The organism is Cedecea sp. VD22 (genome assembly GCF_037150195.1).
Classification (GTDB): Bacteria; Pseudomonadota; Gammaproteobacteria; order Enterobacterales; family Enterobacteriaceae; genus Cedecea.
The window spans coordinates 1-57,531 of record NZ_JBBCPX010000013.1; the positions used below are offsets into that span (position 1 = coordinate 1).

At 54.9% G+C, this 57,531-nt stretch carries 52 protein-coding genes and 1 rRNA gene (1 of these 53 only partly in view); 34 read left to right on the forward strand and 19 right to left on the reverse strand.

The features are described from left to right. Positions 1-4: 4 nt before the first annotated feature. Both rrf and WFK85_RS18675 read left to right on the forward strand, forming a co-directional pair. A 5S ribosomal RNA gene (rrf, locus tag WFK85_RS18670) occupies positions 5-120 on the forward strand. 385 nt (positions 121-505) lie between these two features. Then, the gene (locus WFK85_RS18675) at positions 506-1,804 is read left to right on the forward strand and encodes an MFS transporter (protein ID WP_336708985.1); all 1,299 of its coding nucleotides are present in this window, start codon (positions 506-508) and stop codon (positions 1,802-1,804) included. Between the two features lie 34 nt (positions 1,805-1,838). Here the strand turns inward: WFK85_RS18675 and pssA are convergent, their stop codons facing one another. From pssA to trxC, 4 genes are all read right to left on the reverse strand, one after another. Further along, positions 1,839-3,194 (reverse strand): CDP-diacylglycerol--serine O-phosphatidyltransferase, encoded by a 1,356-nt coding sequence (gene pssA / locus WFK85_RS18680; RefSeq protein WP_336709025.1) that lies wholly within the window; start codon positions 3,192-3,194, stop codon positions 1,839-1,841. A gap of 114 nt (positions 3,195-3,308) precedes the next feature. Continuing rightward, on the reverse strand, positions 3,309-5,969 hold the full coding sequence (locus WFK85_RS18685) for a bifunctional acetate--CoA ligase family protein/GNAT family N-acetyltransferase (protein ID WP_336708986.1): 2,661 nt from the start codon (positions 5,967-5,969) through the stop codon (positions 3,309-3,311). Positions 5,970-6,001: 32 nt separating this feature from the next. Continuing rightward, entirely contained in the window at positions 6,002-6,703 is a 702-nt protein-coding gene (locus tag WFK85_RS18690; protein ID WP_336708987.1) for a tRNA-uridine aminocarboxypropyltransferase, read from the reverse strand. Positions 6,704-6,779: 76 nt separating this feature from the next. After that, complete coding sequence (trxC, locus tag WFK85_RS18695) at positions 6,780-7,199, reverse strand: thioredoxin TrxC (protein ID WP_336708988.1); 420 nt, start codon at positions 7,197-7,199, stop codon at positions 6,780-6,782. Positions 7,200-7,404: 205 nt separating this feature from the next. Here trxC and WFK85_RS18700 point away from each other — a divergent pair, with 205 nt between their 5' ends. Beyond that, positions 7,405-8,475, forward strand: a complete 1,071-nt coding sequence (locus tag WFK85_RS18700; RefSeq protein ID WP_336708989.1) for a tRNA/rRNA methyltransferase — start codon at positions 7,405-7,407, stop codon at positions 8,473-8,475. 56 nt (positions 8,476-8,531) lie between these two features. Here the strand turns inward: WFK85_RS18700 and ung are convergent, their stop codons facing one another. Further along, positions 8,532-9,221, reverse strand: a complete 690-nt coding sequence (gene ung, locus WFK85_RS18705; protein ID WP_336708990.1) for a uracil-DNA glycosylase — start codon at positions 9,219-9,221, stop codon at positions 8,532-8,534. Between the two features lie 319 nt (positions 9,222-9,540). Here ung and grcA point away from each other — a divergent pair, with 319 nt between their 5' ends. Beyond that, positions 9,541-9,924 carry an autonomous glycyl radical cofactor GrcA gene (gene grcA, locus WFK85_RS18710; RefSeq protein ID WP_008459527.1) on the forward strand — a complete coding sequence of 128 codons (384 nt, stop codon included), beginning with the start codon at positions 9,541-9,543 and terminating at the stop codon, positions 9,922-9,924. Positions 9,925-10,176: 252 nt separating this feature from the next. Here the strand turns inward: grcA and srmB are convergent, their stop codons facing one another. Then, complete coding sequence (gene srmB, locus WFK85_RS18715; RefSeq protein WP_336708991.1) at positions 10,177-11,514, reverse strand: ATP-dependent RNA helicase SrmB; 1,338 nt, start codon at positions 11,512-11,514, stop codon at positions 10,177-10,179. A gap of 121 nt (positions 11,515-11,635) precedes the next feature. Here srmB and trmN point away from each other — a divergent pair, with 121 nt between their 5' ends. Then, entirely contained in the window at positions 11,636-12,373 is a 738-nt protein-coding gene (trmN, locus tag WFK85_RS18720; RefSeq protein WP_336708992.1) for a tRNA(1)(Val) (adenine(37)-N(6))-methyltransferase TrmN, read from the forward strand. Here the strand turns inward: trmN and nadB are convergent. After that, positions 12,358-13,974, reverse strand: coding sequence for an L-aspartate oxidase (gene nadB / locus WFK85_RS18725; protein WP_336708993.1), 1,617 nt, complete (start codon positions 13,972-13,974; stop codon positions 12,358-12,360). The two genes, trmN and nadB, sit on opposite strands and share 16 nt — an antisense overlap. A 298-nt stretch (positions 13,975-14,272) precedes the next feature. Here nadB and rseD point away from each other — a divergent pair, with 298 nt between their 5' ends. The 12 genes from rseD (at position 14,273) to acpS (ending at position 23,775) form a co-directional block, all read left to right on the forward strand. After that, positions 14,273-14,410 (forward strand): rpoE leader peptide RseD, encoded by a 138-nt coding sequence (rseD, locus tag WFK85_RS23655; RefSeq protein WP_166990376.1) that lies wholly within the window; start codon positions 14,273-14,275, stop codon positions 14,408-14,410. After that, on the forward strand, positions 14,407-14,982 hold the full coding sequence (rpoE, locus tag WFK85_RS18730) for an RNA polymerase sigma factor RpoE (RefSeq protein ID WP_008459517.1): 576 nt from the start codon (positions 14,407-14,409) through the stop codon (positions 14,980-14,982). Before rseD ends, rpoE begins: the two co-directional genes overlap by 4 nt. Before the next feature lie 31 nt (positions 14,983-15,013). Then, a complete protein-coding gene (gene rseA, locus WFK85_RS18735; RefSeq protein ID WP_336708994.1) occupies positions 15,014-15,661 on the forward strand; it encodes an anti-sigma-E factor RseA in 648 nt (215 codons plus the stop codon). Continuing rightward, the gene (gene rseB, locus WFK85_RS18740) at positions 15,661-16,626 is read left to right on the forward strand and encodes a sigma-E factor regulatory protein RseB (RefSeq protein ID WP_008459512.1); all 966 of its coding nucleotides are present in this window, start codon (positions 15,661-15,663) and stop codon (positions 16,624-16,626) included. Before rseA ends, rseB begins: the two co-directional genes overlap by 1 nt. Beyond that, positions 16,623-17,105, forward strand: a complete 483-nt coding sequence (gene rseC, locus WFK85_RS18745; RefSeq protein WP_008459510.1) for a SoxR-reducing system protein RseC — start codon at positions 16,623-16,625, stop codon at positions 17,103-17,105. Before rseB ends, rseC begins: the two co-directional genes overlap by 4 nt. 194 nt (positions 17,106-17,299) lie before the next feature. Beyond that, positions 17,300-19,099, forward strand: a complete 1,800-nt coding sequence (gene lepA / locus WFK85_RS18750) for a translation elongation factor 4 (protein WP_008459509.1) — start codon at positions 17,300-17,302, stop codon at positions 19,097-19,099. 14 nt (positions 19,100-19,113) lie between these two features. After that, positions 19,114-20,088 (forward strand): signal peptidase I, encoded by a 975-nt coding sequence (gene lepB / locus WFK85_RS18755; protein ID WP_336708995.1) that lies wholly within the window; start codon positions 19,114-19,116, stop codon positions 20,086-20,088. A 172-nt stretch (positions 20,089-20,260) separates the two neighbouring features. Continuing rightward, entirely contained in the window at positions 20,261-20,941 is a 681-nt protein-coding gene (gene rnc / locus WFK85_RS18760) for a ribonuclease III (RefSeq protein ID WP_008459505.1), read from the forward strand. Next, on the forward strand, positions 20,938-21,846 hold the full coding sequence (gene era / locus WFK85_RS18765) for a GTPase Era (RefSeq protein WP_008459503.1): 909 nt from the start codon (positions 20,938-20,940) through the stop codon (positions 21,844-21,846). Before rnc ends, era begins: the two co-directional genes overlap by 4 nt. A gap of 5 nt (positions 21,847-21,851) precedes the next feature. Continuing rightward, positions 21,852-22,589 carry a DNA repair protein RecO gene (recO, locus tag WFK85_RS18770; protein WP_166871553.1) on the forward strand — a complete coding sequence of 246 codons (738 nt, stop codon included), beginning with the start codon at positions 21,852-21,854 and terminating at the stop codon, positions 22,587-22,589. Between the two features lie 74 nt (positions 22,590-22,663). Further along, on the forward strand, positions 22,664-23,395 hold the full coding sequence (gene pdxJ, locus WFK85_RS18775; RefSeq protein WP_008459500.1) for a pyridoxine 5'-phosphate synthase: 732 nt from the start codon (positions 22,664-22,666) through the stop codon (positions 23,393-23,395). After that, positions 23,395-23,775, forward strand: a complete 381-nt coding sequence (gene acpS / locus WFK85_RS18780) for a holo-ACP synthase (protein ID WP_008459499.1) — start codon at positions 23,395-23,397, stop codon at positions 23,773-23,775. The genes pdxJ and acpS overlap by 1 nt, the downstream gene beginning before the upstream one ends. On the opposite strand, the gene WFK85_RS18785 is transcribed toward acpS, so the two are convergent. After that, positions 23,772-24,032, reverse strand: a complete 261-nt coding sequence (locus tag WFK85_RS18785) for a YfhL family 4Fe-4S dicluster ferredoxin (RefSeq protein ID WP_008459497.1) — start codon at positions 24,030-24,032, stop codon at positions 23,772-23,774. The two genes, acpS and WFK85_RS18785, sit on opposite strands and share 4 nt — an antisense overlap. A 261-nt stretch (positions 24,033-24,293) precedes the next feature. Here WFK85_RS18785 and WFK85_RS18790 point away from each other — a divergent pair, with 261 nt between their 5' ends. The 8 genes from WFK85_RS18790 to WFK85_RS18825 all read left to right on the forward strand — a co-directional run bounded on the left by WFK85_RS18790 (position 24,294) and on the right by WFK85_RS18825 (position 30,806). Next, entirely contained in the window at positions 24,294-25,040 is a 747-nt protein-coding gene (locus WFK85_RS18790) for a LexA family transcriptional regulator (RefSeq protein ID WP_008459494.1), read from the forward strand. 341 nt (positions 25,041-25,381) lie between these two features. Further along, positions 25,382-25,717 (forward strand): antitermination protein N, encoded by a 336-nt coding sequence (locus WFK85_RS18795; RefSeq protein ID WP_166990379.1) that lies wholly within the window; start codon positions 25,382-25,384, stop codon positions 25,715-25,717. Positions 25,718-25,774: 57 nt separating this feature from the next. Beyond that, complete coding sequence (locus tag WFK85_RS18800) at positions 25,775-26,074, forward strand: hypothetical protein (RefSeq protein ID WP_045783586.1); 300 nt, start codon at positions 25,775-25,777, stop codon at positions 26,072-26,074. Then, a complete protein-coding gene (locus WFK85_RS18805; protein ID WP_034809540.1) occupies positions 26,074-26,565 on the forward strand; it encodes a lysozyme in 492 nt (163 codons plus the stop codon). Before WFK85_RS18800 ends, WFK85_RS18805 begins: the two co-directional genes overlap by 1 nt. Next, positions 26,562-27,014, forward strand: coding sequence for a lysis system i-spanin subunit Rz (locus WFK85_RS18810; protein ID WP_166990382.1), 453 nt, complete (start codon positions 26,562-26,564; stop codon positions 27,012-27,014). Before WFK85_RS18805 ends, WFK85_RS18810 begins: the two co-directional genes overlap by 4 nt. Before the next feature lie 50 nt (positions 27,015-27,064). Continuing rightward, entirely contained in the window at positions 27,065-27,943 is an 879-nt protein-coding gene (locus WFK85_RS18815; RefSeq protein WP_008459483.1) for an esterase/lipase family protein, read from the forward strand. Positions 27,944-28,060: 117 nt separating this feature from the next. Continuing rightward, positions 28,061-30,547, forward strand: a complete 2,487-nt coding sequence (locus WFK85_RS18820) for an S-type pyocin domain-containing protein (RefSeq protein ID WP_336708996.1) — start codon at positions 28,061-28,063, stop codon at positions 30,545-30,547. Position 30,548: 1 nt separating this feature from the next. Beyond that, complete coding sequence (locus tag WFK85_RS18825; RefSeq protein WP_336708997.1) at positions 30,549-30,806, forward strand: bacteriocin immunity protein; 258 nt, start codon at positions 30,549-30,551, stop codon at positions 30,804-30,806. 37 nt (positions 30,807-30,843) lie between these two features. Here WFK85_RS18825 and WFK85_RS18830 read toward each other — a convergent pair whose 3' ends face one another. After that, complete coding sequence (locus WFK85_RS18830; protein ID WP_336708998.1) at positions 30,844-31,692, reverse strand: MurR/RpiR family transcriptional regulator; 849 nt, start codon at positions 31,690-31,692, stop codon at positions 30,844-30,846. A gap of 207 nt (positions 31,693-31,899) precedes the next feature. Here WFK85_RS18830 and yfhb point away from each other — a divergent pair, with 207 nt between their 5' ends. After that, complete coding sequence (gene yfhb, locus WFK85_RS18835; RefSeq protein WP_166990421.1) at positions 31,900-32,538, forward strand: phosphatidylglycerophosphatase C; 639 nt, start codon at positions 31,900-31,902, stop codon at positions 32,536-32,538. A gap of 96 nt (positions 32,539-32,634) precedes the next feature. Continuing rightward, a complete protein-coding gene (tadA, locus tag WFK85_RS18840) occupies positions 32,635-33,105 on the forward strand; it encodes a tRNA adenosine(34) deaminase TadA (protein ID WP_286175196.1) in 471 nt (156 codons plus the stop codon). Here tadA and mltF read toward each other — a convergent pair. Continuing rightward, the gene (mltF, locus tag WFK85_RS18845; RefSeq protein ID WP_336708999.1) at positions 32,996-34,546 is read right to left on the reverse strand and encodes a membrane-bound lytic murein transglycosylase MltF; all 1,551 of its coding nucleotides are present in this window, start codon (positions 34,544-34,546) and stop codon (positions 32,996-32,998) included. The two genes, tadA and mltF, sit on opposite strands and share 110 nt — an antisense overlap. Positions 34,547-34,794: 248 nt before the next feature. Between mltF and purL the strand changes: the two genes are divergently transcribed. The 5 genes from purL to glnB all read left to right on the forward strand — a co-directional run bounded on the left by purL (position 34,795) and on the right by glnB (position 43,261). Further along, positions 34,795-38,682, forward strand: coding sequence for a phosphoribosylformylglycinamidine synthase (purL, locus tag WFK85_RS18850; protein WP_336709000.1), 3,888 nt, complete (start codon positions 34,795-34,797; stop codon positions 38,680-38,682). Positions 38,683-39,331: 649 nt separating this feature from the next. Further along, on the forward strand, positions 39,332-40,768 hold the full coding sequence (locus tag WFK85_RS18855) for a sensor histidine kinase (protein ID WP_442892321.1): 1,437 nt from the start codon (positions 39,332-39,334) through the stop codon (positions 40,766-40,768). 4 nt (positions 40,769-40,772) lie between these two features. Then, positions 40,773-41,522, forward strand: a complete 750-nt coding sequence (gene qseG, locus WFK85_RS18860; RefSeq protein WP_237717588.1) for a two-component system QseEF-associated lipoprotein QseG — start codon at positions 40,773-40,775, stop codon at positions 41,520-41,522. Next, a complete protein-coding gene (glrR, locus tag WFK85_RS18865; RefSeq protein WP_008459460.1) occupies positions 41,519-42,856 on the forward strand; it encodes a two-component system response regulator GlrR in 1,338 nt (445 codons plus the stop codon). The genes qseG and glrR overlap by 4 nt, the downstream gene beginning before the upstream one ends. A gap of 66 nt (positions 42,857-42,922) precedes the next feature. Then, on the forward strand, positions 42,923-43,261 hold the full coding sequence (gene glnB, locus WFK85_RS18870) for a nitrogen regulatory protein P-II (protein WP_002438074.1): 339 nt from the start codon (positions 42,923-42,925) through the stop codon (positions 43,259-43,261). A gap of 49 nt (positions 43,262-43,310) precedes the next feature. Here glnB and hmpA read toward each other — a convergent pair whose 3' ends face one another. Then, positions 43,311-44,501 carry an NO-inducible flavohemoprotein gene (gene hmpA / locus WFK85_RS18875; RefSeq protein WP_166990428.1) on the reverse strand — a complete coding sequence of 397 codons (1,191 nt, stop codon included), beginning with the start codon at positions 44,499-44,501 and terminating at the stop codon, positions 43,311-43,313. 328 nt (positions 44,502-44,829) lie between these two features. Between hmpA and glyA the strand changes: the two genes are divergently transcribed. Further along, complete coding sequence (gene glyA / locus WFK85_RS18880; RefSeq protein WP_008459452.1) at positions 44,830-46,083, forward strand: serine hydroxymethyltransferase; 1,254 nt, start codon at positions 44,830-44,832, stop codon at positions 46,081-46,083. Positions 46,084-46,128: 45 nt separating this feature from the next. Here the strand turns inward: glyA and WFK85_RS18885 are convergent, their stop codons facing one another. From WFK85_RS18885 to WFK85_RS18920, 8 genes are all read right to left on the reverse strand, one after another. Beyond that, entirely contained in the window at positions 46,129-46,728 is a 600-nt protein-coding gene (locus tag WFK85_RS18885; protein WP_336709001.1) for an SIS domain-containing protein, read from the reverse strand. Continuing rightward, complete coding sequence (locus WFK85_RS18890) at positions 46,725-48,362, reverse strand: FGGY-family carbohydrate kinase (protein WP_336709002.1); 1,638 nt, start codon at positions 48,360-48,362, stop codon at positions 46,725-46,727. The genes WFK85_RS18885 and WFK85_RS18890 overlap by 4 nt, the downstream gene beginning before the upstream one ends. Before the next feature lie 16 nt (positions 48,363-48,378). Continuing rightward, positions 48,379-49,332: an ABC transporter permease gene (locus WFK85_RS18895; RefSeq protein ID WP_166990433.1), complete on the reverse strand. Its 954-nt coding sequence runs from the start codon at positions 49,330-49,332 to the stop codon at positions 48,379-48,381. Position 49,333: 1 nt separating this feature from the next. Next, positions 49,334-50,323 (reverse strand): ABC transporter permease, encoded by a 990-nt coding sequence (locus WFK85_RS18900; protein ID WP_039305740.1) that lies wholly within the window; start codon positions 50,321-50,323, stop codon positions 49,334-49,336. Further along, a complete protein-coding gene (locus WFK85_RS18905; RefSeq protein WP_166990436.1) occupies positions 50,316-51,815 on the reverse strand; it encodes an ATP-binding cassette domain-containing protein in 1,500 nt (499 codons plus the stop codon). Before WFK85_RS18905 ends, WFK85_RS18900 begins: the two co-directional genes overlap by 8 nt. Positions 51,816-51,922: 107 nt before the next feature. Next, entirely contained in the window at positions 51,923-52,906 is a 984-nt protein-coding gene (locus WFK85_RS18910; protein WP_008459446.1) for an autoinducer 2 ABC transporter substrate-binding protein, read from the reverse strand. Between the two features lie 383 nt (positions 52,907-53,289). Beyond that, positions 53,290-53,712 (reverse strand): DoxX family protein, encoded by a 423-nt coding sequence (locus tag WFK85_RS18915; protein WP_008459445.1) that lies wholly within the window; start codon positions 53,710-53,712, stop codon positions 53,290-53,292. A 130-nt stretch (positions 53,713-53,842) separates the two neighbouring features. Further along, a complete protein-coding gene (locus WFK85_RS18920; RefSeq protein WP_336709003.1) occupies positions 53,843-55,036 on the reverse strand; it encodes an ROK family transcriptional regulator in 1,194 nt (397 codons plus the stop codon). Positions 55,037-55,152: 116 nt separating this feature from the next. On the opposite strand from WFK85_RS18920, the gene WFK85_RS18925 reads away from it, so the two are divergent. Beyond that, on the forward strand, positions 55,153-57,531 hold the 5' portion of the coding sequence (locus WFK85_RS18925) for a DUF5107 domain-containing protein (RefSeq protein WP_336709004.1). 894 nt of this gene lie beyond the right edge of the window; only the first 2,379 of its 3,273 coding nucleotides appear in the window; the start codon lies at positions 55,153-55,155; its stop codon lies beyond the right edge, outside the window.

A 57,531-nucleotide genomic window follows, 5' to 3' on the forward strand; every position in this document is an offset into this window, starting at 1 on the left:
TTTGCCTGGCGGCCGTAGCGCGGTGGTCCCACCTGACCCCATGCCGAACTCAGAAGTGAAACGCCGTAGCGCCGATGGTAGTGTGGGGTCTCCCCATGCGAGAGTAGGGAACTGCCAGGCATCAAATAAAACAGAAAACCTCAGCCTGATGGCTGGGGTTTTTTGTTTATGTGGTATCAGGCCATACCCTGCAAGAGCATGGGCATGCGACAAACGTGTCGGGAACACGTTTGAACGCCGCGTGCGGCGGCCCCGGAGGGGCGAGTATCAGGATGATGCGCGTATTGTAGGGAACGGCCAGGCATCAAATCAGCATTAACCCCGACCGAAAGGCCGGGGTTTTTTGCTTTTTAAAGCATACTTTTTCGCAAAAATATCCGTCCGCTCACAAAAGTTAATGTAACAACTCCGCAACAAGATACTTCACCTCACAAAATTTCTTTCTCCTGCTTAACTGGATCCTGGGTTATTAGACCCATTCAGGAAGACAGGAGAAGAAAATAAAATGATTGAAACAACAAGTGAATCAAATATTGTGCCGTCGGCGGCTGATACCCGTCGTCGCGTCTGGGCCATTGTGGGGGCTTCATCAGGGAATCTGGTTGAGTGGTTTGATTTTTATGTTTACTCGTTCTGCTCACTCTATTTTGCTCATATCTTTTTCCCAACGGGAAACACCACGACTCAGCTTCTGCAAACCGCCGGTGTCTTTGCCGCAGGTTTTTTGATGCGACCCATTGGAGGCTGGTTATTCGGGTATATTGCCGATAAACATGGACGTAAAAACTCCATGCTTATCTCAGTGTGTATGATGTGTTTTGGCTCGCTGGTCATTGCCTGCCTGCCAGGATACGCCACCATTGGCACATGGGCCCCTGCATTATTGCTTTTAGCACGCCTGTTCCAGGGGTTATCTGTTGGAGGGGAGTACGGCACCAGCGCAACTTACATGAGTGAGGTGGCGGTCGAAGGTCGTAAAGGGTTCTATGCCTCATTCCAGTACGTGACGCTCATTGGCGGGCAGCTGGCCGCGTTGCTTGTTGTGGTTGTTCTCCAGCAAGTGCTAAGTGATGAAGATTTGCGTAGTTGGGGATGGAGAATTCCCTTCGCGGTTGGAGCCGTACTGGCGATAGTTGCTCTCTATCTTCGCCGTTCTCTGGATGAAACATCGGATAAAGCAAGCCGCGCGCACAAGGATGCCGGTACGCTTTCCGGGCTGTGGAAAAATAAAAAAGCCTTCATTATGGTGCTTGGTTTCACCGCCGGCGGCTCCCTGGCTTTCTATACCTTCACCACCTATATGCAGAAATATCTGGTGAATACTGCGGGGATGCATGCGAACACGGCCAGCGCGTTGATGACCTGTGCGCTGTTTATCTTCATGGTACTTCAGCCGTTTTTCGGTGCGCTGTCGGATAAAATTGGTCGTCGAAGTTCTATGCTTTGCTTTGGCGGACTGGCCGCGGTGCTGACTGTGCCTATTTTGACGGCACTGCAGAATGTTAGCTCACCTTATGCGGCCTTTGCTCTGGTGATGGCGGCGATGCTAATTGTCAGTTTTTACACTTCAATCAGCGGCATCCTTAAGGCAGAAATGTTCCCGCCGGAAGTCCGTGCGCTAGGTGTAGGTCTGTCTTATGCAGTTGCAAATGCCTTGTTTGGTGGCTCGGCAGAATATGTCGCCTTATCGCTGAAATCGATGGGCAGCGAAACGACCTTCTTCTGGTATGTCTCTGCGATGGGGGCGCTGGCATTTGCTGTTTCTCTGTTGCTGCACCGTAAAGGCAAAGGGATCAAGCTCTAGAAAGAAAAAGCCCTGCAGTGCAGGGCTTAAACGTTTAGAGAATACGGCTTATTAGTCGGTCGATACGGATACGGCGCAGGCGGCGAATCAGCTTGCGAACTTTCACCGGATATTCGGCGATGCTTTGGAGATCGCGATAATGCTTAACAGCCGTCGTATGGGTGCGGATAAGCTCCAGCTCCTTGGTGCGAATGTCTTCAAGCTCTCTTTTGGGATCGTGAATCAGCAGAGCATTTTCCAGATCCAGGCGCCACGCGCGCGGATTAAGGTTATTCCCGGTCAGCAGCATCCACTCGTTGTCCACCCACATGCCTTTCAGGTGGTAACTGTTATCCCCATCTTTCCACAAACGCACAATCAACTGCCCGGTATTCACATAATATTGCAGGCGGCTCAGGAAGCGGCGCAGATTAATTTCATAGAGATAAGGTAGCGCGCCAATAATCTTGAACGGCTGATCTTCCGGAATATAAAAATCATTCGCTGTCTTATCGCCAACGATAATCTCAACCTGTTTACCGTCCCGCAGCAGCTGTATGATATTGCGGACCAGGACAGCTGGCAGGTTGAAGTATGGCGTGCAGATAGTCAGCTTCTGCTCTGCGCAAGGCATAAGATGGAAGATGGTTTTATTCAGCAGGCTTGATTTTCCCAGACCGACCAGCGGCGTAACCGAGAGCTGATCGTTATCTGCATCACCGTGAAAGATAAAGCTAGCGTCACGCAATTCCTGGCGGAAGAGACGGATATCGTTTTTGATTTCTGGACTTTTTACGCGCTCAGCGACATCTAAGCGATGAACCGCCCGGCCATTTATCAAATTCTGGTTAACCCAGCCATGCATGATATCTGCCAGGGCGCGATTGCGAATGATTTGATAGCGGTCATAGCGATATTTATCGTGCTGATGCAGGTAAACATCGTTGAGGCTGGCGCCGCTATAGATGACGCTGTCATCAATAATAAAGCCTTTGAAATGCAGCACGCCAAGGGCTTCGCGAGTATTGACGGGAACGCCATAGACAGGAACATTCACGTCGGGGAACTGCTCGGCCATGCGGTGATACCAGTCCGCATTGGTGTTGGACGCGGCAACACCAATACGTCCGCGCTGGGCACGGTGCCAGTCAACCAGCACGGAAACATCTAAATCTGGCCGCTGCTGTTTGGCTTGATAAAGCGCGGACAGAATTCCTTTGCCGCCGTCATCCTGTTCAAGATACAACGCAATAATACAAATACGCTGCGTTGCGCTGGCGATTTTTTTCAACAGCGTTTCGCGGAAATCCGCAGGGGAGAACAGGGTTTCTACATCATCAACTGATTGAGAAAGCTTCGGTAACTGGGCAAGGTGTTGTTGATGTTTATTACGCTTAAATTTAGACAACATCACAGTGCTTATCTTCTCTCTTCATTGGATGGCCTTCTGCAAAATCCAGACGTCAGAACTTGCTGATAATACCACTACTACTGCGCAAAGTGAGTATGTTTTCCAGTACCTTACTCACGAATCTGCGCTTTTGCTCAATGGAAGCGTCAGACTTACAATACCGTCTTCCAGCTGAATATCGACGCTGAAACCCAGTTTGCGGGCCAGGGTAATCATGCCCTGGTTGTTCGGCATCGTTATGCCATTCAGTCGCTGAAGGCCATGCTCTCTGGTGTAATCGATGAGCTTAGTCAGTAAGCGTCGGCCGAGTCCGAGGCCTTTTAAGTCGGAGCGAACCAGCACGGCGAACTCGGCATCAACGTTGTCAGGGTCTGAAATGGCGCGTGTGACGCCGAGGATCTCATCGTTGTCTTTTATTCTTCTGACTGCAACGAACGCCATTTCTCGATCGTAGTCGATCTGCGTCATATTGGCTAAATCTTCGTGGGTAAATTCATTGATCTCGCTGAAATAGCGATAGTAGAGATCCTCTTTTGTTACCTGGGCAATAAAACGCTGCAGCTGAGGTTCGTCCTCGGGCAGGATCGGCCGGAACAGGCAGCGGTCACCGTTCTTAAGCTGCACCAGCTCTTCAAGCTGATGAGGATAAGGACGCACGGCCAGCCTGGCATCCGCATCCCCCGTAAATTCGGCCAATTCCAGAGTGACGTCGAGCAGGGTGAATTCACTGCCGGATGCCAGTAGAGGGTGAATATCGAGTCTGACAATCTCGGGGCAATCAACTATCAGGTTAGAAACTTGCACCAGAACTTCGCTGATCCCGGCGATATCCAGCGGGCGTAATGCGCTCCGGCTACGGATCTTGCCGCTTTTGATCGCCTGAATGACAAGGTATCGGGCCAGATTCATGTTTAGCGGGGGGAGGGCTACCGCCGCCTGCCTTTCAGGTCGCCACTCTACGCCGCCTTCGCCCAGCATGATCAATGGACCAAATACCGGATCGTGCTCAACGACGACTCTTAGTTCCTGCGCGCCTGCGCGGTTTGCCATGCTTTGCACCAGCAGGCCGTGAATACGAGCCTGGGGCCAGGCCATTTTTACACGGTCGATGATGGCTTCGGCGGCCTGTTGTACTTCACTGGCCGTTCTCAAATAGAGCATAACGCCCTGAACTTCCGACTTGTGGGGAATATCCGGAGAACGAAGCTTTAATGCGACGGGATAACCAATTTGCTCTGCGATATGCACCGCTTCTGCACTGTCTCCAGCAATCCATGTCGACAGGGTCGTTAAGCCATAAGCTTCAAGCACCGGCCTGACTTCATGGGTATCCAGCGTCGTGGCTCCCTGATGCAAGGCCTGCTGAATCAGATGGTGGGCGTCGCTGGTGTTTGCCGTCAGGTTAGCCGGCAGGGCCGGCGTTTCGCGCAATTGCTTCTGGTTACGGCGATACTCGACCATGTGCATAAACGCCGTGACCGCACCCTCTGGCGTTCTGTACGTCGGAATACCGGCATCGCTAAACAGACGTCTCGCTTCCTGGGAGGAATACTCCCCGCACCAGTTGGTGACAATGGTGAGATATTTGCCACGAGGATGCCGCTGCAGAAGATCGATTAGGGCAAGGGCGCTTGCGGTTCCTGGGGCGGCGGCACTGGGGGAATGGATAACCATTAAGGCATCAAAATCATGGCTATCCAGCAATTTCTCTATGGCCAGCAGGTACCGGCCAGGCGTCGCGTCATCCCGTAGATCTATCGGGTTTCCTGCCTCAACGCCAGGAGGAAGCACGCCCGCAAGAGCCTGCAGAGTTTCTTCACTTAACGTCGCTAGTTTGCCATTACGTATCCAAAGCTCATCAAGGGCCAGCGCCGCAGGTGCCGCGCCGTTGCTGACAATCATCAGTCGCTCACCGCGCAGAGGTCGCATGTGGCTAAGGGTTTCTACGGCGGAAAAGAGCTCATGCGTATCCTGAACCCGAAGTAAGCCTGCTCGTTGTATCGCCGCGTCCCAGGCGGCATCCAGGCCCGGATGGGTTTTCAGCAGCGTTTGTGCTTTGCTGCTGCGCCCGCTTTTGATGACCAGAATCGGCTTGTTACGTGAGGCGCTTCTTGCGGCGGAAACAAAGCGGCGGGCATCGCTCAGATGTTCAAGATACAGCAGGATGGCGCTGGTTTTCGTATCCCTGGCCAGATAATCAAGCAGTTCATCCACGTCGATATCCAGGCTATCGCCAAGCGCAATAAACCAGGAAAAGCCCATCTCGCGCTGCTGTGCCCAGTCCAGAATGGTGTTGGACACTGCGGCAGACTGAGAAATAAACGCCAGTTTGCCCTTTTGAATCGGAACAGGGGAGAAGCTGGCGTTTAACCCTTGCCACGGAGCCAGTAGGCCAAGGCTGTTCGGGCCAAGCAGGCGAATTTGCCAGCGAGCGGCACAGGACAGCAATTCGGGTAATTGCTCAGGTGGGGCAGATAAAATAATGCAGGCCTTGCAGCCTTTATTACCCAGGGCTTCCAGTAGCGTAAGATTTCGCCGGGAATGCGTACAAACAATAGCGAGGTCAGGAGCCAGCGGCAGGCTGGCAATATCCGGCCAGGCAAGCACTCCGCACACGGCTTTGTGAGTCGGCGTCACCGGCATTACCGGGCCATTGAAGCCGCCAGCAAGCAAGTTGCGCATCATTAAATAACCGGCGCGGTCGGCTTTTGCCGAAGCGCCGATAACGGCAATGGATTTTGGACGCAGCAGCGCTTCCAGGCCTCGTTGACTCACGACGCTCTCCCCTGAGTGATGTTCAGGAGAGTCTAAACGTTTTCTTCCACTTCTGCTGTGACGCTGCCCTGATGATGGGGTTTCCCCGCCAGATAGCGCTCGCGGAAAAGAGTGAAATGCTGGGTTAATCCTTTGGACGCTACTACATCTCCCGCCAGTTCTAGCAGGGCTGCGGCGACTTCCGCGGTGCAATACTGGCCGTCCGCATGGGCCTCGCGCAGGCGATAAGCTGAGGTAATACTTAAATCTACGGAAATTATCGGCAGCGCATCGAGATAAGGGCTTTTACGGAACATTTTACGTGCTTCAGTCCACGTGCCATCAAGCATGATAAATAGCGGTGGCTTACCGATGGTTGGTGGGGTGGTCAGTACCTCGCGACTTGCATCGGCATAAGAGGCGGGGAAAACTACCATTGGCTGGTAATCCGGGTTAGCGACAAGATCCAGCAGCGCCTGAGGCGGCTCCGTGCGCGACCATTGAAATGCCTCTGTTTCCGGCAAAATATCGGCAATAAGTCGCCCGGTGTTACTCGGCTTCATCGGTTCGGTGTCAAACATCACCAGGCAAAAGCGACTGCGGGCAAGTTGTGGCTTAAGCGTCTTACACAGGCAATTTTTCAACGGCAGCAGGCAGCGCTGGCAGCGACGAACGCGATTACCCCGGGCGAGAAAGGGACGAGTTGCGCGAGCAAGGCGGGCTGCACGAAGGCGAAGAACGGCGTTTTCGGTCATTAATGAAGGATGTCTGGCTAAAAACGCCATTCTACCGTAGATAGAGAAAGGAGGCCTAAAAAATGCCCCCTTATAATCAGATATTTTCGTCCAGCCAGCTATCAAACGGGGCTTTAGGCATGGCGCCATTCAGCATATCGACGACCTGGCCATTTTTGAAAATCATAATGGTCGGGATGCTTCTGATGCGAAAACGTGCGCTCAGTTCCTGCTCCGCTTCGGTGTTCACCTTCACAAAGCGAACTTTACCGCTGCGTTCTTCAGCAACATCTTCAAAAATAGGGGCGAAGTTCACGCACGGGCCGCACCACGGTGCCCAAAAATCAACCACAACCGGCAGCTCATCTTTCAGGAGTTTATCCAGCGTCGCCGTCGTGGCGTTAACGACTTCACCGTCAAACAGTTCATGGCCGCAGCGACCGCATTTTGCACCGTCATCGATACGTTCGTCAGGAATGCGGTTAATGGCCTGGCAGTCGGCACAAACGGTATTCATAACTAACCTCAAAGAGAATGATTGAAATCGGTGCCATGCACCACGGATGTTTCAAATATGTTACATATTATCGCGAAGATGGGGAGGCCAACAAAGTGATTTATTCGATGAGTACAATAGTTTTTAGCTTTTAAGCAAAGTTAATGGCTAACCCATGGCACATCAGGTAATCTGCGCGCTTCGCGCTCAGCCCGGTGGAGGAAAAATGAACGACGAATTTAAAGGTAAAAGCGGCAAGGTCAAAGTGATGTATGTCCGCGGTGACGACGAAAGCGAAAATCGCGGCCAAAACCCGCGTACGGGCAAAGGCGGTGGGCGTCCTGCCGGTGCGTCACGTGGTGAAGGCGGCGGTCGCCGTCAGGCTCGTCACGATGATAAACCTCGCGGCGGGCGCGATCGTAATGAACGTAGTGACAGAAGCGATCGCGGTGAAGCGGCCTCGCCATGGCGTACGGTTTCCCGTGCCCCGGTAGACTCTTCGCTGTCGGCATCAGACAATGAAGGTACAACTAAACATATCGTTGATCCGGAAGTGATTCGTCGCCAGCGCGCCGAAGAAGCCCGAGTGTACGGTGAGAATGCTTGTCAGGCGCTGTTCCAGAGTCGCCCGGAAAGCATCGTGCGCGCCTGGTTTATCCAGAGCGTTACGCCTCGTTTTAAAGAAGCGCTGCGCTGGATGGCGGCAAATCGCAAGGCTTACCACGTGGTGGATGACGCTGAGCTGACAAAAGCCTCAGGCACCGAACACCACGGCGGCGTTTGCTTCATTATTAAAAAACGCAGCGGCATCAGCGTGCAGACCTGGCTGAACAAAGCCGGGGAAGAAGACTGCGTGCTGGCACTGGAGGATGTGGGCAACCCACATAACCTGGGCGGGATCATGCGCAGCTGCGCACACTTCGGCGTTAAAGGTTTGCTGATTCAGGATGCTTCTCTGCTGGAATCCGGTGCGGCGATTCGTACCGCAGAAGGCGGGGCCGAGCACGTGGTGGCGATCAGCGGCGAGACGTTTGGCGATGGGCTGGAAGCTTTCCGTAAAGCGGGCTACACCATCGTGACAACCTCAAGCCACCAGGGCACCCCGCTGTATAAAGCTGAGCTGCCTAAGAAAATGGTGCTGGTGCTGGGCCAGGAGCGCGATGGCGTTTCCGACACGACTTTTGAAAACGCAGATATGAGCGTAGCCATTGAAGGTACAGGTAATGTTGAAAGCCTCAACGTATCGGTAGCGACTGGCGTGCTGCTGGGCGAATGGTGGCGCCAGAACAAGGCCTAAGGCCTTCTCCAGCTATAAAAAACCAGCGTAATTGCTGGTTTTTTTTCGCCCCGATTTTAGCCATTGTCCTGTGGCAGCTGCGGCACCCAATCGATGGGCTGTTCTCCGCGCCCGGCCAGATACTCATTCGCCTTCACAAAATGCCCGCAGCCCAGAAAACCACGATGCGCAGAAAGCGGAGAAGGGTGCGGTGCGGTCAGGACATGGTGGCGCTGGCGATCGATAATGCTGCCTTTGCGTTGGGCATGAGCACCCCACAGCAGGAACACCACCCCTTCACGGTGTTCATTAATGAGGGCGATAACCTTGTCGGTAAACGTCTCCCAACCAAAATTGGCGTGGGAATGCGCTTTACTCGCTTCGACGGTAAGTACCGTATTGAGCAGCAACACGCCCTGCCGAGCCCAGCTTTCAAGGTAGCCGTGCGTAGGGCGGGTAAAGCCTGGGACAGAAGCCTCAAGCTCTTTATACATATTGACCAGCGAAGGCGGGGGAGCGATTCCTGGACGGACGGAGAAAGATAGTCCGTGCGCCTGGCCTGGTCCATGATAAGGATCCTGCCCCAGAATCACGACTTTGACATCGCCCAGCTCGGTAAAGCGAAAAGCGTTGAAAACATCCTTTTGCGGAGGGTAAACGGTCACGCCCGCTGCGCGCTCTGCCGCGACGGCGCTGAGCGTATTGATAAAGTAGGGCTGCTGTTTCTCTTCTGCCAGCACGTCGTGCCAGGTGAGGTGGGTAGTCATCTCGCTCTCCCGCGAATCTGTATTGTCCGATAGCTTAACTGCTTCTTCCTTCTGAGCAAAATAGTGCGTGGCATCAATGAGCTACAGTGATAAATAAAGTTGAAAATTTACAAAAGTTTTAGCATGGCGCTGACCGTCTAAGTTGATGTAAAACAAATAAAACCAGCTAAAGCCATTTTTAGTGTGTGGATTTAATTGATTTAAGTCAAAGAATCACGCCTGGCGGACTGATATAAGAACAACAAAGCAACAAAGGTTTTACCAATGAGCCAGAGCGCTGGCCCAAAGAATCAGCACATTACCCTGAGGGAGAAATAAAATGATTACTGGTATCCAAATTACAAAAGCGGCAAACGACGAACTTCTGAACTCTTTCTGGCTGCTCGACAGTGAAAAAGGAGAAGCTCGCTGCGTGTGCGCGAAAGCAGGTTTTGCGGAAGATGAAGTGGTTGCGGTCAGTAAACTGGGCCAGTTTGAATACCGTGAAATTCCAATGGAAGTGAAACCGGAAGTTCGCGTTGAAGGTGGGCAGCACCTGAACGTTAACGTTCTGCGTCGTGAAACGCTGGAAGATGCGGTTAAGCATCCGGAAAAATATCCGCAGCTGACCATCCGTGTTTCCGGCTACGCGGTGCGCTTTAACTCCCTGACTCCGGAACAGCAGCGCGACGTGATTACCCGTACTTTCACTGAAAGCCTGTAATTCAGTTCCTGCCGTTGAGAATAAAGAGCGCCTTCTGGCGCTCTTTCACGTTAATAGAATGCATAGTAAACCCGCATCAGCACCCGGTACAGGTTCCCTAAATTTCCTGGGGCTGCCAGCACTACGCTCATTTCTGCGATGACACTATCTTCGCCGTATACGACAGGGCAGGAATGCCGTAAAGAATGATTGTTTGCAGGAAAACGCAGAACCCGGGCAATAAAAAACGCCGGGATTATCCCGGCGTTCATGTTATTCGTCGACTTTTGGCGACTCTGTCGTGGTAGCTGCCGTTGGTTTACGGCGCTTACCGATGTTTTTCTGATCGCGATGGCGCACTTTAACGCGCGGCTTCTCTTTGTCTTTCTCTTTCTTCTTCTCTTCGCGCTTAGCCAGCACTTTCTTGGATGGCTTACCGGTCAGCTTTTCGCTTGGCGCACGCGTCGTTGGGCGCAGTTCGTCGATAACGCGGGATTTCAGAGGCTCTTTCATGTAGCGGGTAATTTTACCCAGCAGCAGATGATCGTGCGCCTCAACCAGCGAAATCGCGGTTCCTTTCATGCCTGCGCGACCGGTACGACCAATACGGTGCAGATAGATATCCGCGGTACGTGGCAGGTCAAAGTTGAATACGTGGCTAACGTCAGGGATATCGATCCCACGGGCAGCAACGTCGGTAGCAACCAGAACGTTTACGCGACCATCGGTCAGGCGCTTGATGGCCTCGTTACGCTTGGCCTGTACCATTTCGCCTTCGAGGTAGCAGGTGTTGATGCCCGCTTCACGCAGCCAGGCAACCAACTCATGCACACGCTCGCGCTTACGCACAAAGACGATAGAGCGGGTGGTATCCGGCTGGTTCAGCAAATGAACGAGTAACTTCGTTTTGTGCTTAACGTCATCGGCGCGATAGTACCACTGATGGATCTTCTTGCGCTCACGCGTGGATGGCGTGGCGGAAACTTCAACCGGATCTTCCAGCAGGCGTTCAGCAAAATCTTTAACCGCGTTGCCTTCCAGGGTAGCGGAGAACAGCATGGTTTGCTTGCGCCAGCGGGTTTCCGCGGCAATGGTTTCAATATCTTGCGCGAAGCCCATGTCCAGCATGCGATCTGCTTCATCGAGGATCAGCGTTTCAACCGCGCGGCAGTCGAAGTTCTCTTCCTTTATGTATTGCAGCAGTCGGCCGGTGGTAGCGACGACAATATCCTGATTCTCGCTGAAAACTTCAGCGTGGTTCATATACGCTACGCCGCCGGTGATGGTGGCGATATCCAGATGGGTATGTTTTGCCAGTTCACGCGCGTGGTCGGCGACCTGCATAGCGAGTTCACGGGTTGGCGTGACGATCAGAATACGCGGCGGGCCAGATTTCTTACGAGGAAAGTCGACCAGATGCTGTAGCGCTGGCAGCAGGTAAGCTGCGGTTTTACCGGTACCCGTCGGTGCTGAACCCAGCACGTCGCGTCCTTCAAGTGCAGGAGGAATGGCCGCAGCCTGGATGGCAGTCGGGCGAGTAAAGCCTTTCTCCTGGAGCGCGTCCAAAAGGCTTTCATCAAGTTCGAGTTCGGAAAAAGTGCTTACAGTCATGGTCTACCTCTGTTTGGGACGCCGATTATAGACATAATGACCGCGATCTTCATCTGTTTGTGTCTTTCCGTAGATGTCCGTTTCACTTATGCTACGGCGGTTTCTTTGCAAGGTAGATAAGATGTCGGATCAAAAAGCGGTATTACGTCGGGATGGTTTCACCTTCAAACAGTTCTTTGTGGCGCACGATCGCTGCGCCATGAAGGTGGGAACAGATGGGACGCTGCTCGGTGCATGGGTGCCGGTAGTTAATGTAAAAAGCGTCCTGGATATTGGCACCGGCAGCGGTTTGCTGGCGTTGATGCTCGCCCAGAGAACCGCTGATGACGTCACGATTGAAGCCGTGGAGCTGGAGCCGGTTGCTGCAGAACAGGCGGCAGAAAACGCCAAAGGCTGCCGCTGGGCTTCGCGTATTCACGTTCACTGCGCGGACATCCGCGAGTGGGCGCAGCAGGCTACTCAGCGCTACTCCTTAATTGTCAGTAATCCGCCTTTCTTTGAGCAGGGCAGTAACTGCGCATCACCAGAACGAGCTCAGGCACGTTATACCACGACGCTGGATCACCAGGCCTTGCTCAGCAGCGCTGAACAACTGATCACCGAAGACGGTTTCTTCTGCGTGATTATGCCGGAAACTGCCGGGACGGCATTCAGCGAGCTGGCGAAATCACAGGGTTGGCACGTTCGTTACCGTACCGATGTGGCCGACAATGAAACTCGCCTGCCGCATCGGGTGATGCTCGCGCTTTCTCCTACGGGCGGAGAATACTACAACGACCGCCTGGTGATCCGTGGGCCAGACCAAACCTACTCTGAAGGCTATTGCAGCCTGACCCAGGACTTCTACCTGTTTATGTAGAGCGGGGAAAGCACGCTTGGGCCGGATTCAGCGAGCTGATCCGGATAATCGAGCGTGTAGTGCAGGCCCCGGCTCTCTTTACGCTGCATGGCGCAGCGCACAATGAGTTCGGCAACCTGCACCAGGTTTCTCAGCTCAAGCAAATTATTTGAAACGCGGAAGTTGGCATAGTACTCATCAATCTCTTGCTGCAGCATGGTAATTCTTCGCAGCGCCCGCTCCAGCCGACGAGTGGTGCGAACGATCCCAACGTAGTCCCACATAAAGAGCCGCAGCTCATGCCAGTTATGCTGGATAACAACCTGTTCGTCTGGATTATCCACACGGCTGTCATCCCAGTCGGGCAGATTTTTACTTTCGCGCGCATACGGCAGTCGCTTCAGAATATCTTCTGCGGCAGACCAGCCATAAACCAGGCATTCGAGCAGAGAGTTTGAGGCCATTCGGTTAGCGCCGTGCAGGCCGGTATACGTCACTTCGCCAATGGCATACAGCCCGTCAACGTCGGTGCGCCCATGTTCATCTACCATTACGCCACCGCAGGTATAATGCGCGGCAGGGACTACGGGAACCGGATCTTTGGTTAAATCAATGCCTAGCCCAAGCAGCTTCTCATAAATAGTGGGGAAGTGCTGGCGAACAAACGCCTCTGGCTTATGGCTGATATCCAGATACATGCAGTCTGCGCCCAGGCGTTTCATTTCGTGATCGATAGCCCTGGCGACGATATCACGTGGCGCAAGCTCGGCACGTTCATCAAACTCCGGCATGAAGCGTGAACCATCCGGACGCTTCAGGTATGCACCTTCGCCGCGCAATGCTTCGGTAAGCAGGAAGTTTCGGGCCTGAGGATGGAACAGCGCCGTAGGGTGAAACTGGTTGAATTCAAGATTGGCGACGCGGCAGCCTGCACGCCATGCCATAGCGATACCGTCACCGGAGGCGATATCCGGGTTTGTCGTGTACTGGTAGACTTTTGAAGCGCCACCGGTGGCTAGAACGACAGATTTCGCACGGCAGGTTTCGACCTTTTCAAGGTTCCGGTTCCAGACCCAGGCACCGACGACGCGCCTTGTGCCCGGCAGGCCAATTTTGTCCGAAATAATTAGGTCTACGGCGTTGCTGCGCTCGATCACCCGGATATTGGGGTGATTGAGGGCTTTGCCGACTAGCGTGGTTTCAACTTCCTTCCCGGTGGCATCCGCCGAATGAAGAATTCGGCGATGGCTGTGGCCGCCTTCACGCGTCAAATGGTAGCTCTCTTCACCATTCGCCAGCGTGTGGGTATCGAACATGACGCCCTGATCAATCAGCCACTGGACGCAGTGCTTTGCATTGCTTGCCACAAATTCTACGGCCTCACGATCGCAAATTCCTGCCCCGGCTATCAGCGTATCGTCAATATGGGAAGCTATGCTGTCGGTTTCATCGAAAACGGCGGCAATTCCCCCCTGTGCATAAAAAGTTGAGCCTTCGTTAACTGGGCCTTTGCTTAGCACAATGACCTTGCTGGTTTGAGCCAGACGCAGCGCGAGAGAAAGGCCAGCAGCACCGCTACCGACAATTAATACGTCACAGATCAGATCGCTATTTTTGTTCATGGTGTTTAATTTACTAAACAATAGTGGCCCGAGCATAGCACCGGGTGGGACGCTGAACACGCTTTTTTTGTTTTAGCGTTGTGCAGACTAAACAGAGTCATCGGTAAAGTCATTGGGAGGGCTCGAGCAAACTGCGTAAATAAATCTCACTACGGAAGGATAAATGGCAGATTAGATGATGAAATACCCTGATTCATGAGATACTCTTCTCGCTAACTTTTTGAGCATTGATTCAGAAGAATCGGCGTTACCGTTTTGCGAAGCGGAATTTATAATGAAAAGATGCAATCCGCTAAACATGACAGAAAAACAAAGGCGTAACGGAACTTTGCTGGCCTCGGGCACTCAAACTCAAAGCTTGCTCAAAAATGCAGGGTTCGAGTGGCATTTCGATTACGCGTGGAAATTGGGTTTGGGGAGACATTACCTCGGATGAGCGAGCAGTTAACGGATCAGGTCCTCGTCGAACGGGTCCAAAAGGGAGATCAGAAATCATTTAACCTACTGGTGATACGCTACCAGCATAAGGTTGCGAGCCTGGTTTCCCGCTATGTACCTTCGGGAGATGTACCCGATGTGGTGCAGGAATCTTTTATTAAAGCTTATCGCGCGCTGGATTCATTCCGTGGCGATAGTGCGTTTTATACGTGGTTGTACCGCATCGCGGTCAACACGGCTAAAAATTATCTGGTTGCTCAGGGGCGGCGTCCGCCATCAAGTGATGTGGACGCTATTGACGCTGAAAACTACGAAAGTGGCAGCGCATTGAAAGAAATTTCGAACCCTGAGAACTTAATGTTGTCTGAAGAACTGAGACAAATAGTTTTCCGTACTATTGAGTCGCTCCCGGAAGATTTACGCATGGCAATTACGTTGCGGGAGTTGGATGGCCTGAGCTATGAAGAGATAGCCGACATCATGGATTGCCCGGTAGGTACTGTGCGTTCTCGTATTTTCCGCGCAAGGGAAGCTATTGATAATAAAGTTCAACCGCTTATCAGGCGTTGACGATAGCGGATTACTGGAAGGGTATTTAGGCATGCAGAAAGAACAACTTTCCGCTTTAATGGATGGCGAATCTCTCGACAGCGAGTTGCTCAATCGCCTGTCAAACGACAGTGAATTGCAGCAAAGTTGGGAGAGTTACCACCTTATCCGCGACACAATGCGCGGAGATACCAGCGAAGTGCTCCACTTTGATATTTCTGCCAACGTGATGGCGGCTATCGCAAATGAGCCTGTGCGTAACGTCGCGCCGCTCGTTACCGAATCTCAGCCGCAGCCTCAGCAGTGGCAGAAAATGCCGTTCTGGCATAAGGTGCGTCCGTGGGCAAGCCAGCTTACCCAAATGGGCGTTGCCGCGTGCGTATCGCTTGCGGTTATCGTGGGTGTGCAGCACTATAATGGCCAGTCTGACAGCACCGCACAGCCGGAAACGCCGGTCTTTAACACTTTGCCGATGATGGGAAAAGCCAGTCCGGTAAGTCTGGGCGTACCGTCTGACACGACCGCCAGCAACAGCAGTCAGCAAGTACAGGAACAGCGTCGTCGTATTAACGCTATGCTGCAGGATTACGAATTGCAGCGTCGTTTACACTCCGAGCAGCTCCAGTTTGAACAGGCGCAAACCCAGCAGGCCGCTGTGCAAGTGCCAGGAAACCAAACTTTAGGAACGCAATCGCAGTAATGAAGCAACTTTGGTGTGCCCTGTCTCTCGTGGCAGGCAGCCTGTTGTTCACCTCCAGCGCCTCGGCGGACACTGTTTCGTCCGGGGCGTTGTTGCAGCAGATGAACCAGGCTAGTCAGTCACTCAATTATGAGCTGGCGTTTATCAATATCAGCAAACAAGGGATTGAGTCCCTTAGTTATCGCCATGCACGTCTTGATAATCGCCCGCTTGCGCAATTCCTGCAAATGGACGGCCCGCGCCGCGAAGTCGTTCAGCGCGGCAATGAAATCAGCTATTTTGAGCCTGGGCTCGAGCCATTCACGCTCACCGGGGACTACATCGTCGATTCTCTGCCTTCCATCGTCTATACCGACTTTAAGCGCCTGACGCCGTACTACGACTTTATTTCTGTCGGGCGTACGCGTATTGCCGACAGATTATGCGAAGTTATTCGCGTCGTTGCTCGGGACGGCACTCGCTATAACTACATTGTTTGGCTCGATACCGAAACCAAGCTGCCGCTTCGCGTTGATTTACTGGATCGCGATGGCGAAACGCTCGAACAGTTCCGTGTTGTGTCATTCTCTGTTGAAAATCAGGCGAGCGGGCTTCTGCAGAATTTAGCAAAAGCGACGTTGCCACCTCTGCTGTCCGTACCGGGTGCGGAAAAGGCCAGTTTTACATGGGCACCGACATGGCTGCCGCAAGGCTTTAGCGAAGTGTCGAGCAGCCGCCGGCCACTGCCAACCGTGGGCGTGCCTATCGAATCCCGACTTTATTCTGACGGGTTATTTAGTTTCTCGGTGAACATCAGCCAGGCCCCGTCTCAGGCAAGTAATGGCGAACAGCTTGTGCGGACCGGTCGCCGGACTATTAGCACAGAAATTCGTGATAAAACCGAAATTACCGTTGTAGGTGAGTTGCCTCCACAAACGGCGAAACGCATTGGCGATAGCGTGAAGTTTAACGGAGCGACACAATGATTAAAGAATGGGCGACGGTCGTCTCCTGGCAAAATGGTGAAGCATTGCTGCACTGTGATGTTAAAGCCTCTTGCAGCAGCTGCGCTTCGCGCTCCGGATGTGGGACTCGTGTCCTAAACAAATTGGGGCCACAAACCAGCCATCTGCTGTCTGTGCCAAGCGAACAGCCGCTGGTTGCCGGGCAAAAAGTGGAGCTGGGCATTGCGGAAGGTAGCCTGTTAGGGTCCGCGCTGCTGGTGTACATGTCGCCGTTGGTCGGACTATTTTTGTGTTCAGGTCTTTTCCAGACGCTGTTTGGTACCAACCTGGCCGCTATGTGCGGAGCTTTGCTTGGTGGCGTAGGGGGCTTCCTGCTTGCTCGCGGTTTTTCCCAGCATTTCAGCCGTCGTGAGAGCTGGCAGCCGGTGATTCTAAGCGTTGCGCTTAGCCCGGATGCAGTGCGCGTCGATACGTCCGCGCCGCCGGCTGAAAATCAATAAATTCCCTTCAAATGACATCTCTTTGCACATCCTGCTTATGGCTTACCTAAGCTTGCAGGATGAGCAGTTTCCTCACTTTCTGGTTGTAGTGTAGAATGCGGCGTTTCAGGCAGAAGACAGTCTCTGACATCCTGCTCCGTACAGCGCGAAGCGCCGAGCTCACAGGCCATTTGTAAGGCATAAAACCTCTAACTATGAAGAATATACGTAACTTTTCTATTATTGCCCACATCGACCACGGTAAATCGACGCTGTCTGACCGTATCATCCAGATTTGCGGCGGCTTGTCCGACCGTGAAATGGCCGCGCAGGTTCTTGACTCAATGGACCTGGAACGCGAACGTGGTATTACCATCAAAGCACAGAGCGTCACCCTCGACTACAAAGCCAGCGACGGTGAAACTTACCAGTTGAACTTCATCGATACCCCTGGGCACGTTGACTTCTCTTATGAAGTGTCCCGCTCGCTTGCGGCCTGTGAAGGGGCGCTGCTGGTGGTGGATGCCGGGCAGGGCGTTGAGGCTCAAACCCTGGCGAACTGCTACACGGCGATGGAAATGGACCTGGAAGTGGTTCCGGTTCTGAACAAAATTGACCTGCCGGCGGCCGATCCTGAGCGCGTGGCGGAAGAAATTGAAGACATCGTGGGCATCGACGCCACCGATGCGGTTCGCTGCTCGGCGAAAACCGGCGTTGGCGTACCTGATGTATTAGAACGCCTGGTGCGCGATATCCCCGCACCGGAAGGCGATCCAGATGCACCGCTACAGGCGCTGATCATCGACTCCTGGTTCGATAACTACCTGGGCGTTGTCTCCCTGATCCGCGTGAAAAATGGCACGCTGCGTAAAGGCGACAAAGTCAAAGTCATGAGCACCGGTCAGGTGTACAACGCCGATCGTCTGGGCATCTTTACGCCTAAGCAGATCGACCGTACCGAACTAAAATGCGGTGAAGTAGGCTGGCTGGTTTGTGCCATCAAAGACATCCTGGGTGCCCCGGTAGGCGATACTCTGACCCTGTCCCGTAACCCGGCGGACAAAGCGCTGCCAGGCTTCAAAAAAGTGAAGCCGCAGGTTTATGCCGGCCTGTTCCCGGTCAGCTCCGACGACTACGAAAACTTCCGCGATGCACTCGGCAAGCTCAGCCTGAACGATGCCTCTCTGTTCTACGAGCCAGAAAGCTCAACGGCGCTGGGCTTCGGCTTCCGCTGTGGCTTCCTGGGCCTGCTGCACATGGAGATCATTCAGGAGCGTCTGGAGCGTGAATACGATCTCGACCTGATCACCACCGCGCCAACCGTAGTTTACGAAGTGCAAACGACCAGCAAAGAGATTGTCTACGTTGATAGCCCGTCTAAGCTGCCGCCGCTCAACAACATTGAAGAGCTGCGCGAGCCGATTGCGGAATGTCACATGCTGCTGCCGCAGGAGTTCCTCGGCAACGTGATCACGCTTTGTATCGAAAAACGCGGCGTGCAAACCAACATGGTTTATCACGGCAACCAGGTTGCGCTGACCTATGAAATCCCAATGGCGGAAGTGGTGCTCGACTTCTTCGATCGCCTGAAGTCCACTTCTCGTGGCTATGCGTCGCTGGATTACAATTTCAAACGTTTCCAGGCTTCCAACATGGTGCGCGTTGATGTACTGATTAATGGCGATCGCGTTGATGCGCTGGCGCTTATCACACACAACGACAACGCGCCTTACCGTGGCCGTGAGCTGGTGGAAAAAATGAAGGATCTGATCCCTCGCCAACAGTTCGACATCGCGATTCAGGCTGCCATCGGCAACCACATTATTGCGCGTTCGACGGTCAAACAGCTGCGTAAAAACGTTCTGGCTAAGTGCTACGGCGGCGACGTCAGCCGTAAGAAAAAGCTGCTGCAGAAACAGAAAGACGGTAAGAAACGCATGAAGCAGGTCGGCAACGTCGAGCTGCCTCAGGAAGCGTTCCTGGCCATTCTGCACGTTGGCAAAGACAGCAAATAATCTAAGGAGTTGGCATGGCGAATATGTTTGCTTTGATCCTCGTGGTAGCCACGCTGGTGACGGGCATTTTGTGGTGTCTGGACAAGTTTATCTTTGCACCAAAACGTCGTGAAAAACCGGCGGCAGCGCAGGCTGCCACCGGTGACGCACTGGACAAAAAGACGCTGAAAAAAGTCGGCCCTAAACCAGGCTGGCTGGAAACCGGTGCGTCGGTGTTTCCGGTGCTGGCGATTGTGCTGGTAGTGCGCTCATTTATTTATGAGCCTTTCCAGATCCCATCCGGTTCGATGATGCCAACGCTGTTAATCGGTGATTTTATTCTGGTAGAGAAGTTTGCCTACGGCATTAAAGATCCTATTTATCAGAAAACCTTAATTGAAACCGGGCACCCTAAACGCGGCGATATTGCGGTATTTAAATACCCTGAAGATCCGCGCCTGGATTATATTAAGCGCGTTGTTGGGCTGCCGGGCGACCGGGTAAGCTACGACCCGCAGTCGAAAGAAGTCACCGTGCAGCCTAATTGCAGTTCCGGCCAGGCCTGCGACAACGCGCTGCCAATCACTTATTCCAACGTGGAAGTCAGTGATTTTGTGCAGACGTTTGCCCGCCGCAACGGCAGTGAAGCCACTTCCGGCTTCTTCCAGTTGCCGAAAGATCAGACCCGTGAAGACGGTGTCCGCCTGAGCGAGCGTAAAGAAACGCTGGGTAACGTCACCCATAACATTCTGACGGTGCCTATCGCTCAGGATCAGGTGGGGATGTACTACCAGCAGTCAGGCTTGCCGCTTGCGACATGGATTGTTCCGCCGGGTCACTATTTCATGATGGGTGATAACCGCGACAATAGCGCAGACAGCCGCTATTGGGGCTTTGTGCCAGAGCAAAATTTGGTCGGTAAAGCGACAGCAATTTGGATGAGTTTCGAGAAACAAGAAGGCGAATGGCCAACGGGTGTTCGTTTAAGCCGAATTGGCGGCATTCATTAAACAATTAATCCCACAAACTAACGACATCCCCTGTCGTTGTGTATAGAATATTCCCGCCTTTAAAGATTGGCTCCCGAAAGGGAGCCACGGCACACGAAACAGCGTTGGTTTCCTTTTTTCAGGTCTGTTCCGTGTGCTGAATAGTTGACGCATTCATTAATTTTGGTATCGCATGAATCCCATCGTAATAAATAGGCTGCAGCGTAAGCTGGGCTACACTTTTCAACATCAGGATCTGTTGCAACAGGCACTAACCCATCGGAGTGCCAGCAGCAAACACAACGAGCGTCTTGAGTTTTTGGGTGACTCCATTCTCAGTTATGTCATCGCGAATGCGCTGTATCATCGTTTTCCTCGCGTAGATGAAGGTGACATGAGCCGCATGCGCGCGACGCTGGTGCGCGGCAATACGCTGGCGGAAATCGCCCGCGAGTTCGAACTGGGTGAGTGTCTGCGTCTTGGGCCGGGTGAACTGAAAAGTGGCGGTTTCCGTCGCGAGTCGATTCTTGCTGATACCGTGGAAGCGTTGATCGGTGGCGTCTTCCTCGACAGCGATATTCAGAACGTTGAGCGTCTCATTCTCTCGTGGTATCAGACCCGTCTCGACGAAATCAGTCCAGGCGACAAGCAAAAAGATCCGAAAACGCGTCTGCAGGAGTACCTGCAGGGTCGCCATCTGCCGCTGCCGTCGTATCTGGTGGTGCAGGTGCGTGGTGAAGCGCACGATCAAGAATTTACCATTCACTGTCAGGTGAGTGGCCTGCCTGAGCCTGTCGTAGGGACGGGCTCAAGCCGCCGTAAAGCGGAACAGGCTGCGGCTGAGCAGGCGCTGAAAAAGCTGGAGCTGGAATGAGCGAAGAAAAAACGTATTGCGGCTTCGCGGCCATTGTTGGTCGCCCGAACGTCGGCAAATCCACGCTGCTGAATCAGCTGCTTGGGCAAAAAGTTTCCATTACCTCGCGTAAGGCGCAAACCACGCGCCACCGCATCATGGGCATCCATACCGAAGGGCCATATCAGGCGATTTACGTCGATACCCCGGGGCTGCACATGGAAGAAAAACGCGCCATTAACCGCCTGATGAACCGCGCGGCAAGCAGCTCCATCGGTGACGTTGAGCTGGTCATCTTCGTGGTTGAAGGTACCCGCTGGACGCCGGATGATGAAATGGTGCTGAACAAGCTGCGCGACAGCCGTGCGCCGGTAATCCTGGCCGTCAACAAAGTTGACAACGTTCAGGATAAAACCGTTCTGCTGCCTCACCTGCAGTTCCTCGGCAGCCAGATGAACTTCCTCGATATTGTGCCTATTTCGGCTGAAACCGGGATGAACGTTGATACCATCGCGGAAATCGTCCGTAAGCACCTGCCGGAAGCTATCCATCACTTCCCGGAAGAGTACATCACCGACCGCTCCCAGCGCTTTATGGCGTCTGAGATCATTCGCGAAAAGTTGATGCGTTTCCTGGGCGCCGAGCTGCCGTATTCTGTGACCGTAGAAATCGAGCAGTTCGTGACCAACGAACGCGGTGGCTACGACATCAACGGGCTGATCCTCGTTGAGCGCGAAGGGCAGAAGAAGATGGTGATTGGCAACAAAGGGGCCAAAATTAAAACCATCGGTATCGAAGCCCGTAAAGACATGGAAGAGATGTTCGAAGCCAAAGTTCACCTCGAACTTTGGGTGAAGGTGAAATCCGGCTGGGCCGATGACGAGCGTGCGCTGCGCAGTCTCGGTTATACCGACGACCTGAGCTAAAACTTATGGAAGGCTGGCAACGGGCTTTTGTCCTGCATAGTCGCCCCTGGAGCGAAACCAGCCTTTTGCTCGACCTGTTTTCCGAAGAGTCCGGGCGCGTTCGTCTGATTGCCAAAGGCGCGCGCTCTAAACGCTCAAATCTGAAAGGCGCTCTGCAGCCTTTTACCCCTCTGCTGGTTCGCTGGGGCGGCCGTGGCGAAGTCAAAACGCTACGCAGCGCCGAAGCGGTTTCTCTGGCCCTTCCCTTAAGTGGTATCACGCTGTACAGCGGCCTGTACGTCAATGAACTGGTGGCTCGCGTCCTCGAGCAGGAAACCCGCTTCTCCGAACTGTTCTTCGATTATCTCCACTGCATTCAGGCCTTAGCTGGCGCTACGGGCACACCGGAGCCTGCGCTGCGTCGTTTTGAGCTGGCGCTGCTGGGGCACCTTGGCTACGGCGTGGATTTTCTGCACTGCGCCGGCAGCGGGGCAGGCGTCGATGACACCATGACTTACACCTACCGTGAAGAGAAAGGTTTTATTGCCAGCGTGGTGATCGGCCACAGCAGCTTTACCGGCCGCCAGCTCAGGGCGCTAGCCGAACGCGAATTTCCCGATGCCGACACGCTCCGTGCCGCCAAGCGTTTCACGCGTATGGCGCTCAAGCCGTATCTACAAGGGAAGCCTCTCAAAAGTCGCGAACTGTTCCGCCAGTTTGTGCCTAAAAAAACGCCACCTGAGCCATCTGATAGCTCACAGTAATCACAGACCGTAGCCAGGCTTTCCCCGGCAGGTGTACACTGCCCGGCATCTGTCTGCGAACTCTGAGGATTGTCATGGCTGAATTACTGTTAGGCGTCAACATCGATCACATCGCTACCCTGCGTAACGCGCGCGGTACGGCATACCCGGATCCGGTTCAGGCCGCGTTTATCGCGGAGCAGGCGGGTGCCGATGGCATTACCGTTCACCTGCGCGAAGATCGCCGCCACATCACCGACCGTGACGTTCGCGTTCTGCGTGAAACCCTCGATACCCGCATGAACCTGGAAATGGCCGTCACCGAAGAGATGATCGCTATTGCCTGCCAGACGAAACCGCATTTCTGCTGCCTGGTGCCGGAAAAGCGCCAGGAAGTAACCACCGAAGGCGGCCTGGATGTTGCCGGTCAGCTGGATAAAATGCGCGATGCCTGCCAGCGCCTGGCTGACGCCGGTATTCTGGTTTCTCTGTTTATTGATGCCGACCACGCGCAGATTGACGCGGCGGTGGCCGTGGGCGCGCCTTACATTGAAATCCACACCGGCTGCTATGCGGACGCTGAAAACGAAGCGACCCAGGCCAAAGAGCTGGCTCGCATTGCTGAAGCCGCGAGCTATGCCGCCGCTAAAGGGCTGAAGGTGAATGCTGGTCACGGGCTGACGTATCACAATGTTCAGGCCATTGCGCGGATCCCTGAAATGCATGAGCTGAACATCGGTCACGCGATTATCGGGCGAGCGGTAATGAGCGGGCTTAAAGAAGCCGTGGCTGAAATGAAACGCCTGATGCAGGAAGCGCGTCGCTAATGGCCATTCTCGGCCTCGGCACGGACATAGTGGAAATTGCGCGCATTGAGAGCGTCATTTCCCGTTCAGGCGACCGACTGGCAAAGCGCGTACTGAGCCAAAATGAATGGGTCTTGTACCAGGCGCATCAGCAGCCGGTGCGTTTTCTGGCGAAGCGTTTTGCGGTGAAAGAAGCGGCCGCGAAAGCTTTTGGTACCGGAATTCGCAACGGGCTGGCGTTCAACCAGTTTGAAGTGTTTAACGACGCGCTGGGCAAACCTCAACTGCGGTTTTGGGAAGAGGCGGAGCGGCTGGCTGAAAAAATGGGCGTGCGTTCAGTTCACGTTACCCTGGCGGATGAGCGCCATTACGCCTGCGCGACGGTGATCATCGAAAGCTAAAGTTTATCCGCATGGTGGAGCAGCACGAACTTATCCCACAGCTGCTCTTCATTCTCAATGTGCGCCGGGTCGTGAATTATCGTGCTGGGGATCGGGCAAACTTTCTGGCAGGTCGGGGTTTCGTAATGGCCCACGCATTCCGTGCAACGATCGGTATCGATCTGGTAGATAGCATCGCCCATGGAGATGGCCTGATTCGGGCATTCCGGCTCGCACATATCGCAGTTGATGCACTTCTTCGTAATTAATAACGCCATTTCAACCTGTTACCAGCCCCACCGGACTCAAAGATATATTCACATTTCGCGCTCAAAACATTGCAAAATCCTGTATATTTAACCAGTATTAAGTTTGATTAAAGATAATGGATAAAGCAGGGACGTTTCGATGGCGCGCACTTTACCACAAAAGCAGATCATCCCCAATGATACTGCGCCTTTAAGTTTTGTGCTTTGTGTACTTTCAGTACGTGTTATCATTGAACTATTGGTCATGAAAAACACGGTGGGATCGTACTTATGGTACAGAGAGAACAACTGCGCGAAGCTTTTTCCCGCAGGCTGGCGCAGGCCTGCAGCGAAGCAAACCTCGATGAGTTCGGGCGCGGTATGGCGATAGCGCGCGCGCTGGGCGTTTCCTCCAAGGCCGTCAGTAAGTGGCTTAACGCCGAAGCCATCCCCCGGCAGGATAAAATGTACGAGCTGGCAACGTTTCTTCGGGCCGACGCGCTCTGGCTTCAGCACGGCAGTGAAACGGGCTATCAAAGCGAAGGGCGCGAGAATGCGGCCAGCCATGAAGAGGCGGCCATTTATCCTTTCCAGCCGCGCGAAGAGCAGGGCTTTCGCATCGACGTGCTGGACATTGAGGCCAGCGCGGGGCCGGGGCGACTGGTCTCCAGCGAAGTCACCGAAACTATCAACCACATCGTTTACGACAGCCAGGAAGCGCTGGAGCTGTTCGGCCACCGGCCGGCTTCAACGATAAAAGTCATCACTGTCACCGGTGACAGCATGTCCGGCACCATTGAACTGGGTGACTATATCTTTGTGGATATTGGCAAAGACTACTTCGATGGCGATGGCATCTACGTGTTCCTCTATAAGGGACAATTGCTGGTGAAGCGCCTGCAGATGACCCATGACTGCCTGCTGGTGCGATCGGACAACCCCAAATATGCTGACTGGCGCATTAGCGAAGAGAACGAACAGCACCTCAAAATTATTGGCCGAGTGATGTACAGCCATTCAATTCGCCGCCACGCCTGAGATAGCTCATCCTCAAGCTCCAGCCTCAGTCACTTACCCAAGTGTGCTCCTGAGGCTGGATCCCTTGCCGCCTTGCCGCAGCTCGAATGCTAACCCATCTAAAAATAATCTTATAAATCAATAACTAATTATCAATTCGATCTTTTTTTAAATAATTCGTACTTTTGGTTCTTGACGTTATTGTACTATTGGTTCAATATCAATTCATCGGCAGGACGCACCGACTCACAAGGCAAGTGAACGCTCCTTAACATCAGGCCCTGAAAAAGGGCACATACACCAAAGCAAGAAGCTTTGGGATATCAGAGAGATATCACCAAAGTTGATTGACAGGAGGTTGTATGGACGCACAGGCACGTCGCCGCCAGCGCCGCGAAGCTAAACAGGCCGTCTGGAAAGCTGCCAACCCGCTGTTAGTCGGGGTAAGAGCGAAACCTGAGGCACGGCTTATTCTCTCGCTGGTTCGTAAACCCAGGTCTCGCCCCGACAAGGCTCTGGAGGTGATTAACATCTATGGTCTGCAAATCATTCAGCAGGCAGAGCATTATCAACGACTGCGCCAGAAGTTAGACGCCAGGCAAAAGAGTATTTATCAGGCCACGCCTCGCAGCGAATCCGGCTTACCGGCAGCGACCGGGAAGCAAACCCGACGCGGAAAACCTGTTCCGCTGATTTAACGCCATACCGCTTCTTTATCCCAACGGCAGTTCGACCCCTCAACCGAAGGTTCTTCCATGCACGACCAACCCGCAAATCTGGTCACGCAGTCTTTTGCGTGGCTGGCGGCGCTTGCCGCCGGTCTGGGTATCACGACACAGGATATGGTCTACATGATATTCGGACTGCTTAGCGTACTGATTTCACTGGCTTCGTGGCTGGGCGGCAGGCTGGATGCCCACCGACAGCATCTCGAAGATCAAAAGCGCACCCGCATCCTCCAGACGCTGGTGGATGACTTGCAAACTTTAAACCGAGCCGAGCAGATTGAGATTATCAGGGCAGTCAGCGAGGTACTGAAAAAGGCAGGTAACTAGTGGCTCTTTCTCCCGGACTCAGAAAAACATTACTCGGATTGTCAGGGGCGGGTGCGCTGACGATTGCAGGCACGCTCCTGCCCGAGCTGGAAGGCGTGAGCTACACGCCATATTACGACGTCGCCGGGGTGCTGACCGTCTGTTACGGCCATACCGGTAAAGACATTATTCCCGACAAAACATACACCCTGTCTGAGTGCAGGCGCTGGCTTGACCAGGATCTCGGCCCAGCGGCTCAGGCGGTCTCAAGGGCCGTCACCGTCCCGGTTAGTGAGTACCAACGAGCAGCTTTGATTAGCTTTACCTACAACGTTGGCACAGCCGCTTTTCTGCGCTCTTCCGTGCTCAGGATGTTAAACGCTGGCGAGTACAAACAGGCCTGCGCTGGGCTGAAAAAATGGATCTGGGCGGGTGGGAAGCAGTGGCAGGGGCTTATCAATCGCCGCGAGGTGGAGTACCAGCTTTGTACCTGGCCGGAGCCGGAAGAATGAAGCCGCTGACCTCACTTGTGCTGGCGGCCTTTACGCTGCTCGTTGCCAGCAGCTGGTGGTTTCACCAACGCTATGCCGTGCAAAAACAAAGGGCAGAGTTAGCCCTGGAGCAGCTGGCTCAGCAAAAAAATGAGCTGCAAAACCTTGTCCGGCGCCAGCAGGCGGTAGCCGAGCTGGATGCTCACTATAGCGAGGAGTTAACCCATGCCCGGCTCACCATTGAAAACCTGCAGCGTGATGTGGCTGCTGGTACTCAGCGGCTGCGCGTCAGCGCCACCTGCAAAGCAGTGCCTGGCACCACCGCCACCGCCAGGCTGGATGATGGAGCCGCCCCCGGACTTACTGACGCCGCTCAACGGGATTATTTCCGTCTCCGGGAGCGAATAGAAACGAGCAACAAGCAGCTGGCGGGGCTGCAGGAGTACATCCGCAATCAGTGCCTGAACTAAGCCTCGAATTTTCGAGGCTTTTTTATTCCTACGTCAAAGAGGTCATTCCTATGTCTACATCCCTGAAGTACCCGATTGTTCTGGTCCACGGTCTGTTCGGTTTCGACAAAATTGGCGGGATCTACCCCTATTTCTACGGCATCAAAGAGGCGCTGGAGAAAGCCGGGGCGAAGGTCTACATCGCCACGATTTCCGCATTGAACAGCAATGAAATGCGCGGCGAGCAGCTGCTGGAATTTATCCGTAAAGTCCTGGCCGAAACGGGTGCGGCAAAAGTTAACCTGATTGGCCACAGTCAGGGGCCTTTGGCCTGTCGTTACGCTGCGGCGACCCACCCTGAACTTATTGCCTCGGTAACCTCCGTGAACGGCGTTAACCATGGCTCCGAAGTGGCAGACCTTGTTCGTCTGGCGCTGAAGCCTGGCCGCCTGCCAGAGTCTATCGCCAATGCTGCCCTGTCGGCTTTCGGCCAGCTGCTTTCCGCCCTGGCGGGGGCACCTCGTCTGCCTCAATCCGGCGTGGATGCTCTGGATGCGTTGACCAGCGAAGGCGTTGCCGCCTTTAACAAGAAGTATCCGCAGGGACTGCCTGCGCAGTGGGGCGGCCAGGGCAAAGAGCTGGATAACGGCGTCTACTACTACTCGTGGAGCGGGATTATCGACTACAACCCGCTGAATCAGGGCGCGAACAACCTGGATCCGCTGCACGTCGCCATGCTGGCGTTTTCCATCCTGTTCACCAACGAACGTTTCCAGAACGATGGCCTGGTTGGCCGTTACAGCAGCCATCTGGGCAAGGTGATTGGCTCCGACTATTCGATGGATCACGTCGATGCCATCAACCAGCTTGCCGGCGTGGTGGCCAGCAACAGCGACCCGGTCAAGCTGTACGTCGATCACGTGGCTCGTCTGCAGGCCAAAGGGCTGTAAGCCTTATCTGAACCGCCTTCGGGCGGTTTTTCTTTGGAGTACTAGCGCCTGCGAACTGTTCAGTCTGCTGGCGCTAAACCACACACGAGAATTGAAAAAAACAAATGGAGATAACAAATGCCTGGATTTAATTATGGCGGAGTAGGGGATGGTACACCCTGGAGTTCTGAGCGAGGGAATGGTCCCGAGCCCGGTGGTGGCGGCCGTGGGAATGCTGGCGATCGCGATAATTCTGGCAATAACTCATCAGGTGCAGCTTCACCTGTACAGCAGCAAATTATAGCTATTCAGAATGATCCGGTTATTCGGAAAAAATTGTCCGGAATGATTCTCGCTGCCAGGAGTATCAATCCCGCGGCAAAACTGAAAATTGAGCGTATTAGCCCCACGGGTACCATGAGCCTTTCCATCATCGGGCTAAATGCCGACCAGGCAAGAGCGCTGGGACTGGGGGGGCTGGTTATGGGCATTTATGGCGATAATCTTTCTGTTGCATTTGGAGACATTGAGACAGGGCATAAAATTTCGGGTACAGCAAATAATACTGCTGGTGCCAGCCCCATTCAGATAGAGAACTCAGTGGCCGGTCGTTATCTTTCTGTAATACAAGGGGTGATTCCTGCTGGCTATTGGCTTAGCAATGGTAAGGTTGTGACAGAGGTGTATGAAACGATCATTTCTGGTGGCGGAGGTAAAAACAGGAATGAAAATATCCGTACCGTAAAGGTGATACGAGAAAATCCTCAACTAACTGAAGCCTATAACGAAGGTTTAAGGATTCAACAGGAATCCACTGCTCGTATTCAGGCAGAAGTGGATGCTCGTGCTCGTGAAAAAGCGCTTGCTGAAGAAGAAGCCCGCGCGAGAGCTGCCGGGATTGGCAAGGAGGAGTTCGGTGCGCGCAAAGCAGAGGAGAGTGCGCTGAACAATGTTAATCAGGCACAGCATCGCATTGAGCAGGCTATGCAGGATAAAGCTGTTGCAGACCAATCGGTCGTCCTGCAGGAGTCCGCTGTCCAGCAGGCAAGCAATAATCTTAATAAGTCGATTACCGATAAAGATGAGTTTTATCAGTATAACCCTCCCCATGAATATGGCCGCGGCTGGTCTGAGGCGGTTGCCGTATATGACCGCGATATTGCACAGAAGCAGAATATCCTGAATACGGCTAATAATAATCTAAATGCGGCCAGGAATGCTGTGGCCCAGGCTGTACAGCGTATTCAACAGGGAGAGCGTGAGCGAGCGGCGGCGCAGGCTGTGCTTAACGGTGCGCGTCAGTCCCTGGCCGGGATTCTCGCCAGGAAGGAAGCGGAGGCCAGGGCTGAGCAGCAGCGTCAGGCTGATACTGCAGCCAAAGCGGCCAGGGAGGCTGAAGAAGCACGGCGGGCTGCGGAACAGGAAAAGGCCAGTCGTGCCTGGCAGGCCCGGCAGGACGCGGCAGCTAAGCTGACTTCGCCAAATGTTCAGTCGGTTCGTGGTATTAGTGCCGCGGCGGCGCCTGCGGTATCGCCTATGCTCTGGTCTGTCGCTTCGCGTGGTGGTGTCGCTTTAGGTACGGACGTTAGTGGTAGCGTTTTGTCGCGCATTGCGGCTGCTTTGGCAGAATTACGGCGTATTGCTGCGGTAAGCCTTATTGGTCCTGTAGCTGCAACGATTACAGGACTTATCTGGTCAGAAAAAGTCGGTATCGGAAGTGATTTGGTGCCAGGGAGAGATATCAGCGCTCTCATGCCGGGAGACGTAATATCTCTGCCTGATGAAACCGCGCTTAATTTTGCGGCAGATACTGGAAATGGCGTCAATATGCCCGTTCGGGGGCGGTTGGTGATGCTTGATAGCGGCGTGTTAGAAACGCAGCTTGTACGTACTCCAGTGGCTGGTAATGTGCTGGTAGTTCGCGCTGTGCTCGACGTAGAAACCGGGTACTGGGGTTATGTTTTACCTTCTATGCCAGGTATGTCGGGGCAGACGATTCTGGTCAGCCCGACAGATGCGCCGGGAGTTAATGGACAACTGACGCTGACGGGCCCGGTACCATTGTCTGAAAAAATTATGCATACCGGCGATCTGGATGCAAAGTTTGACGGAATAACAACCACGATTTCTCCTGTTGCGGATGACCTGGATTTTGATGATGTTATTTTGATATTTCCGGCAGATTCTGGCCTCAGACCACTGTATGTGATGCTGCGCAGTCGGCGAAATATGCCAGGTACCGTGGACGGTAGCGGCCAACCGGTTGGAGATAGCTGGTTGAGCAATGCCGGGGTTGGAGAGGGCGCGCCTGTCCCGAGCCAGATTGCGGATAAGCTGCGTGGACGAGAGTTCTCCAGTTTTGATGCATTCCGTCGGGCATTTTGGAAAACCGTTGCTGAGGACCCTGAATTGAGTAAGCAATTCAATCAAGGTAGTTTAGGCAGTCTTAAGTTGGGAAAATCTCCTTTCGTAAGAAAAAATGAACGCGTTGGGGGGCGAATTAAATATGAGTTACATCACATAAAGCCTGTCAGTAGTGATGGAGATGTTTATGGTATTGATAACCTGAGTGTTATGACGCCAAAACGACATATTGAAGTACATGTAAATAAAGTGGGGAATTGATATGTCTGATAAAAGGACTATTTCTGATTATACCGAGGCTGAGTTTTTAGCGTTCGTCAAAAAGATATTTAATCCTGAGAATACAACTGAGGATGAAGATGTAAAAAATGTTTTGGATTTTGAGAGACTGACTGAACATCCGGATGGTTCCGATGTGATTTTCTATCCCTCAGTCGGGAGGGAGGATAGTCCCGAAGGTGTCGTTAAGGAAGTAAAAGAATGGCGAGCCCAAAACGGCAAGCCGGGATTTAAGCCATAGCGACCACAACAGGTTCCCTCGTTGCAGGGAACCTGGCCTAAACCAGCTTTTTCACCAGCGCCTCACTCTGGCGGATCCGCTCCGGCGCGTTTTCCAGGTCCTGTTGAACCAGGGCCATAAATAGCAGATCGGTCAACATCATCTGGGCGCTGGTTGAGGAAATTGCGGCGCTGCGCGTGGCCTGTTCTTCCGCGATGGTATACAGGCACAGGCTGGCGCGCTGCTGTAGGGCGTTAGGCGTGAAGCCGGTAATCGCGAGGATTTTCGCGCCGGTGTTCAGCGCTTCATCGGCGGCCAGATTGATCTCACGGCGCTCGCCCGAGTAAGAAATAGCGAGCAGCACGTCTTCCGGCGTCATCGCCTGCACGGTTGCCAGCAGGGCATGCATATCCTGCTCGGCGACGGCGTGAATACCAATCTTCGTCAACTTCCACGAGAAATTCTTCGCAACCAGTCCAGAGGCGCCTATTCCCACGAGCAGCACGCGCCGCGCATTCCGCAGCAGCGAAACGCTCGCCAGCAATTTATCTTCCGCATTAATATCCAGCGTGGCGTGCATCGCCGCGATATTCTCTTTAATCAATTTTTCCCCAACAAGCCTCAGCGGATCGTCACCTAAAATTTGGTTATGAACCGGGACAGAGTTAGGATTTTGACCGCTCGCCAGCGCTTCGCTGATCGCCAGTTTCATCGCCGGGAAGCCCTTGAACCCCAGTTTCTGCGCAAATTTTACGACGCTGGACTGGCTGACACCGGCTTCTTCCGCCAGCTGCTGTGAACTGAGGTGGCGTGCGCGATCGGGCTCAGCGAGCAAAAAGTCGGCCAGCTTGCGGTCACTCTGGGCCAGCATGGCGTAACGGCTTCGAATGCGCAGTAAACAGTTCATTTCACCTCCGGGGCGGCACTTCTGATAACGACTTGCTCTGGTAAGCATCTGAGCGAATTATAAATTCCATTATAGAGCAATGTTGCCGAATTAAATATTCTGTTGTGTTCAACCTGCCAGCCAGTAAGGCACGCGGAAAATCGCGGGGCTATCTGTTAGGCTTTAGCTGGCGTTGTTTCGTGAACGCGAGTCCAAAAGGAGCCTGAATTGACAACCCATCACCCGCGCCGCGTCGTCTTTTTTGACCTGGATGGCACCCTGCATCAGCAGGACATGTTCGGCAGCTTCCTGTTTTATCTCCTGCGCCGCCTGCCGCTGAACGTGCCGTTGGTTATTATGTTGCTGCCGCTGATTGGCGGCATGATGCTGATCAAAGGCAGCGCGGCCCGCCAGCCGATGAGCCTGCTGTTATGGGGCATCACGTTTGGGCGCAGCGAGGCCCGGCTTCAGCGGCTACAAAGCGAGTTTGTCGCCTGGTTCCGGCAGAAGGTGAGGGCATTTCCCGTCGTCCAGCAGCGCCTCACGGATTATCTGCACAGCCCGGATGCCGACGTCTGGTTGATTACCGGTTCACCGCAGCCGCTGGTAGAAAAAGTCTATTTTGATACGCCGTGGCTGCCGGAGGTCAAAGTGATTGCCAGCCAGATTGCACGGGCTCACGGCGGCTGGATATTGACCCTGCGCTGTCTGGGCCATGAGAAAGTGGTTCAGCTGGAGCAGCATCTTGGCGCGCCGCTGCGGCTTTACAGCGGCTACAGCGACAGCCATCAGGATAATCCCTTACTCTATTTCTGCGAGCACCGCTGGCGCGTCACGCCTCAGGGGGAACTGCAGCAGCTTGAGTGAGGCGTTTTGAATCCGTTAAGCGGTGTGTATAATGCGCCGCCCACTTTTGCCGCGGAGAGCATTGTGTCAGACACAGAATTTACCCATGAACACTGGATGCGCCACGCCCTGACCCTCGCTCAACGAGCCTGGGATGAAGGCGAAGTGCCCGTCGGTGCGGTGCTGGTACACAATAATCAAGTCATAGGTGAAGGCTGGAATCGCCCTATAGGTCGCCACGATCCTACGGCTCACGCGGAGATCATGGCGCTGCGTCAGGGCGGTCTGGTACTGCAAAATTACCGTCTGCTGGATACCACGCTCTATGTCACGCTCGAACCTTGCGTCATGTGCGCGGGGGCGATGGTGCATAGCCGCATTGGCCATTTAGTGTTTGGGGCGCGTGACGCTAAAACCGGGGCGATAGGCTCGCTGATGGACGTGCTCGGCCACCCCGGCATGAACCATCAGGTGCAGGTCAGTGAAGGGGTGCTCGCGACAGAGTGCTCAGCCATGCTGAGCGATTTTTTTCGTGCTCGTCGCCTGGAGAAAAAGGCCCTAAAGGAAAAGGCCCGTAAGACGGACTAGTCAGCTCCACCGGGGCAACCGCAGGGTAAGCCTCGGCAAATTTATCAGCCTGGATCGCCTTCTTCTGTTTCTCCTGCAAATACCCTTCCAGACTTAGCTGATACTTGCGGATGTTTTCTACATACGCGTAAGCCTCGTGTCCACGAGCATATCCATAGGTTGTTTTGCTGTAATAAGGCTTCAGGCTCAGCAACGGCAGGCGTGTTTTCACGTCGGCCCAGCTGTCCGGGTTGCCTTTCTGTTTGGCCGTTAGCTGACGGGCATCCAGCATGTGCGCATAGCCCATGTTATAGGCCGCCAGCGCGAACCAGATACGCTCGTACTCCGGTACCGTGGCCGGGACCTTGCTCATCATATCTTTCAGATACCGGCTGCCGCCGCTGATGCTCTGTTCGGCGTCCAGCCTGTCGGTGATGCCGAGGCTTTGGGCCGTATTTTTTGTCAGCATCATTAACCCGCGCACGCCCGTCGGCGAAGTCGCGTGAGTATCCCAGTGGGATTCCTGATAGGAAATGGCAGCCAGCAGCGGCCAGTCAATGTCGTCGGAGTACTTTTCAAACAGCGGCTGGAGTTCCGGCAAAACGGCATCCACCGCGTTCAGGAAGGTTCGGGTATCGACGTAATCAAAATCGCCAATATGGCCCAGGTATTTCTCCTCAACCCTTGCCAGCGTGCCGTCGCTGCTGATCTTATTATAGAAATCGAGCAGCGCGGCGCTCATGCTGTCGTCGCCATCGCGTTTAGAGAACCAGGTGACCGGTTGTTCATCCGTGACGTCCAGGGCAACGGCCAGTTGAGGATGCACGCGCTGGAAAAGACTGATGGCGATGGAGTCTGAGATGGTAAACGCGATATTGCCGTCAATCACCTGCTGCAAGAGCTGGTTGCTGGTTTGTTTGGCGTCAATGCTCCAGCTCAGGTCGGGGTACTGAGCGTCTTTTAGCTTTTGCAAATCGCTCACCACCGCCTGGCCAGAAGAGAGCACCAGCTGTGATGGCTTGACGCCGCCGAGAGATTTAGGGCGCGGGCTGCCTACTCGATAGACCATCTGCTGCGAAACGGAATAATAGGTCGGCCCTGCCTGGTAGTCGCTGCTGCGGCGAGAGTTATACACCAGGCCGGCGGCGAGCAGGTCGGCGTTGTCGTTGTCCAGGTCATCAAACAGCGCGTTAATGTTTGGCCGCACGACCACTAACAGCTTCACGCCCAGGTAGTCTGCAAACTGTTTTGCGAGTTCGTAATCGAGGCCCGTTGCCTTGCCGTTAATCATCGTCCAGGTCAGCGGCGATGAAATGGTACTGACGCGCAAAACCCCCCGCGCTTTGATCGCGGCGATACGGTTTTCGGCCTGATTGAAACCTGGAATGGAGGGCCATAAAGCCACTGCCAGCAACAAGGTGACGATACCGATAAGCAGATAATTAATCTTTATTCTTTTCAAATAGATAACATTCTGCAGCAGGATGAGCCTTAGCCAACAATAACCATGATTTGTCTGAACCCCGTGAGTGAATGAGGCGCATTTTGCGTAAGAAAACGCCAGTAAGCAACTTTTAAGAATATATCGTTTACTTTTCGTGCAATAAAAACTTCTGCTGTTATTTCTACGCAAACGGTTTCGTCGCGGCGGAGGATTCTCTATAATGACGCCCGTTTTCCCCCCTTCGCCCTGAAGACGAGAGATCTTTAATGATGGAAATTCTGCGTGGTTCGCCTGCTCTTTCGGCATTTCGTATTAACAAACTCCTGGCCCGTTTCAACGATGCTCACCTCCCGGTAAGCGATATTTATGCCGAGTATGTTCATTTTGCCGACCTTGAGGCGCCGCTGAACGCTGACGAGCTTGCCCGCCTGCAGCGGCTGTTGAAATATGGTCCAACCCTCGCAGAGCATGCGCCGGAAGGCACCCTGCTGTTGGTGACTCCGCGCCCCGGCACCATCTCCCCCTGGTCTTCAAAAGCTACCGATATCGCCCACAACTGTGACCTGCCGCAGATTAAACGCCTTGAGCGCGGTGTGGCCTGGTATGTTACCGGCAGCACGCTGACCGCTGAGCAGTTGCAGGACGTTGCCGCTCTGCTGCACGACCGCATGATGGAGAGCGTGTTTACCTCTCTGAACGATGCACAGCAGCTGTTTACCCAGCAGCAGCCGGCCCCGGTGCAGAGCGTTGATCTGCTCGGGAAAGGGCGCGATGCGCTGGTGGAAGCGAACATTCGCCTTGGCCTCGCGCTGGCGGAAGACGAAATCGACTACCTGCAGGATGCGTTCAACAAGCTTGGCCGCAACCCGAACGACATTGAACTGTATATGTTTGCTCAGGCGAACTCCGAGCACTGCCGCCATAAGATCTTTAACGCCGACTGGATTATTGACGGGCAGAAGCAGCCGAAGTCGCTGTTCAAAATGATCAAAAACACCTTCGAGAAAACGCCGGATTACGTGCTGTCTGCCTATAAAGACAACGCGGCGGTGATGGAAGGTTCCGCCGTCGGCCGCTTCTTCGCCGACCGTGAAGCAGGGCGCTATGACTTCCACCAGGAAGACGCGCATATCCTGATGAAGGTTGAAACTCACAACCACCCGACCGCTATCTCTCCGTGGCCGGGCGCGGCAACTGGCTCAGGCGGTGAAATCCGCGACGAAGGCGCGACCGGGCGTGGCGCGAAGCCAAAAGCAGGCCTGGTGGGCTTCTCCGTGTCTAACCTGCGTATTCCGGGCTTTGAACAGCCGTGGGAGCAGGATTTCGGCAAGCCAGACCGCATCGTTACCGCGCTGGATATCATGACCGAAGGTCCTCTGGGCGGGGCGGCGTTTAACAACGAATTTGGCCGTCCGGCGCTGACCGGCTACTTCCGTACCTATGAAGAGCAGGTGAACAGCCACAACGGCGTGGAGCTGCGCGGTTACCACAAACCTATCATGCTTGCGGGCGGGATCGGCAACATCCGCGCCGACCACGTCCAGAAGGGCGAAATCACCCCTGGCGCGAAGCTGATTGTGCTGGGCGGCCCGGCAATGAACATCGGCCTGGGCGGCGGGGCGGCTTCGTCAATGGCTTCCGGCCAGTCCGATGCGGATTTAGATTTTGCTTCCGTGCAGCGCGACAACCCTGAAATGGAGCGCCGCTGCCAGGAAGTGATCGACCGCTGCTGGCAGATGGGCGACGACAACCCAATCCTGTTTATCCACGATGTTGGTGCGGGTGGCCTGTCTAACGCCATGCCTGAGCTGGTCAGCGATGGCGGACGCGGTGGCCGCTTCGAGCTGCGCGATATTCTTAACGACGAACCGGGCATGAGTCCGCTCGAAGTCTGGTGTAACGAATCCCAGGAGCGCTATGTGCTGGCCGTTGCGCCAGAGCAGTTGCCGCTGTTTGATGAACTTTGCCGCCGCGAGCGCGCGCCGTATGCGGTGATTGGTGAAGCCACCACCGAACAGCACCTGACGCTCAACGACAGCCACTTTGATAACCAGCCTATCGACATGCCGCTGGACGTGCTGCTGGGCAAAACGCCGAAGATGGAGCGTAACGTTGAGACGCTGAAAGCCAAAGGCGATGCCTTCAACAGCAGCGAAATTTCTATTGCCGATGCGGTGAAACGCGTTCTGCATTTGCCGACCGTGGCTGAAAAAACCTTCCTCGTGACCATCGGTGACCGCACGGTAACCGGCATGGTGTCCCGCGATCAGATGGTTGGCCCGTGGCAGATCCCAGTCGCCAACTGCGCGGTGACTACCGCCAGCCTGGACAGCTACTACGGCGAAGCGATGTCTATCGGTGAACGTGCGCCGGTGGCCCTGCTGGACTTCGCGGCATCCGGTCGTCTGGCCGTGGGCGAAGCCTTAACGAACATCGCCGCGACCCAAATTGGCTCCCTGAAGCGCATTAAACTCTCCGCAAACTGGATGGCCGCAGCCGGTCACCCTGGCGAAGATGCCGGCCTGTATGAAGCGGTGAAGGCCGTTGGCGAAGAACTTTGCCCGGCTCTCGGGATCACCATCCCGGTGGGTAAAGACTCCATGTCGATGAAAACCCGCTGGCAGGAAGGTAACGAGCAGCGCGAGATGACCTCTCCGTTGTCGCTGGTGATCACCGCGTTTGCCCGCGTGGAAGACGTGCGTGGCACCGTGACGCCGCAGCTGAGCACCGAAGACAACGCCCTGCTGCTGATCGATTTAGGCAAAGGCCATAACGCGCTGGGCGCGACCGCGCTGTCCCAGGTTTACCGCCAACTGGGCGATAAGCCTGCGGACGTTCGTAGCGTCGAGCAACTGAAAGGCTTCTGGGACGCAATGCAGACACTGGTGGCGGATCGTAAACTGCTGGCCTGGCACGACCGTTCCGACGGTGGGCTGTTGGTGACGCTGGCGGAAATGGCCTTTACCGGCCACTGCGGCGTTGAGGTTGATATCGCCGGTCTCGGTAACGATCGCCTGGCCGCATTATTTAACGAAGAGCTGGGTGGCGTGATCCAGGTTCGCGCTGAGGATCGCGCAGCCGTTGAGACGCTGCTGGCTAAGCATGGCCTGGCTGACTGCGTGCATTACCTCGGTAAAGCTGTCGAAGGCGACCGCTTCACTATTAGCGCTAACGGGCACGCTGTGTTCAGCGAAAGCCGAACCACGCTGCGTATGTGGTGGGCAGAAACTACCTGGCAGATGCAGCGTCTGCGTGACAACCCAGACTGCGCGGATGAAGAGCACAACGCCAAGGCGAACGATAACGATCCTGGCCTGAACGTGAAGCTGAGCTTCGATATCAAAGAAGATATTGCTGCGCCGTTTATCGCGACGGGCGCTCGTCCTAAAGTGGCCATCCTGCGTGAGCAGGGCGTTAACTCCCACGTTGAGATGGCGGCCGCCTTCCACCGTGCGGGCTTTGACGCCATCGACGTGCATATGAGCGACCTGCTGGCGGGCCGTACCGGGCTGGAAAGCTTCCATACGCTGGTGGCGTGCGGCGGCTTCTCTTATGGTGACGTGCTGGGCGCGGGTGAAGGTTGGGCGAAGTCCATCCTGTTCAACGCTCGCGTGCGCGATGAGTTTGAAACCTTCTTCCATCGCCCGGAAACGTTGGCGCTTGGCGTTTGTAATGGCTGCCAGATGATGTCTAACCTGCGTGAGCTGATCCCAGGCAGTGATTTGTGGCCGCGCTTCGTGCGTAACCAGTCCGATCGCTTTGAAGCGCGCTTCAGCCTGGTTGAGGTGACCTCCAGCCCGTCGCTGCTGCTGCAGGGCATGGCCGGTTCCCATATGCCTATCGCGGTTTCTCACGGCGAAGGTCGTGTGGAAGTGCGTGATGCCGCTCATCTCGCCGCGCTTGAAAGCAAAGGGCTGGTGGCGCTGCGCTTCGTGGATAACTTCGCGAACGTGACCGAGACCTACCCGGCTAACCCGAACGGTTCGCCGAACGGCATCACCGCGGTGAGCAACGAAAGCGGGCGCGTGACCATCATGATGCCGCACCCTGAGCGTGTGTTCCGTACCGTGAGTAATTCCTGGCACCCGGCAGAGTGGGGCGAAGACAGCCCGTGGATGCGTATTTTCCGCAACGCACGTAAGCAACTGGGCTGATTACCCTCACCCCGACCCTCTCCCTAAAGGGAGAGGGGGAAAACAGCAGGCAGGCTTCGATCCAGTCCCCTGGCTTTTAGAGGGTGGGAAAACAGCAGACAGGCTCCGATCCAGTTCCCTCTCCCCTTTGGGGAGAGGGCCAGGGTGAGGGGCTTTTTTTGTCACTAAACCCCGACACCTTCACTTTTAAAGTGTCGTCAAAAAGAGACATTTAACTCATTGATTTTTAATGATGTGATTGAGCGGGTTAAAGAGTGTTGTGAAATGGCGACATAGAGAACAAAAAATACGCACAATATATCTTCCTGCATTCCTTAATAATCATACCTAAAACAATGAGTTAAATTTAAACTTGTAAAGTTGGCATGATATCTGCTTAATAGCGCTCAGTGGCTCATTCAATCTCTTATGTCAGCGTCTTTTCAGACAGACTACATAAACCACCGAATGACGCACAAAAAGGTGCCTGCCGTCCGATTTTTGATAAATGCCTTTCGGCTTATCATGCTCCGGGCGAAACGTTGAGTAAGGCGCCGCCTAATTCCTAAACAAAGGCAGGGTTTTTGACCCTGCCTTTGTTGTTTCCGGGAATCGCACCTTTCCACCACGCGCAATCGCGGCTAGCATCGTGTCATACAGGTAATGTGAGATGAAGCTATTGAACCAGTGGCATTTTTTCCCTCGATCTTTGCGCCAGCTTGTCATGATGGCCTTTTTATTGGTGCTCGTACCGCTGCTGGTGCTTGCGTGGCAGGCGTGGCAAAGCCTTAACGCCCTGAGTGCTCAGGCCGCGTTGACCAACCGCACCACGTTGACCGATGCCCGCCGCAGTGAAGCGATGACTAATGTCGCGCTGGAAATGGAGCGGAGCTACCGTCAATATTGCGTGCTCGATGACTCACGCCTTGCCCAGCTGTATCAGGGGCAGCGTCAGCGCTATGCTCAAATGCTTGAAGCCCACGCCTCCGTATTACCCGACCCGAAACTCTACCAATCGCTCAGCCAGTCTTTGAGCGATCTGGCTGAACTCAAATGTAAAAACAGCGGGCCGGAAGCGCCTGCGGCAAACCAACTGGAACAATTCGCCTCAACCAATGCAGAAATGGTGCAGGCCACGCGGGCGGTGGTGTTCTCTCGTGGACAGCAGCTGCAGCAGGAAATTGCTGAGCGAGGCCAGTTCTTCGGCTGGCAGGCCTTGGTACTGTTTCTGCTCAGCCTGGGGCTGGTCATCATCTTCACCCGCATGATTATCGGCCCGGTTAAAGGCATCGAACGGATGATTAACCGGCTGGGGGAAGGGCGTTCGCTCGGCAACAGTGAGGTCTTTAAAGGGCCGCGTGAGCTGCGTTCCGTTGGGCAGCGCATTGTCTGGTTAAGCGAACGCCTGTCCTGGCTTGAATCCCAGCGCCACGAGTTCCTCCGCCATCTTTCCCATGAATTAAAAACGCCGCTCGCCAGTATGAGAGAGGGGACCGAACTGCTTGCTGACCAGGTTGCCGGGCCGCTCAATGCCGACCAAAAAGAGGTCGTCGCTATTCTGGACAACAGCAGCCGCCACCTGCAAAAGCTGATTGAACAACTTCTGGACTATAACCGCAAGCTGGCGGACGGAACGGTAACGCTGGAAAGGGTCGAACTGGCCCCGATTGTCGAGATGGTTATCTCTGCCCACAGTCTGCCGGCGAGGGCTAAAATGATGCATACCGACATTCAATTGAGCCCAAAAGCCTGCCTCGCAGAGGCGACGCTGCTGATGAGCGTACTGGATAATCTCTACTCCAATGCGGTGCACTATGGCAGTGAATCCGGTACCATTTATCTCCGGAGTTTGCAGGTGGGCGCGATACTGTACATTGAGGTCGCGAATACCGGCGAGCCGATTCCGGCCACGGAACAAGAGATGATTTTTGAGCCTTTCTTCCAGGGTAGCCACCAGCGGAAGGGCTCCGTAAAGGGAAGTGGGCTGGGGTTAAGTATCGCCAGGGATTGCATTCGACGTATGCACGGAAAACTTAGCCTGATCAACGCTAACAGCGCGGAAGTGTGCTTCCGTATCGAATTACCGGTTTTCCCTGAGAATGATTAAAACGATGAAAGTACTTTTATTGCGTGAACCGCGCCGCGGGTCTTTGACTCGCCTGATTTGCTGGGTATCTGGGGCGCTGGTTGGCGCGACGCTGTTGACAGGCTGCGCCCCCGCAAGGGTGTCCAGCAGCCTGGATGAGGCCCACAAACCGCATATTCCAGAACAACAAATCCCTGATTACCTGTCCACGGACTGCACCGAAATATGGGATCTCACGGGGCATGACGTCAGCAGTAACCCGCTTTACTGGCTTCGCGGTATGGATTGCGCCCAGCGCCTGTCACCGGCAGAAGCCCGCGCGGAAGCCCGCCAGTGGCCAGCGGAAACCTGGCAGGACACGTTTAAGCGCGGCATTTTGCTGTCTACGGCTAAAATTACCCCGACCGAGCGCCGCCGCTACATGACCCAGCTCGAGACCATGACCAGCGAAGTGCCTGTGCAGGTACGTTCTCTGTTTGAGATTTGGCGCGACGGGCAACAGTCTCAGCTTAAACTCTCGGATGAGCGCACGCGCTACAGCAAGCTGCAGCAGTCAACCGACGGCGAGCTGGATACGCTGCGAGAGCAGCAGCAGCGCCTTCGCAGCCAGCTCGATCTCACTACGCGCAAGCTGGAAAATCTGACCGACATTGAGCGTCAGCTTTCCAGCCGCAAGCCGGGAAGCAATCTGGTGCCCGGCACGCACAGCACGGATGACAATGACGACGACGATAGCGGCGCTTCAAACAAATCGCAGCCGGAGGCAAAACCATGACGCAAAGGAAACCTGCGCGCTTACTATTAGTGGATGATGATCCTGGCCTGTTAAAGCTGCTGGGAATGCGCCTGTCGAGCGAGGGCTATACGGTCACCACGGCTGAAAGCGGGGCTGAGGGGCTGAAAGTCCTGGCACGGGAAAAAATCGACCTGGTGATAAGCGATCTCAGGATGGACGAAATGGACGGCATGGCGCTGTTCGCGGAGATCCAAAAAGGCCAGCCGGGGATGCCGGTGATCATCCTGACTGCGCACGGTTCAATTCCTGACGCGGTGGCGGCGACCCAGCAGGGTGTATTCAGCTTCCTCACCAAACCGGTGGACAGAGACGCACTTTATCAGGCCATCGACAACGCGCTTGAGCATACCGTCATCGCTGGCGATGACATGTGGCGCGACACCATTGTGACCCGCAGCCCGATTATGCAGCGTTTACTCGAGCAGGCGCGCATGGTGGCGCAGTCGGACGTCAGCGTGTTGATTAACGGCCAAAGCGGCACCGGGAAAGAGATTCTGGCCCAGGCGATACACAACGCCAGCCCGCGCAGCAAAAAAGCGTTTATTGCGATTAACTGTGGCGCGCTGCCTGAACAGTTGCTTGAGTCAGAGCTGTTCGGCCACGCTCGCGGAGCCTTTACCGGGGCGGTGAGCAGCCGCGAAGGCCTGTTCCAGGCGGCAGAAGGTGGAACGCTATTTCTGGATGAGATCGGCGATATGCCTATCCCGCTGCAGGTTAAGCTGCTGCGTGTTTTGCAGGAGCGAAAAGTTCGCCCGCTGGGCAGCAACCGCGATCTGGACATCGACGTGCGGATTATCTCCGCCACGCACCGGGACTTGCCGAAAGCCATGGAGCGCGGGGAGTTTCGTGAAGACCTCTTCTACCGCCTCAACGTTGTGAACCTGAAAATTCCTGCGTTGCATGAACGTGCCGAAGATATTCCGCTGCTGGCGAATCATTTGTTACGCCAGTCCGCCGACAGGCATAAACCTTTCGTTCGGAGTTTCTCCACCGACGCCATGAAGCGGTTGATGACCGCAAGCTGGCCGGGTAACGTACGTCAGCTAGTGAACGTGATTGAGCAGTGCGTGGCGCTGACCTCAGCCCCGGTGATTGGCGAAGCGCTGGTGGAGCAGGCGCTGGAAGGCGAAAACACCGCCTTGCCGACATTTGTCGAAGCCCGTAACCAGTTCGAACTAAACTATCTGCGTAAGCTGCTGCAAATTACCAAAGGAAATGTCACCCATGCCGCACGCATGGCGGGGCGTAACCGAACCGAATTCTATAAATTACTGGCCAGGCATGAACTCGAGGCCAATGACTTTAAAGAGTAGGCTGTGGTAGTGTGAGCAACCGATTACTAACAGAACAAAACGCCGCGCGGGGACACCGGTAATACCATGAAAAAAATTGATGCGATTATTAAACCTTTCAAACTGGATGATGTGCGCGAAGCGCTGGCTGAAGTGGGCATTACCGGCATGACGGTGACGGAAGTCAAAGGTTTTGGCCGTCAGAAAGGGCATACCGAGCTGTACCGCGGTGCCGAATACATGGTGGACTTTCTGCCAAAAGTAAAAATTGAAATTGTGGTGACCGACGATATCGTTGATACCTGCGTGGACACCATTATCCGCACGGCCCAGACCGGCAAGATCGGTGACGGTAAGATTTTCGTGTTTGATGTGGCGCGCGTGGTGCGTATTCGTACCGGCGAAGAAGACGACGCGGCGATTTGATTTAGATTTTGCCCCTCACCCTGGAAGGGCGAGGGGCAGTCTTACTAAACTACATCACCTTGTGCGGGCCAAAGCACTCATAGTGAATGCTGTCTTTATTCACGCCAATCTTCACCAGCTGTTCCGCCGCAAAACGCATAAAGTTGATCGGGCCGCAGAGATAGAACTGCATCGCCGGATCGCTTAACTTCCCTTCGATTTCCAGCAGATTCATCAGTCCTTCACGGTCAAAGCGCGCCTGAGCACGATCCTCTGCGGAGGGTTCACGGTACCAGACGTGGCTTTCAAATTTCGGCAACTGAGCGCCAAGCCCTGCCACTTCTTCGCTAAACGCATGCACATCCCCGTGCTCGGCGGCGTGCAGCCAGTTGACCTGTGCCTGATGGCCACCGTTCGCCAGCGTGTCCAGCATCGAGAGCATCGGCGTCTGGCCGACGCCTGCGGAAATCAGCGTTACCGGCGTGTTCGATTTTACGTCCATAAAGAAGTCGCCTGCCGGTGAAGCCAGATGCACCCGATCCCCCGCCTGAGCATGATTGTGCAGCCAGTTTGAGACCATACCTTTCTCTTCACGCTTCACGGCAATGCGATAACTTTTCCCGTTCGGCTGGCGGGTCAAAGAGTACTGACGAATTTCCTGATGCGGGAAACCAACAGGTTTCAGCCAGACGCCGAGGTATTGCCCCGGCTGATAATCTGCCACCGGGCCGCCGTCTAACGGGGCAAGTTCGAAGCTGGTGATCAGTGAGCTTTGCTCTTTTTTCTCTACGATAGTGAAGGGACGCGTGCCTTCCCAGCCACCCTGCTTAGCGGCGTTATCCTGGTAAATTTCTGATTCACGGTTAATAAAGACCTGCGCCAGAACGCCGTAGGCTTTTCCCCATGCGTCCAGCACTTCCTGCCCCGGGCTGAACAGCTCGTCTAACGTGGCCAGCAGATGGCCGCCCACAATGTTGTACTGCTCCGGTTTAATCTGGAAGGTAGTGTGTTTCTGGGCGATTTTCTCTACCGCGGGCAGCAGGGCGGCCAGATTTTCGATGTTGGAAGCATAGGCGCAAATGGCGTTGAACAGCGCTTCACGCTGGTCACCGTTGCGCTGGTTGCTCATGTTAAAGATCTCTTTCAGCTCAGGGTTGTGGCTGAACATGCGCTCATAAAAGTGGGCGGTAAGTTTAGGCCCGGTCGCGGCCAGCAGAGGGATGGTCGACTTAACAACGGCGATGGTTTGTGCGTCTAGCATGGCGGTCTCCATAAACAGCGTAGTGTATAAATTGCATTTTAAATGCATCTTATAGAAATGGCCTTATGTTGTAAATGGGTTATCGTTGTTAACGACTGAGCTCACAGAACGTGAAAAATACGCATAGTATTGATGAAGAAATATCCGGCAAAGAGATGCAGGGTTTATTGCGTTGAAGCCTTATTTCATGCCTGGGTAATCGTTTGCGTAAAAACCTCTGTCAAGCCCTATCACCCGAAAGGGTTTCGGTTTACACTGTTGCCCGTCGCCCAAATGGGCCCCCTCATTGCAGTAAAATTTTTACCGTTAGCTGAGTCAGGAGATGCGAATGTTAAAGCGTGAAATGAACATTGCCGATTATGATGCCGAACTGTGGCAGGCCATGGAGCAAGAGAAAGTACGTCAGGAAGAGCACATTGAACTGATCGCCTCCGAAAACTACACCAGCCCACGCGTGATGCAGGCTCAGGGTTCTCAGCTGACAAACAAATATGCTGAAGGTTACCCAGGCAAGCGCTACTACGGCGGTTGCGAGTACGTGGACATCGTCGAGCAGCTGGCTATCGACCGTGCAAAAGAGCTGTTTGGCGCAGACTATGCGAACGTGCAGCCACACTCCGGTTCCCAGGCTAACTTTGCGGTATACACCGCGCTGCTGCAGCCGGGCGATACCGTGCTGGGCATGAACCTGGCGCAGGGCGGCCACCTGACTCACGGCTCCCCGGTTAACTTCTCCGGTAAGCTGTACAACATCATTCCTTACGGTATTGATGAGTCAGGTAAAATTGACTACGAAGACATGGCGAAGCAGGCTAAAGAGCACAAGCCGAAGATGATCATCGGCGGCTTCTCTGCCTACTCCGGCGTGGTTGACTGGGCTAAGATGCGCGAAATCGCAGACAGCATCGGCGCTTACCTGTTCGTTGACATGGCGCACGTTGCGGGCCTGATTGCCGCAGACGTTTACCCGAACCCGGTGCCACACGCACACGTTGTCACCACCACCACCCACAAAACCCTGGCGGGTCCACGCGGTGGCCTGATCCTGGCGAAGGGCGGCGACGAAGATCTCTACAAGAAACTGAACTCTGCGGTATTCCCAAGCGCGCAGGGCGGCCCGCTGATGCACGTTATCGCGGCCAAGGCTGTGGCGCTGAAAGAAGCGATGGAGCCTGAGTTCAAGGTTTACCAGCAGCAGGTTGCGAAAAATGCCAAAGCGATGGTGGAAGTGTTCCTGAACCGTGGCTACAAAGTGGTTTCCGGCGGGACTGAAAACCACCTGTTCCTGCTGGATCTGGTTAATAAAAACCTGACCGGTAAAGAAGCTGACGCTGCCCTGGGCCGCGCCAACATCACCGTGAACAAAAACAGCGTACCAAACGATCCGAAGAGCCCGTTCGTGACCTCCGGTATCCGTATCGGTTCTCCGGCTGTTACTCGCCGCGGCTTTAAAGAAGCGGAAGTGAAAGAGCTGGCTGGCTGGATGTGTGACGTTCTGGACAACATCAATGACGAAGCGGTTATCGAGCGCGTCAAAGGTAAAGTGCTGGATATCTGTGCCCGCTTCCCGGTTTACGCATAATCGTTAAGCTGAAAAGTTGAAAGGCTCCCAATCGGGAGCCTTTTTTTATTGCTTCTGGCTTAGCGTCAGCCCGACATCCCCGCCGGGATGAACGGCGAGCAGCGTCTCCTTCGAATACCCGCTCTCGCTCATCAGGCAGGCGCAGGCGGCATCAAAAATCGCCAGCGCCAGAATTATCGACGTGGTTGCCAGCATATTCAGCGGATCCATTTCCTGCTTCACGCCGGTAGGAATCACCAGCCTTGCTGCCTGGGCGATGGCCGAATCCGGGTTCTCAGTGACGCTAATCAGCGGGACGTTTCTGGCCACCAGGCCCGGCAGCAGCCGCGTCAGCTCATCGGAATTCCCGCCCCGGGAAAGCATGATCATCAGATCGTCCGCACGGAGGAACCCTAGATCACCATGCGCCGCATCCGTCGCGCTGAGGTAAATAGCCGGGTGTTCGACGCAGGCCAGCATATGGGCAATTTTCCTCGCGGCGATGCCCGAAGTACCGACGCCGGTGACCACAATCTTGCCTTTACAGTTTCTCAGTTCGGCCAGCAAGGCGAGCCACAGCGGCTCGCTCAAGCGCTGTTCCAGCGCCGCAAGTTCGCGACTGCAGGTTTCCCATGCGTTTACGGCCTGCTGCCAGGAGGCGCTCATGCTTCCTCCTGCATCAGCTGGCGGTATTTCATGTGGTCGAGGTACATCTCGTGGAACACTTTGTATTTCCGGTCGTAATACTGTTTGATGCGGTTAGTCTGCGGTGTGACCGTTTTGCCGATGCGGCTCATGACCGACATCGCTTCCTGGAAGGAATCAAACACGCCCGCCGCCACCGTGCCCATCATCGCGCTGCCCAGCAGCATCGCCTCACTCTCTTCCGGCAACAACATCGCGCAGCCGGTGGCGTTGGCGTGCTCCTGAACGAAGATAGGGTTTTTAGTGCCGCCACCGCTCGCCATGATGGTGTCGATGGTGTAGCCGCTGTGGTTCATGGTTTCGATAATATGGCGGGTACCGAGTGCGATAGCCTGAATCGTCGCCAGGTACTGCAGCGCCATATCTTCCGGCGTGCGGGAAAGCTTCAGCCCGCTGATAACGCCGGTTAGCGTCGGGTTGGCGCGCGGCGAACGGTTGCCGTGGAAGTAGGGCAGGATGTGCATATCCTTCGTTAAGAAGGCGATGTTTTCCGGCTCCGCGGCCATTTTACGCAGCAGAGCGTTCAGCAGTTCGTAAATGGTTTGCCCCTGAGTCTTCGCCTGGGCAAGCAGCGTCTCATAGCACGGATGAGACTGAATAATATGGTCGATAAGCGCTCCGGTGGCCGACTGGCCGCCTTCGTTGAGCCAGTAGCCCGGCAGCACGGCGGAGTAGTAAGGCCCCCAAACGCCATTAATAAAACGAGCTTCTTTTGAAATGGCCATATGCCCGGTAGAGGTGCCGCCGATGAGCGCCACGCGGCGGTCAAAGTCTGCCACTTCGCCCGAAACGCCGCAGGCGCCGAGCGTACCGAGCGTGCCGGCATGGGCGTCAATAATCGAGACGCTGACGGCGGTGCCGGCAATCAGCCCCATCTCGCTTGCGGCGCGCTGCGTCAGGCCGTGGCCCAGTGGCTCCCCCATGGTTTTTACATAGCGGCCAATTTTTTCCGCATCGTGCTCCAGAAGATCTTCCAGCCCAATCTGGCGGAAGTAGCTGCTGTCCCATTTGTCTTCGTGGCCCATATAGGTCCATTTGCAGACGGTGGAGCAGAGCGAGCGGGTATCATCCCCGGTGGCGCGCCAGGTCAGGAAGTCCGGGAGGTCAAAATAGTAACCGGCATTAGACCAGGTATTCGGCATGTGCTGTTTAAGCCACAGCAATTTTGGCGTTTGCATTTCCGGGGAAATAATCCCGCCCACGTAGTCCAGTACGCGGTGGTGCAGGGCATTAATTCTGTCGGCCTGGGTAATGGCGCGGTGATCCATCCACACAATGATGTTCTGTTCGCTGCGCCCTGAAGGGCTGATGGTCAGCGGCTTACCTTCTTTATCCAGTACCACCAGGGAACAGGTGGCGTCGAATCCCAGCCCTTTTACCTGAATCGGATTAATGTCGGCCTGGTTAACCGCATCCCGCACCGCGTTGCAAACCGCCTGCCAGATATTGTCCGAGGATTGCTCAACGAAGTCCGCCTGTGGGCGGTAAATCTCAATCGCCCGACTTGCCTCGCCAACCATTCTGCCATTCAGGTCAAAGACGCCCGCTCGGGCGCTTCCCGTCCCTACATCCACCCCAATGAAGTAACTCGCCATAATGATTCTCCTGAACTCAGGCTTTACGATTCTGTAATGCGATAAAGAGGATCAGCACCGCGCCCCAGAGCGCCATGGTCAAATAGCTGCTGATCCCCAGCAAATTAAAGCCGCTTTCCAGCATTTGCAGCACAATGAGCGCCAGCACCAGGCCGATAATGCGGCCAAAGCCGCCGTCCGGGTTTATGCCGCCCAGCACAGAAGCAAGGATGGTGACCAGCAGATAAGACTCACCGTACCCGGCTTTGGCGGAGTTGAACTTGGCCATCATCAGAATGGCGGCCACCCAGCCGAGCAGCGCGGAAATCACGTACACCGATATCTGCACCCGTACGGTGTTAACGCCGCTGAAGCGAGTGGCCTGTTCGTTGGAGCCGACCAGATAAAGGCTGCGTCCCAGCGTGGTGTGCTCCAGCAATACCCAGAGTAGGACGGCAACCAGCAGGAACAGCAGCAGCGCGACCGGAATGCCGAGCAGCGTGGCGTTACCCAGGTACTGAATTGCCGCCGGGAAGCCGGAAATCACCGTACCGTTAGACAGCAAAATATTGAGGCCGGAAATCAGCGTCATGGTGCCGAGCGTAGCCAGAATAGGCGAAACGCCGACCCAGGCGACCAGCGCGCCGTTTAGCGTGCCGATAGCCACCGCCACGGCAATACCCGCCAGCAGCGCCAGCGCGAAGAACAGCGGGTTATCCGGGTGGCTGACGATAATGGCCGCCATCACCAGCGAACAGGCGTTCGCCCCGGCAATAATCGACAGGTTGATCCCGCCGGTCAGCATTGTCATTCCCATACCCAGCGCCAGCATGCCAAGAATAGGCAACTGAGAGCCGATGGACTGGAAGTTGGCGAGGCTAAAGAAGCGCCCGCCCAGCAGCAGCGAAAACGCCACGGCAACCACCACAATAATCACGCACTGCAGCCGGATGATGGCGTCACCGGGTAAAAATCTGGCGAAGGTTTTCATCTCAAAGCTCCCTTGCGAGTTTGCGTTTTTCATTCCAGGCCGTGGCGCTGATGCTGACCAGGATAATCACGCCACTGAACACGGCGTGCCAGTAAGAGGACACGCTCAGCAGCGTCAGACCGTTTTGTAAGAATGCCAGCAGGATAACCCCGAGCAGGGTGCCGGTGAGCGTCCCGCGCCCGCCGCTCATGCTTGTCCCGCCGAGCACGACCGCCGCCAGGACCGTTAGCTCAAAGCCCAGCAGCGAGTTTGGGGCAACGGACTGGGTGATCTGCGCCTGAACGACGGCGGCAATACCGGCCAGAATCCCCATATAGCCGTAGACGTAGAAGTGCAGCTTAAGCAGGTTCATCCCCAGCCGGGACGCCGCCTCGCGGTTGCCGCCCATGGCATAAATCTGGCGGCCAAGGCGCGTGTAGTTCATCAGCACGGCGGTAAAGATAATCACTGCGGCCAGGCACAGCAGCGGCAGGGTTAACCCGTACTGGTAACCGTCTTTGGCGGTGAAAGAGAACCAGTTAATGCCGTTCATAAACCAGTCCGGGAAGCCGTACAACCAGGTGCCTTTGGTGAGGTAAACCAGCAGGCCGTAGTAAACGTTGAGGGTGGCAATGGTGATGATGATCGCCGGGACCCGCAGCCAGTAAACCAGGAAGCCGTTGATAAGCCCGAGCAGCAGCCCCACGGCAATGGAAATCACCAGCGCCAGCGCAAAATTACCGCCGTGGGCAATGACCCAGCTTGCCATCACGTACTGGGCAATAGCGGTCATCGCCGGGAACGAAATATCAATCCCTCCGGAAATCAGCACCACAAACAGCCCGCAGGCCAGAATACCGAGAATGGCGTAGCTGGTGGCGACATCCGTCAGGTTACCGAGGGACAAAAACTCATCGGTGCTGATACTCAGGCCAACGGCCAGAGCCACCACCAGAAGACCCAGCCAGAACTCATGTTGCCCGGCCAGGCGGGAAAAACGAGGGTTATTCATTGACCACCTCAGCAATGTCCTGCTCGCTACTGCGATGAGGATTAAACTCTGCGACCAGCTCGCCCCGGCGCATCACCAGCACGCGGTGGCTGTTGTAATACGCCTCAGGGATTTCATCGCAAATCATCAGTACCGCCAGCCCCTGTTCCGCCAGGGAACGGGCGATTTGGTAAATACCTTCTTTATTGGCGATATCCACGCCCACCGTGGGCGAGTCGAGAATCAATATTTGTGGGTTAGTCGCTACCCATTTGGCGATGGCAATCCTTTGGGCGTTGCCGCCCGAAAGGGTTTTTACCGGCAGCCCGGCATCGGAGACTTTGATGTTTAGCTCACGAATAAGATCGGCCACCAGATGACGGGCTTTTTCATGATCGAGCAGGCCGCTGCGGGTATGAAGCCTGTCGAAGACCGTGACAATCGTGTTGTCGTAGATCGACTGCTCCATGATCAGGCCTTGAGTCAGACGATCTTCTGACACGTAGCCGATGCCGTGTTTGATCGCATCGTGGTTATTGCGAAACGTTACCGGCACGCCGTCGATCAGCATTTCACCGCTTTGCGGCTGCGTCATGCCGAACAGACTCATGCACAGTTCGGTGCGGCCCGACCCGAGCAGGCCGACGATGGAAACAATCTCGCCGCTGCGCAGCGACAGATTGATGTTGTGGTATTTGCCCTTGCGGCTGAGGCCGCGCAGCTCCAGCATCGGCTGTTTTTCTACCGGAGGTTTTTCCGGCAGCGGGCTGTAGTGGAAGCGTTGCCCGGTCATCAGGAACGCAAGCTCGTTGCTGTCCAGCTCGCTGGCCTGCCAGGTGCCGACCAGCTTCCCGTCGCGCATCACGCTAATGCGGTCGGCGACTTCCATCACTTCGTCCAGACGGTGGCTGACAAACACCACGCAAATCCCGTCCGCTTTGAGTTCATTCACCACCCGCAGCAGGCCGTTAACCTCCTGGCGGGTAAGCGACGCAGTGGGTTCGTCCATAATAACCAACCGGGCGTCAGCGGCAATGGCGCGGCAAATCGCCACCAGTTGGCGATCGGCTATCGAGAGTTTTTCGACTTTTTTGTCCGGGTCGAGCGTGACGCCAATGCGCTGCATGGCCGCCAGCGCCTGGGCTTTCATCACGCTGCGGTTAACCCACAGGCTGCCGCCTGGCTGATAGCGGTGCACGGCGATATTCTCGGCCACGCTGAAATTGGGGAACAGCGACAGATCCTGGTAGATCACCTGGATGCCGTAATGCGCGGAAAGCGTGGGCGTCAGGCTGTGAAACAGTTTGCCGTCGAGGGCAATCTGCGCCCCTTTTTCCGGATGATAGACGCCGGAAATCACTTTGATGATCGTGCTTTTACCGCAGCCGTTTTGCCCGGCCAGGCAATGAACTTCGCCTTTTCTGAGCGTCAGATTGACGTTATCCAGCGCCCGCACGCCCGGGAATTGCTTGCTGATATTCTCAAGAGTGATAAATGCGGATGTGTCGGTCATGGGTAATGCCCCTGCCGGCGCCCGACGTGGGCGCCACAAAATAATCTTGTTGGAGAATGCCGGTCGGCTGACCGGCATTCCGGTTTCCCTGGTGTTGGCGGAGTGCCTTAGAAACCGAGTGACTGAGCGTTATCTTTGGTGACTTCGAGGATCTTGTTAAAACGGATCACTTTCTTATCCATGTCGACATCGGCCTTGCCCAGACCGTCAATGGTCAGGTCTTTGGTCACGGCTTTGCCCTGCAGCAGCTGATCGGCCACGGTAACCAGTGCGTAACCGGCATCTTTAGGATCCCACAGCAGCGCTTTTTTAATGTCGCCGCGCATCAGGTAAGGTGCCGCCTGGCCCGGCATGGCAATGCCGACAACCGCCAGTTTGTCCTTCGCACGTTTCTTCTGTACCGCCTGGCCCGCGCCGATTGGGCCGAGGGAGCCAAAGCCGATCACGCCTTTCATCTGCGGATACGTTTTCATCAGATCGAGCGTGGTGGAATAGGATTTGTCGATGCTCTCCGCCACCGGCAGGCGCGAAGTCACTTCGAACATATCCGGGTATTTTTCTTTCTGATATTTAATGGCGGAATCCGCCCAGGCGTTGTGCAGCGGCACGGTCAGCGACCCGACGTAAATCGCATAGCCGCCTTTGCCACCCATGTCTTTCGCCAGCTCGTCCATGTTGGCCTGAGCATATTTTTCGCTGTCGATGGTTTCGATATCCCACTGGCCGATCTGCTGGTCAGGGGATTCATGCGTCAGCACCACGATGCCCTGATCGCGCGCTTTTTTCAGTACTGGCTCCAGTACTTTGGCATCGTTAGGCACCACAATAATGGCGTTCACTTTCTTGGCGATCAGATCCTCAATCACCTTCACCTGCTGAGCCGGATCGGGCGTTGAGGCCCCGGTCTGGTAAGCGTTAACGTTGAGTTTTTTTGCCGCTTCGTTGACGCCGGTTTCCATCCGGTTAAACCATGGGATCCCGGTGACTTTCGCCACCACTGCGATTTCATACTTATCCGCCGCAACGGCCGTACCGGACAACATGCATGCAGAAATCAGGGTTGCACTGAGTAATGCGAGTTTGAATTTCATAGGTGTACCTTTTTTATTAGGGACTGAGGCATGTCACGGAGAGGAGACTAGCAACGAAGGGAAGAGGGAATGAATCGCAGTTTTTCTAAATGTGATGCACGCCCATTATTGTTTGTTTTTAGATCTAATTTAGTTAAAAAATAGTTAAATATATGATGTTTTTTTAAACTGGACGGACATGGTGGTGTTAATTAATAGCCAGAAATGAAACATATAAGAAACAATTAATAAACAATTTGCCGTTAAGGGGACGTTTTTGGCAGCAAAGAGGGTGCAAGCCAGCAAAAAAATGTTACGAAATTGTGAGCTGAAGCGTATCAAGCAAAATGAGCGGGAAACAAATGAAAAAGGCCGCATTAGCGGCCTTTAAGTGAGGCAGAAATTTAGCGCTTATCGACGGAAATCGCGCCAGGGCCGGTGACCGCAAGCAGCAGGAAACCACCAGCTATGCTGATGTTTTTATAGAAGTTAATCATATTAGGCATCACTGCATCCCCGGTCATATTCCAGTAATGGTGACCGATGAGCGCCGTGCCGAGGGTATAAAACACAAACAAAATGGCCAGCGGGCGGGTAAAGAACCCGATGATCACCAGGATAGCGGCAACAACTTCCATAAACACCGCAATCGCGGCGGCTAGCGTCGGGAGTGGGGTGCCAAGATGCTCCATATACGCCACGGTGCCGCTGAATCCGCTGAGCTTCGGCAAGCCGAAAATAATGAACAGCAGAATCAACGCAATACGGGCAATAAGCAGGATCAGGGCACGAGATTGACCAAAATCGAAATAGCGGAGTGTGTTCATAGCGGGCTCGCCTGTAGTGGACTCAATTTAAAGTTAATACACAACTTCCGAGCCTGCCATTGCCGCTGCGCCTCTACCGCGTTGTTTGTGTTAATGAATGTTTTTATTAATGACGCCCGACGCCATCTCGTTATTCCATCAGCGCAGTCTCGGCATATAAATAACCAATCCCCATCACCTGCTGAGCGCGGGTGAGCTGCCCGAAGTTTATTTGCGTGGCGTGACTCTTCAGGCCATCACCGTGGTCGAACGGATTAAAACCAATGCGCTGTTTAATGGCGCTCAGCCAGTTTTCGCCAAACTCGCAGCTGCGGCCATAGAACCAGATCTGGTTAATGTTGAGAATATTAAGGAAGTTATACAGGCTAAGCCCAATCGCATTGGCCGAATCTTCTACCCAGCGGGCGACCCTTTCATCCCCGGCATGCAGCACCTGAACCAGCTGCCGGGAAGTGAGCTTTTCCGGATCGTGCTGCTGCGCCTCAGGGTGCGTTTTGAGCCAGATGCGGGCCTGTTTTTTCAGCGCGCTGAGCGAAGCCACGGTTTCCAGGCAGCCATAGCGCCCGCAGTCGCAGGCCATGCCGTCCGGGTTAACTATGGTGTGGCCAATTTGCCCGCTGCCGTACAGATTGCCGCGATAGATTTGCCCGTTGATCACAAACGAAGAGCCGATGCCGTAATCCACGTTAAGCACGCAGAAATCTTCCCGGTTGCCGTTGTTTTGCCACTTTTCTGCCAGGGCCAGCATCACGCAGTCGTTATCCAGCCTGACTTCAACGTTCAGCTTCTCTTCCAGCAGGTATTTAATTTCCACTGCCTCCCGCCAGGGAGCCTGCGGCATGGTTTGTGACACGCCGGTCACCGGATCTACCTGTCCGTGTATGCCCAGCGCGAGATTGATCGTTTTTTTCGGCCAGCTTTTTCGCTGTTGCTGCCAGATTGCTTCGATGGCCGACAGCAGCATCTGGGGAGAAGGGGCCACAATAGCGCGACGCTCAAAGTCGGCTATAGGCGACAGCTGGGCGTTGCACAGCTGGCTCTCGATGCTGGTGGGGGTGACGTTCATGCAGAGGATGTAATTCCCCTCCGGCGGGATCTGGTAGCTGCCGCTGTTCAGCCCCCGGCTGCTAAGGTTTTCGCTGGAGTGGCTAAGTTTGCCCTCATCGACCAGTTCCTCAAGGATGTTGCTGACGGCCGGAATGGACAGCCCGGTGTAGCGGGCAAACTGCGATTTACTCAGCTGCTTGTGCCGCCATACCAGCGTCATCAGCGTTTGTCGGTTGAGCTGACGTACCCGCTGATTATTGAAACCTGACTGCTGCATGTTTACTAAACCTCATTAACTGTATTGCGTGAGCATTGAGCGATTAAATCATAATCAGCTGCTCCAAACTGTTGGCAATCCCCCATTCACTGTTATTTGTTTACTGGAGAGTTGCTATGTACGGAGCCGTTAAAGTCAGGCAGGAAACGATCTCACTCCCTACCTGGACCACCGGAGCAGAGGATCCCAACCCGATGTTCCTGGAAAATCGTGTCTATCAGGGATCTTCCGGTGCGGTTTACCCCTATGGCGTCATAGACACCCTGACCGGTAAACGTGAAATGCGTGAGTATCAGGCGGTTTGGCTGGAGAACGATTTCATTCGCGTCATGCTGCTGCCGGAGCTGGGCGGGCGTATTCACCGAGCCTGGGACAAAGTGATGGGGCGCGATTTCGTGTACTACAACGAAGTGGTCAAACCCGCGCTGGTGGGCCTGATTGGGCCGTGGATCTCCGGTGGGATCGAATTCAACTGGCCTCAGCACCACCGCCCGACCACTTTTCTGCCGGTAGACGTGACCTTCCAGCAGCACGAAAGTGGGGCGCAAACCGTCTGGCTGGGCGAAGTGGAGCCGATGCGCGGCCTGCAGGTGATGACCGGGTTTACGCTTTACCCGGAAAAAGCGCTGATTGAAATTACCGGCAAAGTCTTTAACGGCAACGCCACGCCGCGCCACTTCCTGTGGTGGGCTAATCCGGCGGTGAAGGGCGGTGACGACCATCAGAGCGTATTCCCGCCGGACGTGACCGCGGTGTTTGACCACGGCAAACGCGACGTTTCCGCCTTCCCGATTGCCCACGGCACCTACTACAAAGTGGATTACTCAGCGGGCGTGGATATCTCGCGCTACAAAAACATCCCGGTGCCAACCTCTTACATGGCCGATAAGTCGAATTACGATTTTGTTGGGGCCTACCACCACGGCGAACAGGGCGGTCTGCTGCACATTGCCGATCACCATGTATCGCCGGGCAAAAAGCAGTGGACCTGGGGCAACTGCGACTTTGGCCTGGCCTGGGATCGCAATCTGACCGACACCAACGGCCCGTACATCGAGCTGATGACCGGCGTGTTCACCGACAACCAACCGGACTTTACCTGGCTGGCGCCGTTTGAAGAAAAAGTGTTTGTGCAAAACTTCCTGCCTTACAGCAAGCTGGGGACGCTGCAAAACGCCAGCACCGATGCGGCCATCAAGCTTGAGCGTGAGCAGGGCAGGCTGGAACTCGGCGTCTACGCCATTTCCCCGCTGGAAGCGGTGACGCTGCGTCTTGAAAGCGACGGCGTAGTCCTGTGGCAAACGCCGCTCAGCCTGAAACCGGCGGAAGCCTGGCTGCATCAACTGACGGATGACTGGCCGCAGCGGCTGACGCTGAGCTTACTCAACGCGCAAGGCGAAGTGGTGCTCAGCTACCTGGAACACATCGCGGAAGAGCTGCCTCTGCCGCAGGCGGCGCAGGCCCCGGCTAAGCCTGAACAGATCGCTAACTGCGACGAGCTTTATTTCATTGGCCAGCATCTGGAGCAGTATCTGCACGCCAGCCGGTCAGCCTTCGACTATTACCGGCGAGCGCTGGACATTGATCCGCTCGATTCCCGCTGTAACGTCGCCCTGGGCACGCTCGAATTCAACCGGGGCAACTGGCAAAAAGCCAAAGAGCACGCCGACGCGGCGCTGCAGCGCGCCCACCGCCTGAACAAAAACCCGCAAAATGGCGATGCCAGCCAGCTTCTCGGCTCGGCGAAAGAGCGCCTGGGCGACTACGACGGCGCCTTCGATGCTTACTACAAGGCCAGCTGGAGCGGCAACTGCCGGGATGCGGCATTTTATGCCCTGGCCCGACTGGCAATGCGCAAAGGGGAAACGGCTCGCGCCTTAACGCTGGTATCCCAAAGCCTGCAGTTCAACGCCTCGAATAACCTCGCAATGGGGCTGAAAGCGCTGGCGCTGTCTCAGCAAGGAGAAAAAGCGACGGCGCTGGCGTGGATTGAGCAGCAGCTTGCCGTCTGGCCGCTGAGTTATGCCCTGCATTATGCCCGCTGGGCGATAACCCAGAGTGAAGGTGACAAGCAAAAGCTGCGGCAGGTGACCGGGCAACGTGGCACTAACGTCAGCGTTTTGGCCGGCTGGCTAATGAGCTTTGGGGCAGAACATGCCGCGCGTGAACTGCTCACCGTGCTGAATGCCCAGGAAACGATGCCGCTGCTGTGGCAGGCCTCGCTGGAATCCGATCCACAGCGCCAGAAAAACTATCTCGTGCAGGCTCGGGAGCAGTTTACCGCCCGGGTTCGCTTCCCTAACACGCTGGATGAAGTGCAAATGCTGATGCGCCTCCCGCAGGATGGTTTTGCGCAGTATCTGCTGGGCTGCTTCTGGTACAGCAAACGTCGCTATGCAGAGGCGCTAACCTGCTGGGCATTCTGCGCTGAACAGATGCCTGAGTTTGCCTCCGTGCAGCGCGTGCTGGCGATTCATGCCTGGAACAAAGAGCAG

What these genes read in the sequence shown, in the direction of transcription:
- glrR (WP_008459460.1), top strand. Translation starts at nt 41,519, where the DNA reads ATGACGCAAAGGAAACCTGCGCGCTTACTATTAGTGGATGATGATCCT.
- WFK85_RS18795 (WP_166990379.1), top strand. Translation starts at nt 25,382, where the DNA reads ATGGACGCACAGGCACGTCGCCGCCAGCGCCGCGAAGCTAAACAGGCC.
- qseG (WP_237717588.1), top strand. Translation starts at nt 40,773, where the DNA reads ATGAAAGTACTTTTATTGCGTGAACCGCGCCGCGGGTCTTTGACTCGC.
- grcA (WP_008459527.1), top strand. Translation starts at nt 9,541, where the DNA reads ATGATTACTGGTATCCAAATTACAAAAGCGGCAAACGACGAACTTCTG.
- purL (WP_336709000.1), top strand. Translation starts at nt 34,795, where the DNA reads ATGATGGAAATTCTGCGTGGTTCGCCTGCTCTTTCGGCATTTCGTATT.
- WFK85_RS18820 (WP_336708996.1), top strand. Translation starts at nt 28,061, where the DNA reads ATGCCTGGATTTAATTATGGCGGAGTAGGGGATGGTACACCCTGGAGT.
- glyA (WP_008459452.1), top strand. Translation starts at nt 44,830, where the DNA reads ATGTTAAAGCGTGAAATGAACATTGCCGATTATGATGCCGAACTGTGG.
- WFK85_RS18690 (WP_336708987.1), bottom strand. Translation starts at nt 6,703, where the DNA reads ATGACCGAAAACGCCGTTCTTCGCCTTCGTGCAGCCCGCCTTGCTCGC.
- pdxJ (WP_008459500.1), top strand. Translation starts at nt 22,664, where the DNA reads ATGGCTGAATTACTGTTAGGCGTCAACATCGATCACATCGCTACCCTG.
- tadA (WP_286175196.1), top strand. Translation starts at nt 32,635, where the DNA reads ATGCGCCACGCCCTGACCCTCGCTCAACGAGCCTGGGATGAAGGCGAA.
- trmN (WP_336708992.1), top strand. Translation starts at nt 11,636, where the DNA reads ATGTCGGATCAAAAAGCGGTATTACGTCGGGATGGTTTCACCTTCAAA.
- WFK85_RS18675 (WP_336708985.1), top strand. Translation starts at nt 506, where the DNA reads ATGATTGAAACAACAAGTGAATCAAATATTGTGCCGTCGGCGGCTGAT.
- WFK85_RS18830 (WP_336708998.1), bottom strand. Translation starts at nt 31,692, where the DNA reads ATGAACTGTTTACTGCGCATTCGAAGCCGTTACGCCATGCTGGCCCAG.
- WFK85_RS18785 (WP_008459497.1), bottom strand. Translation starts at nt 24,032, where the DNA reads ATGGCGTTATTAATTACGAAGAAGTGCATCAACTGCGATATGTGCGAG.
- WFK85_RS18800 (WP_045783586.1), top strand. Translation starts at nt 25,775, where the DNA reads ATGCACGACCAACCCGCAAATCTGGTCACGCAGTCTTTTGCGTGGCTG.
- nadB (WP_336708993.1), bottom strand. Translation starts at nt 13,974, where the DNA reads ATGAACAAAAATAGCGATCTGATCTGTGACGTATTAATTGTCGGTAGC.
- WFK85_RS18905 (WP_166990436.1), bottom strand. Translation starts at nt 51,815, where the DNA reads ATGACCGACACATCCGCATTTATCACTCTTGAGAATATCAGCAAGCAA.
- WFK85_RS18815 (WP_008459483.1), top strand. Translation starts at nt 27,065, where the DNA reads ATGTCTACATCCCTGAAGTACCCGATTGTTCTGGTCCACGGTCTGTTC.
- acpS (WP_008459499.1), top strand. Translation starts at nt 23,395, where the DNA reads ATGGCCATTCTCGGCCTCGGCACGGACATAGTGGAAATTGCGCGCATT.
- rpoE (WP_008459517.1), top strand. Translation starts at nt 14,407, where the DNA reads ATGAGCGAGCAGTTAACGGATCAGGTCCTCGTCGAACGGGTCCAAAAG.
- hmpA (WP_166990428.1), bottom strand. Translation starts at nt 44,501, where the DNA reads ATGCTAGACGCACAAACCATCGCCGTTGTTAAGTCGACCATCCCTCTG.
- recO (WP_166871553.1), top strand. Translation starts at nt 21,852, where the DNA reads ATGGAAGGCTGGCAACGGGCTTTTGTCCTGCATAGTCGCCCCTGGAGC.
- lepA (WP_008459509.1), top strand. Translation starts at nt 17,300, where the DNA reads ATGAAGAATATACGTAACTTTTCTATTATTGCCCACATCGACCACGGT.
- rseA (WP_336708994.1), top strand. Translation starts at nt 15,014, where the DNA reads ATGCAGAAAGAACAACTTTCCGCTTTAATGGATGGCGAATCTCTCGAC.
- glnB (WP_002438074.1), top strand. Translation starts at nt 42,923, where the DNA reads ATGAAAAAAATTGATGCGATTATTAAACCTTTCAAACTGGATGATGTG.
- rseB (WP_008459512.1), top strand. Translation starts at nt 15,661, where the DNA reads ATGAAGCAACTTTGGTGTGCCCTGTCTCTCGTGGCAGGCAGCCTGTTG.
- ung (WP_336708990.1), bottom strand. Translation starts at nt 9,221, where the DNA reads ATGACTACCCACCTCACCTGGCACGACGTGCTGGCAGAAGAGAAACAG.
- lepB (WP_336708995.1), top strand. Translation starts at nt 19,114, where the DNA reads ATGGCGAATATGTTTGCTTTGATCCTCGTGGTAGCCACGCTGGTGACG.
- WFK85_RS18915 (WP_008459445.1), bottom strand. Translation starts at nt 53,712, where the DNA reads ATGAACACACTCCGCTATTTCGATTTTGGTCAATCTCGTGCCCTGATC.
- pssA (WP_336709025.1), bottom strand. Translation starts at nt 3,194, where the DNA reads ATGTTGTCTAAATTTAAGCGTAATAAACATCAACAACACCTTGCCCAG.
- WFK85_RS18700 (WP_336708989.1), top strand. Translation starts at nt 7,405, where the DNA reads ATGAACGACGAATTTAAAGGTAAAAGCGGCAAGGTCAAAGTGATGTAT.
- WFK85_RS18885 (WP_336709001.1), bottom strand. Translation starts at nt 46,728, where the DNA reads ATGAGCGCCTCCTGGCAGCAGGCCGTAAACGCATGGGAAACCTGCAGT.
- srmB (WP_336708991.1), bottom strand. Translation starts at nt 11,514, where the DNA reads ATGACTGTAAGCACTTTTTCCGAACTCGAACTTGATGAAAGCCTTTTG.
- WFK85_RS18895 (WP_166990433.1), bottom strand. Translation starts at nt 49,332, where the DNA reads ATGAAAACCTTCGCCAGATTTTTACCCGGTGACGCCATCATCCGGCTG.
- WFK85_RS18825 (WP_336708997.1), top strand. Translation starts at nt 30,549, where the DNA reads ATGTCTGATAAAAGGACTATTTCTGATTATACCGAGGCTGAGTTTTTA.
- WFK85_RS18910 (WP_008459446.1), bottom strand. Translation starts at nt 52,906, where the DNA reads ATGAAATTCAAACTCGCATTACTCAGTGCAACCCTGATTTCTGCATGC.
- WFK85_RS18790 (WP_008459494.1), top strand. Translation starts at nt 24,294, where the DNA reads ATGGTACAGAGAGAACAACTGCGCGAAGCTTTTTCCCGCAGGCTGGCG.
- rseC (WP_008459510.1), top strand. Translation starts at nt 16,623, where the DNA reads ATGATTAAAGAATGGGCGACGGTCGTCTCCTGGCAAAATGGTGAAGCA.
- rseD (WP_166990376.1), top strand. Translation starts at nt 14,273, where the DNA reads ATGACAGAAAAACAAAGGCGTAACGGAACTTTGCTGGCCTCGGGCACT.
- WFK85_RS18810 (WP_166990382.1), top strand. Translation starts at nt 26,562, where the DNA reads ATGAAGCCGCTGACCTCACTTGTGCTGGCGGCCTTTACGCTGCTCGTT.
- WFK85_RS18900 (WP_039305740.1), bottom strand. Translation starts at nt 50,323, where the DNA reads ATGAATAACCCTCGTTTTTCCCGCCTGGCCGGGCAACATGAGTTCTGG.
- era (WP_008459503.1), top strand. Translation starts at nt 20,938, where the DNA reads ATGAGCGAAGAAAAAACGTATTGCGGCTTCGCGGCCATTGTTGGTCGC.
- WFK85_RS18855 (WP_442892321.1), top strand. Translation starts at nt 39,332, where the DNA reads ATGAAGCTATTGAACCAGTGGCATTTTTTCCCTCGATCTTTGCGCCAG.
- rnc (WP_008459505.1), top strand. Translation starts at nt 20,261, where the DNA reads ATGAATCCCATCGTAATAAATAGGCTGCAGCGTAAGCTGGGCTACACT.
- WFK85_RS18890 (WP_336709002.1), bottom strand. Translation starts at nt 48,362, where the DNA reads ATGGCGAGTTACTTCATTGGGGTGGATGTAGGGACGGGAAGCGCCCGA.
- WFK85_RS18920 (WP_336709003.1), bottom strand. Translation starts at nt 55,036, where the DNA reads ATGCAGCAGTCAGGTTTCAATAATCAGCGGGTACGTCAGCTCAACCGA.
- trxC (WP_336708988.1), bottom strand. Translation starts at nt 7,199, where the DNA reads ATGAATACCGTTTGTGCCGACTGCCAGGCCATTAACCGCATTCCTGAC.